Below are 54,814 nucleotides of genomic sequence, written 5' to 3' on the forward strand. Positions count from 1 at the left end.
TGATCCGTGACCCTGTTGCTTCGCCTCCGTGGCTCGATGTGGAGGTTCGGTGAAGCGGTCCTGATAATCGCAGGCAGGTACGAATCGTGCATCGCTTTTGACGCCTCACACGCCGGGTGTTGTGCACTCGTTATGCCTGGACTGCGTCCGTGTCCCAGTCGCCCCTTCCGTCCCTTGTGTCCTATCGGCGCGCAGACATGCTCATATGCTTCAGATATCCCATAAAATTGGGCATTCTTCGCATGTGGTGACCTTGGACGTACGGCCTCAGCTGCTCGACGCACTTTCCGCGCTGCGCGACCGCGTCGCCGCCGCACGCTTCCCGCTGCCCCTGGCGGGGGCCCCACGCGCGCGTGCCAACCGCGACGAACTGCTCGCCCAGCTCGACGACTACTTGGTGCCCCGCCTGAGAGAGCCTGAAGCGCCCTTGCTGGCCGTCGTAGGAGGCTCGACAGGTGCCGGCAAGTCGACGCTCGTGAACTCGCTCGTCGGGCGCAGAGTGAGCGAGGCCGGCGTCCTGCGGCCCACGACCCGGACGCCCGTACTGGTCTGCCACCCGGAGGATCATCACTGGTTCAGTGGCATGCGCGTACTGCCCGACCTCACACGCGTGTGGGTGCCCCATCAGGAGTCCGACGACGATCTGCTGCTCCCCGGCGACAACCCCGCGCGCGTGCTGCGGATCGAGAGCGCCGAGACCCTGCCGCGCGGCCTCGCCCTCCTCGACGCGCCCGACATCGACTCCCTGGTGGCCGACAACCGCACCCTCGCCGCCGAGCTCATCTGCGCAGCCGACATCTGGATCATGGTCACCACGGCCGCCCGCTACGCCGACGCCGTCCCCTGGCACCTGCTGCGCACCGCCAAGGAGTACGACGCGTCCCTGATCACCGTCCTGGACCGGGTGCCCCACCAGGTCGTCTCCGAGGTCTCCCGGCAGTACGCCGCGCTGCTCACCAAGGCCGGCCTCGGTGAGGTACCCCGCTTCACCGTGCCCGAGCTGCCCGAGTCCGCCTGGGGCGGCGGCCTGCTCCCGGCCACCGCCGTGGCGCCGCTGCGCACCTGGCTCGTCCAGCAGACCCAGGACCCCGCAGCCCGCCAGCAAGCCATGGCCCGTACGGCGTACGGCGTCCTCAATTCGCTCAAGTCCCGGATGCCCGAGCTGGCCAGCGCCGCCGCCGCTCAGTACGCCGCCGCCCTCCGGCTCACCTCCGCCGTCGACCTCGCCTACGACAGCGAGCACGCGCGCGTACGGGGGCGCCTGCAGTCCGGTGCCGTGCTCGCCGGGGCTGCCCTGAAGCGCTGGCGGGCCTTTCCGCTCGACTGCACGGCCGGCGAGCTGCTCGACGCCCTCGTGGAGAGCCTCGGCGCGCTCCTGCTGTGCGCCGTCACCGCCGCCGACGAGCGCGTCGACGATGCCTGGCGGCGCGAACCCGCGGCGCGCGCCCCGGGGCTCGCGGACCGGGACGTGTCCCTGGAGAACGCCGAGCACCGGATCGGGATGGCGGTACGGCGGTGGCGGCGCGAGGTGGAGGAGTACGCCGAGGACGAGGTCCGCGACCTCGACCGCAACGTCGCCCAGGACCCCGAGGTGATCGCCGCCCTGGTCGCCACCGCGCTGCTGGGCGGTCGCCGGGCCCGCTCCGCGGGCGAGGGGCTCGCCGAGCGGATCGGCGCGCACGGGGCGCTGCGGCTGCGCGACCGGGGCGGGCGGCTGCTCGCCGAGTGCGTGGACCGGGTCATGCACAACGGACGCGAGCGCCGCCTGGAGCCCCTCGATGCCCTTGAGGTCCATCCGGAACCGCAGGCCGCACTCATCGCGGCGTTGTCCGTACTGCAGAAGGAGAGGTGACCGGTGACCGCCGTCACTGACCAGGACCACACGGAACACGCCGATCCCCAGCAACTGGAGATGCCTCAGGTGCATGAAGGGCTACCAGGGCCACAAGGGCCGGACAGGACAGAAGAGCCGCAAAAGCCGCAAGAGACGCAAGAGCCTCAAGAGCTGAAAGAGCCGGAAGGGTCGGAAGCACCGGAGGTGGCGGCCGCCGAGGACGCGCGTGAGGATGCACACGAGGTTGAGCGCGCGGAGGAGCCTGACCCTGAGGGCGATGACTCCGAGGGACGTACTCCTGAAGATCGCACTGATGAAAGTCGTACTGCCGAGGGGTCTGACGCTGCGGATCGGGACCCCATGGAGAGCGATTCCGAAAGCGGCCCCAATGGGGAGGATTCCGGAAAGGATTCCCCCAGGGGGGACGATTCCGAAAAGGGTCCCTCAGAGGAGAGTGTCGATTCCGGAAACGGATCAACGGGTTCCATCGGGGACGGCGACTCGGAAAAGGACGCCTCCGACGCCCGAAAAGACCTCCCTAGGAGGGTGGATTGGGGAAGTGGCGCCTTTAGGCGTCCCTGGAAGGCGTTGCGCAAGGCGGTGGAGTCGGGGGCGGGGGAGTCCGGGGCATCCGGGACGGGGGAGCAACCGGGCTCGCGTCGCGAGGATGGCCCCCGCCCCGAAGTCCCCTCCCGTCGCAAGGAGTCCGAGGACACCTGGGACGACGGGCTGATCGCGCGCCGGGTGACCGAGGCGAACGGTGGCGAGCAGGTCGCCGTAGTGAAGACCAGGCCGAGTGGGTCGCGGACCGTGACGCCGCTGGCGTACGACGGCCCGTTGCGGTCGCGGCTGGACGCGATGCGCGAGCTGGTGGGGCTGTCGCGCACCCGGCTTGACAGCAGGACGCTCGCCGAGGCGGGCCGGGTGCTGGACGAGGCGGCGGCGCGGCGCAAGCTCTCCGGGCAGCACACCGTGGTCGCCATCGCGGGCGCGACCGGTAGCGGCAAGTCGCAGCTGTTCAACGCGCTCGCCGGGGTGGCCATTTCGGAGACGGGAGTACGTCGGCCCACCACGGCCGCGCCCATCGCATGCAGCTGGAGCGATGGCGCGGCGAGCCTCATCGACCGGCTCGGCATCCCCGGGCGGCTGCGCCGGCGCCCGTTGCAGAGCCCGGAGGCGGAGGCGCAGCTGCGTGGGCTGGTCCTGGTGGACCTGCCCGACCTCGACTCCGCCGCCGTACAGCATCGCGAACAGGCCGAGCGGGTGCTGGACCTCGTGGACGCGATCATCTGGGTGGTGGATCCGGAGAAGTACGCCGACGCAGTGCTCCATGAGCGCTATCTGCGGCCCATGGCCGGGCACGCGGAGGTGATGTTCGTCGTCCTCAACCAGGTCGACCGGCTCCCCGGGGAGGCGGCCGACCAGGTGCTCGACGATCTGCGGCGGCTGCTCGACGAGGACGGGGTCGCCCTGGGGGAGTACGGCGAACCGGGCGCGACCGTGCTCGCGCTGTCCGCGCTCACCGGGGAGGGGATCGGGGATTTGCGGGAGGCGCTCGGCGAGTTCGTGGCGGAGCGGGGCGCCGCGGCCCGCCGTATCTCCGCCGATCTCGATGCCGCCGCGGGGCGGCTGTGGCCGGTCTACGCCACCCGGCGGCGCACGGGGCTCAGTGAGCAGGCGCGCGACGAGTTCTCCGCGCGGCTGGCGGACGCCGTGGGCGCCACCGCCGCCGGTGAGGCGGCCGAACGGGCCTGGCTGCGCAACGCCAACCGCGCGTGCGGGACGCCCTGGCTGCGGCTGTGGCGGTGGTACCAGGACCGGAGTGAACCTCCCACGGGACGGCTGACCTTGCGCACGCAGGCGGACGAGCAGGCCACCGCACGGCAGAAGGTCGAACAGGCGGTGCGTACGGTGGCCGACCGGGCCTCGGCCGGGCTGCCCGCGCCGTGGGCGCAGGCGGTGCGGGAGGCGGCCGCACGCGGGGCCCACGGGTTGCCCGAGGCGCTCGACGTGCTGACCGCGCGGGCCGGGTTGCCGCCGGGACGGCCGCCGCGACCGGGCTGGTGGCCGGCGGCCGTGCTGGTGCAGGCGGCCATGACGATCCTCCAGATCGTGGGCGGGCTGTGGCTGGTCGGGCAGATCGTCGGGGTCATGGCGCCGAACCTCGGGGTGCCGGTGCTGCTGATGGTGTCCGGCATCGTCGGCGGTCCGCTCGTGGAATGGAGCTGCAAGCTGGCGGCGCGGGGGCCGGCCCGGCGGTACGGGCTGGAGGCGGAACGGCGACTGCGGGAGGCGGCGGCCGGGTGCGGGCGGGCGCGGGTGCTCGATCCCGTGGCGGCTGAGCTGCTGCGGTACCGGGAGGTTCGGGAGCAGTACGGGCGGGTGCTGGGGACGGGGGTGGGGGTGAGGTAGGGGGTGGGGCGGCCGACTTGTCGGCCTGTTGTCCGGTTGACCTCGGAGGTTGTCCCTCGAACGGGTGGCGGAGTTTTCCACAGCTCCAGGGCCGTCCACAGCGCTCAGCGGGCTCGGCCCGGCGGAGGCAGTCTGGCTTCGCGGCGATCGCGACGGACGCGGTCGTCACGGCGGTGGCGGTACGCGGACGATCGCGGCCGTCGCCGGCAGACGCAGCCGTACGGGACGGGCCCGTAGGCGTGTCCGCCCGGTGCGAGCGGCCGGGCGGGGGAGGGGTACGAGGACATGAACGAGACGATGGTGTGTGCCGTGGGCAACGTGGCGACGCAGCCGGTCTACCGGGAGTTGGCGGCCGGGCCGTCGGCACGGTTCCGGCTGGCGGTGACCGCCCGGTACTGGGACCGGGAGAAGAACGTGTGGACGGACGGGCACACCAACTTCTTCACGGTGTGGGCCAACCGACAGCTCGCCACCAACGCGGCGGCCTCCCTTGGGGTGGGCGATCCCGTCATCGTGCAGGGCCGGTTGAAGGTGCGGACGGATGTGCGCGAGGGGCAGAGCTGGACCTCGGCCGATATCGACGCCGTGGCGATCGGCCACGATCTGGCGCGGGGCACCTCGGCGTTCCGGCGCGGGAACGCGAAGGGCGAGACGGCGGTGGCCGGTTCACCGCAGCAGCCCGAGCCGGTGTGGGAGACGCCGGCCGGCGAGTCCGCGGACGACACGGCTGATACGGAGTCCCAACAGCAGCCGGAGGTAGCGGCGGTGACGTGACGTCGGACACCGCACCGAACTGGACCTCAGACATCTCTGACCGAACTGCGGCTTATCGGCGCATGCGTTACCGAACAACCTCGGTGGATTTGTCGATAAGCCCTGTTCGTAGGGGGTCTCGGCGATAACGATTCCGAGTCGGATCTCCGGTCCGACGGGATCACTGGGAAGCCTGGTACGCCCGCATCCTTAGGATGCCGAACGTGGCTCTCGTGGCTTGAGATTCTGCTGGTGGGACCGTACCCCCCACGTCAACGGGTCCTGCTCGAAGGGGAATTCTGTGTTTTCTTCGTTCTCCGCACTGTCCGTGTGCGGGCGAGGGGCGGCCCGCCTCGCCGCAGTGACGCTGGCGTCCGGGCTCGCCGTCAGCGGTGCCCTGGTGACGGCCGGCCCTGCCGCCGCCGACACCGCTCCGGCACACACCCAGGGCGGAGCGACCGCCACCATAGGCGGCCTGAGGACGTACGGCGCGGCGGTGGTGCACTCCGCCGAGGGCGACCTGGAGATCTCGGCGGGCCTGTTCGAGATGTCCGTCGAGGGCGGCGGCATGCTGCAGACGTACTGCGTGGACATCCACAACCCCACGCAGAAGGACGCCAAGTACCACGAGACGCCCTGGAGCGGCACCTCCCTGGGCGCCAACAAGGACGCCGGCCGCATCCGCTGGATCCTGCAGAACTCCTACCCGCAGGTGAACGACCTGGCCTCGCTGGCGAAGAAGGCGGGGGTGCGGGGCGGCCTCAGTGAGCAGGACGCGGCGGCCGGTACGCAGGTGGCCATCTGGCGCTACTCGGACGGGGTGGACGTCGACGCCGTCGACCCCGAGGCCGAGAAGCTCGCGGACTACCTGGAGAAGAGCGCCCGTGACGTGGCGGAACCCGAGGCGTCGCTGACCCTCGACCCGCCCGCGCTCTCCGGCCACCCTGGTGGGCTCCTCGGCCCGGTGACCGTGCACACCAACGCGGACAGCGTCACAGTGACCCCACCGGCCGACGCCGCGACGAGCGGGGTGCGGATCGTCGGCAAGAACGGCAAGGACATCACCACCGCGCAGGACGGCAGCCAGCTGTTCTTCGAGGTACCGGCGGACACCACGGACGGCTCGGCCGAGCTGACCGTGCAGGCGTCGACCACCGTGCCGGTCGGCCGCGCCTTCGCCTCCGAGACCAGAAGCCAGACGCAGATCCTGGCCGGCTCCAGCGAGTCCACGGTCACGGCGACGGCGAGCGCGACCTGGGCGGAGACGGGCGCGATACCCGCGCTGTCCGCGGCGGAGAACTGCGCCGAGGGCGGCGTGGACATCACCGCGGTCAACCAGGGCGACGAGGCGTTCACCTTCGAGCTGATGGGCGCCGAGCACACCATCGCGGCCGGCGAGACCCGCACGGTGACCATCCCGCTCCAGGAGGACCAGGCCTACGACTTCACGATCACCGGCCCCGGCGGCTACGAGAAGCGCTTCACCGGCGTCCTCGACTGCCGCACCCAGGCCGACGCGGCCTCCGAGGCAGGTGCGTCCACCCAGATCCTCACCCAGCCGAGCCCGGCCACGGTCGGCAGCACCTCCGCCGACGTCAACCTCGCCGCCACCGGCAGCTCCGACACGACCCCGGCGATCGCGGGCGTGGCGATCGGCCTGGTGGTGATCGGCGGCGCGGCACTGGTCGTGGTCCGCAAGAAGAAGTCGTAGCGCCTGAAGCACCTCAACAGCGAGTGTCCGCCCGGTCACTCGCTGCCCACGACGGCCCCACGCGGCCACCAGGCGGTTTCCGCCGGTGGCCGGCGATGCGGCAAGATGGGGTGTATCTGCCCACTGCCAGATTTCAAGCTGCCGGACGGTTTCTCTTGGCTGAGTTCATTTACACCATGCGCAAGGCGCGCAAGGCGCACGGCGACAAGGTGATTCTCGACGACGTCACCCTGAACTTCCTTCCGGGTGCCAAGATCGGCGTCGTCGGTCCGAACGGCGCCGGTAAGTCCACCGTCCTCAAGATCATGGCCGGTCTTGAGCAGCCGTCGAACGGTGACGCGTTCCTGTCGCCCGGGTACAGCGTCGGCATCCTGCTCCAGGAGCCGCCGCTGAACGAGGAGAAGACGGTCCTGGAGAACGTCCAGGAGGGCGTCGCCGAGATCAAGGGCAAGCTCGACCGGTTCAACGAGATCGCCGAGCTGATGGCCACCGACTACTCCGACGCGCTGCTCGACGAGATGGGCAAGCTGCAGGAGGAGCTCGACCATGCGAACGCGTGGGACCTCGACGCTCAGCTGGAGCAGGCCATGGACGCCCTCGGCTGCCCGCCCGGCGACTGGCCCGTCACCAACCTCTCCGGTGGTGAGCGCCGCCGCGTCGCGCTCTGCAAGCTGCTGCTGGAGCAGCCGGACCTGCTGCTCCTCGACGAGCCCACCAACCACCTCGACGCCGAGTCCGTGAACTGGCTGGAGCAGCACCTGGCCAAGTACCCGGGCACCGTCGTGGCCGTCACCCACGACCGGTACTTCCTCGACAACGTCGCGGGGTGGATCTGCGAGGTCGACCGGGGCCGCCTGCACGGCTACGAGGGCAACTACTCCATGTACCTGGAGACCAAGGCCGCCCGGCTCAAGGTCGAGGGGCAGAAGGACGCCAAGCGGCAGAAGCGGCTCAAGGAGGAGTTGGAGTGGGTTCGCTCCAACGCCAAGGGGCGGCAGGCCAAGTCCAAGGCGCGTCTGGCCCGCTACGAGGAGATGGCCGCCGAGGCCGAGAAGATGCGGAAGCTGGACTTCGAGGAGATCCAGATCCCGCCGGGGCCGCGGCTCGGCAACGTCGTCGTCGAGATCAACAACCTCAGCAAGGCCTTCGGCGAGAAGGTTCTCATCGATGATCTTTCGTTCACTTTGCCGCGTAACGGGATCGTGGGTGTCATCGGTCCGAACGGCGCCGGTAAGACCACCCTGTTCAAGATGATCCAGGGTCTTGAGCAGCCCGACTCCGGCACGATCAAGGTCGGCGACACCGTCAAGATCTCGTACGTCGACCAGAGCCGCGAGAACATCGACCCGAAGAAGACCCTCTGGGCCGTCGTGAGCGACGAGCTGGACTACATCAACGTCGGGCAGGTGGAGATGCCCTCGCGGGCGTACGTCTCCGCCTTCGGATTCAAGGGCCCCGACCAGCAGAAGCCGGCCGGTGTGCTCTCCGGCGGTGAGCGCAACCGCCTCAACCTGGCGCTCACCCTCAAGCAGGGCGGCAACCTGCTGCTTCTCGACGAGCCGACCAACGACCTGGACGTGGAGACGCTCTCCTCCCTGGAGAACGCGCTGCTGGAGTTCCCCGGCTGCGCCGTCGTCGTCTCCCACGACCGGTGGTTCCTCGACCGTGTCGCCACGCACATCCTCGCCTACGAGGGTGAGTCCAAGTGGTTCTGGTTCGAGGGCAACTTCGAGTCGTACGAGAAGAACAAGATCGAGCGGCTGGGGCCGGACGCCGCCCGTCCGCACCGCGCCACTTACAAGAAGCTGACCCGGGGCTGATCTCTTGCGGCACATCTACCGCTGCCCACTGCGCTGGGCGGACATGGACGCGTACGGCCACGTCAACAACGTGGTGTTCCTCCGCTACCTGGAGGAAGCCCGTGTCAACTTCCTGTTCCGCCCGGACAAGAACTTCAAGCAGGGGTCCGTGGTGGCACGCCATGAGATCGACTACAAGCGGCAGCTCGTCCACCGGCACACGCCCGTGGACATCGAGCTGTGGGTCACGCAGATCAGGGCCGCCTCCTTCACCCTCACTTACGAGGTGAAGGACGGCGACCAGATCTACGTCCGGGCCTCGACGGTGATAGTGCCGTTCGACTTCGAGGCGGGGCGACCGCGTCGGCTCACCGAAGAGGAACGGGAGTTCCTCCAGGAGTACCTGGACGACGACAAGGAGGAGGCCGTCGCCGCATGACGGTGCTCCACCTCGCCGACGAGGGGGAGGCGGCGGACCTCGCGGCCTTCCTCTCCCGGCTGCTCCACTACGACCGTTCAGCGGCGGTGCGTCTGCAGGCCGCGGGCACCGCACTCGCCGTCTTCGGCCGACCGCCGTCCTTCGAGGTGCTGGCGATCCGGGCGGTACGGCTGGCCAAGCCGTACGAGAACGGGCTGGACGTCACCCTCGACGTGACCGTCTCCGCCGGTGAGCTGCTGGAGTCCGTGGACGAGAAGGCGGCCACGGCGGGTGTTCCGGAAGCGGTGACCGGGCCACCGTGGGCGGGGGTGCTCCCGCCGCGTGGCGGCTGGAGGCCGGAGCGGGGACTGCCGGGGGCGGACACCCTGCGGGGGATGGTCGCGGCCGCGGTGGTGGAATTCCGGTCCCGTACGGAGGAGCTGCCTCCGGAGGGCCGTACGCGCGCCGAACTCGACCGGATCGGGCGCGAGATCTGGTCCCGGACCGTCGGGGACACCCACCTTCCGGTGCGGGCCGTGCACGCGGCGCAGTCCCTGGGGTTCCTGCGGCCGACCGTCGGGGCCGGGGAGGCGGAGGAGCTGGGGCTGTTCTCGTCGGGTGCCTGGCTGCGGCTGCGCACGCCGTACGGATCGATCGCCGTGCGCCGCGGAGGACTGGGGACGCTGGGCGTCAGCGTGCGCTGACGCCCGTCACCGGCGTGGCGGGCCTCAGCCCGGCGTGTTCACCATCGAGGCCGCCGCGTACGTCAGGTAGTTCCACAGCGTGCGCTCGTGTTCCTCGGACAGGCCCAGTTCGTCGACGGCGTCCCGCATGTGCTTCAGCCACGCGTCGTGCGCGGCCCGGTCGACGGTGAACGGGGCGTGGCGCATGCGCAGGCGAGGGTGGCCGCGGTTCTCGCTGTACGTGGTCGGGCCGCCCCAGTACTGGATCAGGAAGAGGACGAGGCGCTCCTCGGCGGGGCCCAGGTCCTCCTCGGGGTACATCGGCCGCAGGATCGGGTCCTGGGCGACGCCCTCGTAGAAACGGTGGACCAGGCGGCGGAAGGTCTCCTCCCCGCCGACCTGCTCGTAGAAGGTCTGCTCCTGAAGCGTGCCGCGCCGAATCTCATTCACGCATCCATGGTCTCAGACGCGACGGACCAGGACTCAAGGCTTAGGACCTGTTGCGAAAGTCCCGCCTGCCCCGCGACGCCCGGCACTTTGGCAACAGGCCCTAGGACCACGCGGCCGGGCGGCCCGGGTACTCGCCTCGCACTGTGAAGCGCAGCACAGTGGACATATGGGCGCGCATGCACTCGACAAGGACCTGGAGGCCGTCGCCGCCTCGGCGCGGGCCGCGATGGTGCGGGAGATCGACGAGAGCGGGGCGTGGGCCGCGGACCCGGTGTGGCGGGAGGCGTTCGCGGCGGTCCCTCGGCACCTCTTCGTGCCGTACTACTACGTGGGCGTCCTGGGCGGCTACGAGCGGCGCTGGGGCGAGAGCCCCGACCCGGAGGCGCGCGAACGCTGGGTGCGCGGTGCCTATGCCGACACCCCGCTGGCCACCCGGCTGCGCGACGGCGAACTGCTCTCCTCCAGCAGCCAGCCGTCGCTGATGGCGATGATGCTGACCGAGTTGCGGGTGGAGGACGGCAACCGGGTGCTGGAGATCGGCGCGGGCACCGGTTACAACGCGGCACTGCTCGCGCACCGGCTCGGCGACGACGACCTCGTCACCACCGTCGATCTGGAGCCGGAGATCACCGAGTCGGCACGCCGGCATCTGGAGGCCGCCGGGTACCACCCGGTCGTGGTCACCGGGGACGGGACGCGCGGGGTGCCGGAGCGCGCCCCCTTCGACCGGATCATCGCGACCTGCACTCTCGGGTCGATCCCGCCCGCATGGCTGGCCCAGTGCCGTCCCGGCGGCCGGATCCTGACGCCGTTCGCCACCGGGCTGGTAGCGCTGACCGTGCGGGACGCGGGATACGCCGAAGGGCAATTCCTGCACACGCCCGCGTACTTCGTCCCGCTGCGCGGCACCGGGCGGCCCGAGTCGGAGCCGGTGGCGCTGGGCGCGGTGCCGCGCCGGGGGCGGGAACACGAACTGTTCCGGTTCCTGCTCGCCCTCACCCGGGGCAGCCTCGATCCGCAGGAGGCGTACGCGCTGTGGGAGCGCGAGGGCAGGCCCGGGCGGGAGCGGTACGGCATCACCGTCGGCGGCGGACGCGAGTGGGCGTGGCTGGACGATCCGGAGGGGCCGTACGCCTGGCCCCTCCCCGCCTGATCGGCCGAGCCGCCCGACCCGCGGGTCCGCCTGAACCGTCTCAGCCCCGGCGGATCGTGATCGTCGTCCAGGCGCCCACGTGCACCCGGTCGCCGTGCTGCAGCTGCACCGGCACGAAGGGCTGGATCGGGTCCTCCGAGCCGTTCACCGTGGTGCCGTTCGTCGAGTTCTGGTCGACGATCGCCCAGCTGCCGTCCGGCTGCTGCACCAGCACCGCGTGCTGGTGGGAGACGCCCGGGTCCTCCGGCGGCACCGACAGGTCGATGTCGGGGGTGTCGCCGGTGGAGTGCCGGCGGCGGCCGATCGTGACCTGGTTGCCGGTGAGCGTGCGCTGCTGTTCCGGGGAGTACGCGGGCAGGTTCAGGCCCGCCGCCTCGGGGCCGGAGCGCTGCATCATCGCCATGAAGTACTCGCGGTCCGGACCGATGGTCGCCGTCCAGGTCGCCGGGCGCTGCGGGGCGGCGGGACCGGGCGGCGGCGCGGACTGGGCGCCGGGGTGCGGATAGCCGTAGCCACCGGGCTGACCGGGGCCACCCGGGCCGCCGGGACCCGTGGACGACGGCGGGGAGAGCACCCAGTCGTCGCCGCCGAAGGACGGGCCACCCGGCTGCGGCCGACCCGTCTCCTGTGGGAACGCGGGCGGGGCGGGCGGGGCGCCCGGACCGGACGGCTGGAAGGCCTGCGGGGCGCCAGGGTGCGTACCGGGACCGGAGGGACCGCCGGCCGTACCAGGGCCTCCGGGGCCACCGGGACCGCCGTGGCCACCGGGCCCGGCGTTCGGCGGCGGAACCGGACGCGAGGGGTCACCACCGAATCCGGGATGACCGGGCGGACCGGACCGCTCACCCCCGAAACCGGGCGGGCCGGAAGGACCGGGTCGCTCACCGAAGCCCGACGGACCGGAGGGGCCGGGAGCCCCGGGGCGCTCGCCGAAGCTCGAAGGGCCGGAAGGACCAGGACTCCCCGGGCGCTCGCCGAAGCTCGAAGGGCCGGAAGGACCAGGCCCCCCAGGACGCTCACCGAAGCTCGAAGGACCGGCCGGACCAGGACCCCCGGGCCGCTCGCCGAACGCCGAAGGACCGGAAGGAGCAGGACCACCAGGACGCTCACCAAAGGCCGAAGGACCGGAAGGACCAGGCCGCTCGCCACCGAACCCAGAAGGCCCGGAAGCCCCCGGAGCCCCAGAAGGCCCACCGGCCCCCGGCCGCTCCCCGCCGAAGCCCCCACCGGGACCGGGCGCCCCCGACGGCGCGCCGGGAGCCTCGCCCCCGAACGGTGGGATCGGCTCGGCCGGACGGTTCATCTGGGACGGACGCGAGCTCTGGTACTCGTACGAGTCCCCGCCCCCGAACGACGGCGGCGGACCGGACGGCCGCTGGAACTGCGGGGCCGGCGGGCGCGGGGCAGCCGGGGTGTACGAGGTCGCGGTGTTGGTGAGGAAGTTCCACCGGCACTCCTCGCAGAACGGCGCGGCACCCTCCCGGGGCGTACGGCACTGCGGGCAGAGCTCGGGCGCCGCGTCCGGTACGGCGGACGGGTGCGGGCGTCCGCCGGGCTGGCCGGTGTTCGGCCCGCCGGACGGCGGTGGGAAGCCGTAGCCGCCGCCCGGCGGGGGCGGAGGCGGAGGGGGTGGAGGTACGGCACCCGCCATGCGGTGACCGCAGACCTCGCACCAGTCGTCGGAACCCGACTGGTGTCCGTTCGGGCAGGTCGGCATGTCGGCGCTTCCCCCTCTCCTTTTCCGGCCGTTTCGACCGGATTTCTCCAACCCCAGGGGGTCGGGCTCGCTTTGTTTCAGTTCACTTCTTTACACGAACAGTCTTTGTCGACCGGGTTTCGAGAGTCATCTCGTCGGCCTCCGCGACCTTCGCCTTCAGTCGCACAGTACCTGTCGCGGCATCGACCACGTCCACCACCTTCGCAAGGAGTTTCGCAGTATCCGCGTTTCCTGAGGCGCCGGCGAGCTGAACGGCCCGGCCCAGTTTGGCCGTTGCTCCATCGATGTCTCCGGATTTGCGCAGGTCCAGACCCTGTTGGATGACTTGTGCCAGTTCGGCCTGGCCGGTGTAGTGGGCGACCTGGGGGTTGATCGACGTCGAGGCGGCCATGTCGTCGGTCCACACGGCCCGTACCAGGCCTTGGGCGCCGAGGTTCTGGGCGGTGCCGTCGGGCTGCGGGATCACCAGGGAGACGCGGGCGGCGAGCATCTCCTGGCCGATGTTCGCGGCCGGGACCTCGACGCACACGTGGTAGTCGCGGGACTCGTCTCCCCAGGAACCAGTGGGGTAGTCCCCGGCGCGCGGGCCCGCCTCGGTGCGTCGGGTGGTCAAGTCCTCGACGGTGGGCGCGACTTGCTTGACGAACTTGATCGTCGTGTCGACGGGGGTCCACAGCCGCAGGGCGACGTCCGCGACCTCTTTGCCCATCGCCGTCTCCATCAACTGTGTGAAGTCGGCGGCGAGACCGGCCGGATCGGCGACGATGTCGGCGGTGCCGAGCAGCGCGGAGGCGATGCCTGTGACTTCTTTCACTTCCCAGTCGGTGCCCACGCCCCGGGCGTCACAGGTGAAACGTCCGGCGCACTCGTCGAGCGTCCGCTTGAGGTCCTGCGGCGACTCGTGCTCGTTGCGGCCGTCGGTGAGCAGGATGCCGTGCCGGATCGCCACGTCCGCCGAGGACAGCAGGCGGTCGGCGAGCCGCAGCCAGGTCCCGATCGCCGTACCGCCGCCGGCGCTGAGCTTGCGCAGCGCCTGCTTGGCCTGGTCGCGGGTGGTGGCGTCGGCGACGGCGAGGCGGCCGCCGCCGGGGTAGACCTCCTTGGCGACATGCGTGCCGCCGATCACCGCGAAGTGAACGCCGTCGCGCAGGATGTCGATCGCGGCGGCCGTGGCATCCCGGGCGTTGCGCATCTTGGTCGGCGGGTAGTCCATCGAACCCGAGCAGTCGACCATGATCGCCACGGCCGCGGACGGGCCCTGCCCCGGCGAGTAGAGGTGGGGTGCCGTGACCGCGCTTCCGATCGTGCCGCCGCCGGTCGCGGTCACCGTGACGATCGCGTTGACCTCCCGGCCGCCCTCCGGGAGGTACTCGTTCTGGTACACGTCCACCGAGAACTGCGGCACATTCGACTTCGAGAAATTGGCCATACGTTCTCAAATCCCCCTTGAACGCCCCACGGAAAGGTGGAGCGATGAACGGAATGCGGACCGGTCCCCTCCGGTCCGCCGGCCTTCCCAGGGCCTTCCCGTACGCGGCCTCAGGCCGATCCTGCCCCCTGCGGCGGGGCCGGGAACGGCAGGACGGCCACTGTTACGTTGTCGTGGCCCCCGCCGTCCAGGGCGTGACCGACCAGGACGCGGGCGCCGTGCAGCGGACGTAGGGCGGCATCCGGCGGGAGGACGCCGGCCATCTCCTCGGCCGCCTCCGCGTAGTTCCACAGGCCGTCCGTGCACACCACCACTGCACCCGGCCGGTCCGGCTTGAAGGAAGCCGTGTGCGGCTCCAGTTCGTAGGCGTCCGCGCCGAGCCAGCCGGTGATCGCGTGGGCGCGCTCGTCGGCGTAGGCCTCGGCCTCGTTCATCAGGCCGGCGGCGACCATCTGGGCGGCCCAGGAGTCGTCCTCGGTGAGCCGGGCGGCCGGTGCGCCGCGGTCCACCGGGACCCAGTAGACGCGGCTGTCGCCGACCCAGCCCACCACCAGCAGGTCCGGGGTGACCACGGCGCCGACCAGCGTGCAGGCGGGGGCGTTCTGGTGCGGCTGGTGCTCGCGGGCCGTGGCGGGTTCCTGGGCGAGGGCGTTGACCGCGTTGGAGGCGGCGACGATCGCGTCGTGCATGGCCTGCTGCGGGTGCGTGCCGAGCGGCAGGGCCGTCAGCAGCGACTCGCTGGCCGCGCGGGAGGCGGCGAGGGAGGCGTCGTCCGGGCGGGTCGCCGAGGAGACTCCGTCGCAGACGATCGCGACCAGCGCGCAGGAGCCGTCGGGCAGGGCGGTGCGGCCGATGCCGAAGGCGTCCTCGTTGCGGTGGTGGCGCAGGCCCCGGTCGCTGACGGCGGCCACGGGGCCGGACTCCTGCTCCATGTGGTCGCGTTCGCGCGGCTGGGCGTGCCCGCAGTTCTCGCAGTAGCCGTCGTGGTCGACACGGCCCGCGCGGCAGGCCACGCACACCGTGGCGGGGTCCGGCTGCGCGGCGAGGTCGGCGGCGACGCGCGGGTCCGGGGCCTGGAGGGGGTACTCCTCGGGCTCCGGGCGGCGGTCGAAGCGGACGCCGGTGGCCGGGTGGGCCGGGGCGGGGGGCAGGGGGGAGCCACTCATGTCCGTGCCGGGCGGGGGCAGGGGGGAGCCACTCATGTCCGTGCCGGGCGGGGGCGTGGGGAAGCTGCCCGAGTCCGTGCCCTGCGGGGGCACGGGGAAGCCGCCCGAGTCCGTGCCCTGCGGGGGCAAGGGGGCGCTGCCCGCGTTCGTGCCGGGCGGGTCTGCCGGCGGATGCACTGCTGGGAGCGCGCCGGAACCGCCCGGGTCGGCGCCGCCCGCGCCGGGCCAGCCGGCGGGCGGGGCGGCCTGCCCGGCCCCCGCGCCGTTCATGGTGAGGGTCGGGCTGTCGTCCGGCCGTGGCGGTACGGCGGACAGGTCGTATCCGCACGCACCGCAGAAACGGTCACCCGACTCGAGCGGCTCCTCGCAGCTCGGGCAGGCGGACAGCTGGGGCATCTGCGACATCAACTACACCCATGTCCGGGGGCGGTAACGGTTGGCACGTTCCACCAGGTCGATCCTCTCCTCGCCGCCCCGCGCCAGGCGGGCCAGCGTGCGGTACGAACGCTCCAGGCCGAAGCGCAGGCCCCGTTCGTCCAGGCCGCTGCCGAGCAGCGTCCGTCCCCCGGCGGGCGGAGGGACGGAACCCTGGCCACCGGAGAGTATCCAGTCCAGGGCGCTGCCGAGCACTTCCGTGGCCAACTGCTCCCGCCGGGTCGGATCCAGACCGTACGCGTCCAGCGCCTCGACCTGCCCGGCGGCGGCAGTCAGATCCTCCAGGAAGGGTACGTCGCCGGCGGCGGCCGTACGTTGCCGCAGCCGGGCCCGCACGGCGGCCACGCGGGCGGCCGTGTAGTGGATGGACGACTCCGGCACCGACTCCAGGGTGCCCACGGCGCCGCGCCGGTCGCCGGTGGCGAGCTGCACGCGGGCCATGCCGAAGGCGGCGCTCACATAGCTGGGGTCGGTCGCCCACACCAGGCGGTAGTACTCGGCGGCGTTGTCCAGCTGGCCGAGCACCTCGGCGCACAGGCCGAGGGCCAGCTTGGGCGCGGTTTCGCCGGGGAAGGCGTCGTAGATCGCGTCGAAGGCCAGGGCGGCGCCCTCGTGGTCGCCGGTGACCAGCGCGGCCACGCCTCTGTACCAGACGACCCGCCAGTCGTCGGGCCGTTCGTCCTCCAGCGCGGCCAGGGCGTCCAGCGCGGCCGCGGAGTCGCCGTTCTCCAGCCACGCCCGGATCTGCCTCAGCCGCGTCTCCACCGAGGGCGCGGGCGCGGCGGCGAGCGCGCTGAGCAGCTCGGCCGGGGCGGTGGCCATGAGGCCGGCCAGGAAACCGGCGTTGGGATCGGTGGGGTCGACGCGGGGGACGGGGAGGGCGAGGGCGGCGGCATCGGTGCCGACGGGTTTGACGAGGCCGGCTCCGCTGGTCCCATCGGTACCGTTGGTCCCCTTTGCCCCGCCGGTCCCGTAAGTCCCATGGGTCCCGCCGGTCAGGGCGTGCAGGGCGCCACCGGCCGGGAGCGGCGCGGCCCCGACAGCAGACCCAGCAGCGACACCGGGAGCGGTCCCGTCCCGGCGCCCGGCCACCCCCCGCGCCCCCAGCCGCGAAACGTCCCCCTCCAGCCGAGGGAACAACTCCGTGTCCGTCACCCGCAGTTCCGGCCCGAACAGCGTCGACAGCGCGGGCCGCGCCCGCCCCGACTGCAGGGACACGACCTCCCGCAGCACGCCCGTCAGCTGCTCCGACATCTCCTGCGCCGAGGCGAACCGCCGGGCCGGGTCGGGGTCGGTGGCGCGGACCAGGAGCCGGTAGAACGACTCGTACTGCCGGAAGACCTCGATGGTGTCGGGGTCGGGCAGGGAGTCGGCGTAGATGTTCGTGTAGCCCTGGAAGTCGAAGGTCAGAACGGCGAGCGTGCGGGCCACCGTGTAGAGATCCGACGCCACCGACGGGCCGACGTCCGCGACCTCCGGCGCCTGGTAGCCCACCGTGCCGTAGATCGCCGACTCGTCGTCGTCCATGCGGCGCACCGCGCCCATGTCGATCAGCTTGAGCTGGTCCTCGGTCTGGATGGCGTTGTCGACCTTGAAGTCGCAGTAGAGGAGGTTGCGGCTGTGCAGGTGGTCGAGGGCCTCCAGCGCCTCGATGCCGTACGCGCACGCCTGCTCCACCGGCAGCGGGTCGCGCCGCCCCTCGGGGGTGCGGCGGGCGTTGGCGATCTCCTTGAGGGACTTGCCGCCGACGTACTCCATGACGATGTACCCGTCGAGGGAGCCCGTGCGCTGGTCGAGGTGTTCGACGAAGTTGTAGATCCGCACGATGTTGGCGTGCTCGATCTCCGCGAGGAACCGCCGCTCGGAGATCGCGGCCGCCATCGCGTCCTGGTCGCCGGTGTCCAGCAGGCCCTTGAGCACCACCCACCGGTCCGAGACGGCGCGGTCGACGGCGAGGTATATCCAGCCAAGGCCGCCGTGCGCGAGGCAGCCCACCACCTCGTACTGGCCGTGCACGATGTCCCCGGCCTTCAGCTTCGGCACGAACGAGTACGGGTGCCCGCACTTGGTGCAGAAGCCCTCCGTGCGCCCGGGACGGTCACCGCGGGCGCGGCCCACCGGCGCCCCGCAGTCCGAGCGTGAGCAGAACCGCTTCCGCTCCGGCACCTCCGGGTTGGCAAGCACCATCGCGCGCGGGTCGGGCCGCGGCACCTGCGGCACCTGCACCAGGCCCGCGCCCAGCCGCCCCCGGGTCGAGGAACCGGCGGTGGAGCCGGAGCTGCGCACCGACACCGAACGGCCCGTGGACCGGCCCGACAGCGAGCGGGAGAGCCGTCCCGACACCGAGCGCCGGGACTTCGACGACTGCGACGACGTACGGGAGCTGCCGCGGGAGGTGGAGCGGGAACTGCCGCTGCCCGCCGAGCCCTTGCCGCCGCCGGTGACGCCGGTCGGCGGCGAGGAGACCATGCCGGTCGCGGACACCACCGGTGCCAGGCCGCAGGTGTCGCAGTAGAGCTCGCCGCCGCCGACGTCCTCGTAGCTGCCCTGGCAGCCGGGCCGTTGACAGGCCCGCTGTGGCTGACTCATGACGACGGCTCCCCCCGACGATCCTGCAACTCCGGCGGGCCGCTCTGCTGCGGCACCCGCGGGGCGGCGCCGAGCAGTTCGGCCGCCGCCTGCTGGTAACGCAGCACGGCCTGCTCGGCAACCCGTAGGTCGCAGGGCGCGCTCCACAGCATGCGGCGGGCCGCGTCGTACCGCTCGACCAGCAGCGGGTCCTCGGCCAGGCCGTGCCGGGCGATCTTCGCCTTGTACGCGTCGAGGCGGCCGCGCAACTCGGCGCGGACCGCGAGCGGGGCCGTGACGGCGGTCAACGACTCGCGGGCCCGCAGCAGTTCGTCCTCCGCCTTCTGCTCCAGGGACTCAAGCAGCGGTGACAGGCGGTGCCACTGGGCCTGTCTGCGGTACTCGGCGGCCGTCGCCAGTTGCTCCTGCAACACGGTCGGCGGGCCGCTGACCACCGGCACCTCGGTGGCGGCGATCTTCGCGAGCACCTCCCCGCGCGCGGTACGCGCCTCGGCGAGCGTGCGGTCCGCGCGCGAGAGCACGTCCCGCAGCTTGACCAGCCGCTGCTCGGCGTCCTTGCGGACGGCGAGCACGGCGTCGATCTCCCGGCGCACCTCCTCCAGGGCGCGCGCCTCCCGGTCGTAGACCGTGGTGTCCGGCTTGCCGCCGCCGGGGGCCGAACTGCCCTCGGCGGGCTGCCAGAACGCCAGCGGGTCGGACACCACCTGCTCACGCAGCCGGGTCAGGGTGCGCGTGATCCGCTCCAGGTCGTCCCCGGCCGGGTGCTCGCCGGGGCGTACGCCGACGGAGTGGGCGAGCCTGCGGGTGCGCTGGAGTTCGGCGGCGAGTAAATCGATCCGGGCGGGCAGCGCCGACCAGACCGCGTCGGCGGCGACGACCATGTCCAGCGACCTGGCGTACAGCTCGTTCATCCGGTCCACGAGTGCGGCCAGGGTGAACCTTTCGCTGAGTTTGCCCGTGCCGTGCAGCGTCGGCGCGTTCGCCGTCGCCGCCGCGCTGCCGGCGACCGTGACGCACTCGCCGCGCAGCAGCTCGGTCAGCTCCACCAGGTCCTCGCGGCTGGACCAGCGGCGCCGGGCGCGGATGTCGCGGGCGCTGCGCAGCGCGTCGGTGTACGCGTCGAAGTACGCCCACAGCAGGGAGATCGACGCCTCGGTGGCCGCCCAGCGCTCCTTGGTCATGCCGGTGAGCTCGGCGCCTTCGAGGAGCCGGCGGCCCGCGTGGTCCTGCAGGGCGAACAGCGAGGTCTCGATCGCCTCGTGTTCCGCGCCGAGCCGCGCCAGCGCACGGTCCACCTCGTCCCGGTCCATCACCGGACCGGAGGCTCCCGTGACGCCCATCGATCACCTCTCGTCTGCTGGTCTGTCGCTGTCGCTGTTGGTGCGCTGCCGGCCGGTCACCGGTAGCGCGGGGTCGGCGGGGTCGCCGACTCCGAGTCCCTACCCAGCGTCGGGGACAGCCACTTGTCGTACGACTCCTTCCAGCCGCCGTCCGCGCGGTAGTCCGCCAGTATGCGGTTGACCCGGCGTACCAGATCGTCGGCGTCCTTCTTCATCGCCACGCCGTAGTACTCCGTGGTGAACCGGTCGCCCTTCAGTTCCACCGTCGGGTCCTGCGCGGCCTGGCTCGCCGCGAGCGCGCCGTCCGTCACCACGGCGTCGACTTCGCCGAGTTGGAGCCTGACAAGGCAGTCGAGCTGGTTGGGGACGGTGGTGGATATGTCGGCGGAGGCGGGCAGCTTGCCGGACTTGAGGTCCGCCGCCAGGTTGTCGTACGCCGTCGAACCCGCCGCCGAGCAGATCCGCTTGTCGGCGAGCGTGTCGTCGTAGCCCTTGATCGCCGAGGAGTTGGGGGCGAGGACCTGCTGGCCGGTCAGGAAGTACGGCGCGGAGAAGGCGACGTCCTGCAACCGGTCGCAGGTGATGGTCATGGTGCGCACCACCATGTCGACCTGGCCGCTCTGGATCGCGGGGACGCGCTGGTTGGTGGGGATGGCCTTGAACCGGATCAGGTCCGGGTCGCCGAGCAGCTCCTGGGCGATCCGGCGGGCCAGATCGATGTCGAAGCCCTCCAACTCGGAGGTCCGACCGGTGCTGTTGGGGTCGCGGTAGCCCCAGCGGTAGCTGTTCTGGTCGACGCCGACCGAGAGATGGCCGCGCTTCTTGATGGCGGCGATCGTGTCGCCCTCGGCGTTCGACGGGGGCAGGCTCTGGTCCTGGGGGTTCTCGCACGTCGCCGCCTTCGCCTGCCGGGCCTCCGCCACACCCCGGCCGCCGACGGCCGTGCTGCCGTCGCCGCCCGGCTGGGTGTGCGGCAGCAGCAGCGCGAAGGCCACGGCGAGGGCACAGACGACCGCCATCGCGCCCACGCCGCCCCAGCCCTTCAGGCTGGCCCGCAAGCGTCGTGCATGCATCGTCACGCCCCCTTTCACCGGTACTCCGAAAGCCTGCGGCCGATGCCCAGCACCGCGCCCGTCGCGCCCAGCACCGCGAGCACGGCCGCGCCGGTCGGCAGTCCGGTCATCGCGTCCCGGCCGTCGCCCGCGGCCTGTTCGAACTCCAGCTTCTCGTGTTCCAGGGCGGTTTCCAGGCTGTGGTCGACATTGTCGAAGCACTCGCCGGTCGGCTCGTCGTCCTTCGAGCCGATGATCTTGCTGAGTGCCGCCTGGTAGTCACCCGCGTCGTCGGCGTCGCGGGCCTGCTGGTGCCGCTCCTTCCACACGTCCATGCTGCCCGCGGCGGCCTGCACGGGCCGCTCGCCCGCCTCGTCGTCGGCGAGGTCCTCCGCGGCGGCGAGACCGGCGGCGAGGTCCTTCATCGACGCCTGGTAGGCCACGTCGAACTTGTCTCTGAACTCGCCGCCCACCTCCACCGTCTCCGCGCCCCGGCTGACCAGCGTGAGGTTCTCGTTGCCGCGCGCCTTCAGGGAGGCGATACGGGCGTCGTGCAGGACGTTCAGGGAGCGGACGCCGTGGTCGTAGGAGTCGTTCAGGCCGGCGCGGGCCACGCTGTGACCGACGACCAGCCACAGCAGGACCACCGTCGTGGTGGCCGTGGCGGCGACCAGGCCGTGGTTCAGGACCCGGTTGGTGTGCACATACGTGCGGTGCTGGGCCCAGGCGAGGGCGGCCAGGGCGAGGACGCCGAGCGCGATCGCCACCCAGGGGTACGGCGTCGCGTGCGCGTAGTCGTCGCGCAGCCGCTCGTTCTCCGTCTTGTAGAGTTCCTCCGCCGCCGGGAGCATCTCGGTCTGCATCGTGTCGTTGGCGTACCGCAGGTAGGCGCCGCCGAGCGGGTAGCCCTGGCGGTTGTTGGCGCGGGCGCGCTCGATGAGGCCCTTGTACTCGGGCAGCAGCCGGTTGAGCTTGGTGATCGTCTCGGCGGAACGCGAGTCCGGGTCGGAGTTGTTGGCGGCCAGGACGAGCTTCTCGGCCGCCGTGCGGATGTCCCTCTCGTACCGCTCCCGGGAGGCCTTCGTCTCCTGGCCGCCGGCCAGGAAGCCGCTGGAGGCGGCCGTGTTGGCGTCGGCCAGGGAGCGGTAGATGTCGGCCGCGGCGGAGCTGAGGGGCTGGCTGTTGTTCAGCACGTCGTCGGCGGCGGCCGCCCGGTCGGTGGCCTGCCAGGCGGTCACGGCGCCGAAGGCCACGACCAGCAGGGCGAGGACCGCGCCGATGATGCGCAGCCGGCCCGGCTCGGTGGTCGCGGCGGCACGCAGCTGGTCCACGCCCTCGGCGAACGCGGTGCGCCGGGGCGGGGCGACGGCGGCCGGTGCGGGTCCGGGCGCCGCGGGTGCGGGTGCGGGCGAGCCCTGCTGAGGAGGCACGCCGGGCATGGTGGGCGCGCTCGGTGGTGCCGCGCTGCTCTTCGGCGGTTGTGTCACTCCTGACCTCCCCCATGGTCATCCGTCGCCGCAAGTATCGCCGCCCGGACTGACATTCCGCACCGGCCTTGCTGGATCTTGATGGTTCGCGCGTCTCGCAGCACCCCTTGCCCATGAATACGCCCTGGGAATCGGTTCGGTTCCTTGGCCAAGAAGGTCAGGGCGCGAAGTGCGCCCGCACCCGCTCCCACGCGCCCGCACGCGCCTCCACCCGGTCCAGCCCCAGCAACGCCGCCCCCAGCACCGGAGGCGCCGTCACCACCCGGGGCACCGCCTTCGGAGCCCGCGCCGCCAGCAGGTCCCGTACACCGTCGTCGAGTTGCGGATGCCGGGCCGCCAGCACACTGCCCCCCAGCAGCACCGGCGTCTCCTCGTCCAGCAGGTCCAGCCGGGACAGGGCGACCGCCGCCATGGTCACAACCTCCTCGGCGAGCCGGTCGACGAGCGCGCGGGCCACCGGGTCGCCGTCGGCCGCCGTGGCGAACAAGACCGGCGTCAGCTCGTGCCGCCGGCGCGGCGGCACCCGCTCCAAGTGCAGCGCCTCGATCAGCGCGTACATGGAGCCGTACCCGAAGTGCGCGGGCAGGGTCCGCGCCAGCTCGGTCGGCCCGCCGCGCCCGTCCTCCGCGCGGGCCGCGTGGAACAGCGCCTCCTCGGCCAGTCCCCAACCCCCGCCCCAGTCCCCGGAGATACGCCCGATCGCCGGGAAACGCGCGGTGCGCCCGTCGGGCCGCATACCGACGCAGTTGATGCCCGCCCCGCAGACCACCGCGACCCCGCGCGGCTCGGTCACCCCGGCCCGCAGGATCGCGAAGGTGTCATTGCGCACTTCAACAGTGGCCCCCCACGCGCGCGCGTGCAGCGCGTCGGCCAGTCGCTCCTCCTCCACGGGGAAGTCGGCGTTGGCGAGACAGGCCGAGACATGCGTGACGGAGGTGACACCGGCGGCGGCGAAGGCCCGCTCCACCACCTCGGCGAGCACGTCCGTCGCCGCCTCGACCCCGACGGACGGCGGCTGGAACCCGCCGCCCCGCGCGGCGGCGAGCACGCTCCCGTCGGCCGCCACCACCGCGACGTCGGTCTTGCTGTTGCCCGCGTCGACGGCGAGGACGCTTGCGGTCAGGCCCACGCGAGGTGCTCCCGGTTGTGTGCGATCAGCTGGTCGGTGAGGGCGTCGGCGTACTCGTACTGCCCGATGAGGGGATGCGCGAGCAGCGCCCGGAAGACCCGCTCCCGTCCGCCGCGCAGGGCCGCGTCCAGGGCCAGGTCCTCGTACGCCGTCACGTTCGCCATCAGGCCCGCGTACAGTGGGTCCACCGCGGCGACCGGCAGCGGCACCGGGCCGCTCTGCGCGCCCACGGCCGCCTGCACCTCGATCACCGCGTCGTCCGGCAGGAAGGACAGCGTGCCCCGGTTGTACGCGTTCACCACCTGGTACGGGCTTCCCGCACCGCTCAGCAGCGCCGCCGCCAGATCCACGGCCGCCTCCGAGTAGTACGCGCCGCCCCGCTTGGCCAGCAGCTCCGGCTTCTCGTCGAGCGCCGGATCGCCGTACATCCGCAGCAACTCCCGCTCCATAGCGGCCACTTCCTCGGCCCGCGAGGGCTTGGTGCGCAGCTCCCGCACGACCTCGTCGTGCGCGTAGTAGTAGCGCAGGTAGTACGACGGGACCACGCCGAGGCGGTCCAGCAGCGCGCGTGGCAGGCGCAGGTCGGCGGCGATCGTGTCGCCGTGCTCCCCGAGCAGCTTGGGCAGGACGTCCTCGCCCTCGGGACCGCCCACGCGGACGCCGGTCTCCCAGGTGAGGTGGTTGAGGCCCACATGGTCGAGGTGGACGTCGGCCGGGGCGACCCCGAGCAGCGCGGCGAACTTCCGTTGCAGACCGATCGCCACGTTGCACAGCCCGACCGCCTTGTGCCCGGCGTTCAGCAGGGCGCGGGTCACGATGCCGACCGGGTTGGTGAAGTCGATGATCCAGGCGTCCGGGTTGGTACGCCGGACCCGCTCGGCGATGTCGAGCACCACCGGCACCGTACGCAGCGCCTTCGCCAGGCCGCCCGCGCCGGTCGTCTCCTGGCCCACGCAGCCGCACTCCAGGGGCCACGTCTCGTCCTGTTGACGGGCCGCCTGCCCGCCGACGCGCAGCTGGAGCAGCACCGCGTCGGCGCCTTCGACACCGGCGTCCAGATCGGTGGTCGTCACCACCTGCCCGCCGTGTCCCTGACGGGCGAAGATACGCCGGGCCAGGCCGCCCACCAGTTCCAGCCGGTCGGTCGCCGGGTCGACGAGGACCAGTTCCTCGATGGGCAGGGTGTCCCTCAGGCGGGCGAAGCCGTCCACGAGTTCGGGGGTGTAGGTCGAACCGCCGCCGACCACGGTGAGTTTCATACGTCCAGTCAACCCTTTACTCCGGTGAGCGTGACGCCCTCGACGAACGCCTTCTGGGCGAAGAAGAACACGAGGATCACGGGGGCCATGACCAGCACGGTCGCGGCCATGGTGAGATTCCAGTCGGTGTGGTGAGCGCCCTTGAACGACTCCAGGCCGTAGGACAGCGTCCAGGCGCCGGGGTTCTCGGAGGCGTAGATCTGCGGGCCGAAGTAGTCGTTCCACGCGTAGAAGAACTGGAACAGGGCCACCGCGGCCACGCCCGGCTTCGCCATCGGCAGGACGACCCTCAGCAACGTCCGCAGTTCCCCGCAGCCGTCAACGCGCGCCGCGTCCAGGTACTCGTTCGGGATCGTCGTCAGGAACTGGCGCAGCAGGAAGATGGAGAACGCGTCCCCGAACGCCATCGGGATCAGCAGGGGCCACAGGCTGCCGGAGAGATCCAGCTGCTTCGCCCAGAACAGGTACATCGGGATGACGACGACCTGCGGCGGCAGCATCATCATCGAGATCACCAGCATGAGGGACAGATTGCGGCCCCGGAAGCGGAACTTGGCCAGGGCGTACGCGACCGGGATCGACGACACCACGGTCAGGACGGTGCCCAGACCGGCGTAGAGCAGCGTGTTGCGCCACCAGGTGAGAAAGCCCGGCGTGTCGAAGACCCGCTGGTAGTTGCCCCACTCCCAGGTGTCCGGGATCAGATCGCGGCTGAGGGCCTGGCTGTCGCTCATCAGGGAGGTGAGAACCACGAAGACGAACGGCAGGGTGAAGAACAGCGCGGCGGCGACGCCCAAGGAGTGTACGGCGACCCACTCCAGCAGTGTCCGGCGGCGGATCATTGGTCACCTGCCTGGATGAGACCGCCCCGACGCCGCATCAGCAGTGCGGTGAACGCCATCGACAGGGCGAACAGGACCAGCGCCACCACGCACGCCGCGCCGTAGTCGAAACGCTGGAAGCCGAGGTTGTAGACGAGCTGGGGGAGAGTGAGCGTCGACTTCTCCGGGTAGCCGGGCTCGAACTGGGTGCCCGCGCCCTGGATCACACCCGAGGCGACCTTCCCCGCGATCAGCGGCTGTGTGTAGTACTGCATGGTCTGGATCACGCCCGTGACCACCGCGAACATCACGATCGGCGAGATGTTGGGCAGCGTCACGTACCGGAACCGCTGCCACGCCGACGCCCCGTCCAGTTCGGCCGCCTCGTACTGCTCCTTCGGTACGTCGAGCAGGGCGGCCATGAAGATGACCATCAGGTCGCCGATGCCCCACAGGGCCAGCAGGGCGAGCGCCGGTTTTGACCAGGCGGGGTCGGCGAACCAGGCGGGGGCCGGGATGCCGGCCCCCTCCAGGATCGAGTTGACCGGGCCGGTGCCGGGGTTGAGGAGGAAGGCGAAGGCCATGGTGGCGGCGACGGGTGGGGCGAGGTAGGGCAGATAGAACAGGGTGCGGAAGACGCCCGTGCCGGTCTTGATCTTCGTGATGAGCAGGCCGACGCCGAGTCCGAAGACGACCCGGAGGGTGACCATCACCAGCACCAGCCACAGGGTGTTGCGCAGGGCCGGCCAGAAGAGCGGGTAGTGCTCGAAGACATAGGTCCAGTTCTTCGTTCCGCTCCAGGTCGGCGGCCGGAAGCCGTCGTAGTGCATGAACGAGAAATAGACCGTCGACAGCAGCGGATAGGCGAAGAAGACCGAGAAGCCGATCAGCCAGGGGGACAGAAAGGCCGCGGTACGCAGTGCGGATCTACGGTGCTTGACTGCCAGGGTCGTCATGGTGGTGCCGCTACTTCGCCTGCGCGATGTCCGTGTCGATCTGCCGGGCGGTCTTTGCCAGGCCCGCCTTCAGATCGGTCTCCTTGCCGCTTTCGTAGTCGTAGCCGAACTGCTGGATCGTCGTGAGATACACACCGCCGTTGACGGAGGCCGGGGTGGTCGTGGAGTTCGGGTTGGCGGCGATCTCCAGGAACGTCTTGAAACGCGGGTCGTACTTCAGCTTGGGCGACTTCAGGGCGGCGAGCGTGGAGGGGACGTTGTGGATGGCGTTGGAGAAGTTCACGACCGCGTCCGTGTCCGTGGTCATGTACTTCACCAGCTCCCAGGCGGCGTTCTGCTTCTTGCTGGTGGCGGCGATTCCGGCGATGGTGCCGGTGATGTAGCCCTTGCCGTACTGGTCCGCCTGGTCGTCGGGGACGGGCAGCGGGGCGACGCCGATCTCGAAGTCGGGCCGCGCGTCCAGGGCCATGCCCAGGCGCCATTCGCCGTCGAGTTGCATGGCGACCTGGCCGGTGTGGAAGGGGTGCTTGGGGCCCCATTCGTCACCGAGGGTGGCGCGGTAGGTCTCCAGTTTCCGGTAGCCGCCGAGGGCGTCGACGAGCCGCTTCTGGAGCTTGAAACCGGCCTCGAAAGCGGGGTCCTTGGCGAGATTGGACTTGCCGTTGTCGTCGAAGTAGGTCGGGGAGAACTGGCCGAGGTAGTGCTCGGTGGTGGTCTCCCAGCCGTGGTAGTTCGGCATGAAGCCGAGCTGCTTGTAGGAGCTGCCTTGAGTGATGGTCAGTTTCTTCGCCACGGACTCGAATTCGGACCAGGTCTTCGGCGGTGCCTTGATACCGGCCTTCTCGAAGGCGGTCTTGTTGTAGTAGAGCCCGTACGCGTCACCCAGCAGCGGGACCGCGCAGCGGTTGCCCTCGTACTGGGTGTACTCGTTCATGGCCTTCGGGAAGGTCTTCTCCGGGTCGATGCCGGACTTCTCGAAGAAGGGATTGAGGTCGACCAGCGCGCCCGACGAGCAGAACTTGCCGACGTTGTTGGTGGTGAAGGACGAGATCACGTCGGGGGCGTTGTCGCCGCCCGCCCGCAGGGCCTGGTTGATCTTGTCGTCGGTCATATTGCCGACGATCTTCACGTCGATGTTGGGGTGCGCCTTCTCGAAACCGGCGATCAGCGACTGCACGGCCTCGACCTCGGAGGGCGCGCTCCAGGCGTGCCAGAAGGTGAGGGTCGTCGCCTGGGAGGGGTCGTCGTTCGCGCCGGAGGCGGACTGGCCGGTGCAGGCGGTGGCGAGGAGGGCCACGGAGGCGGCGAGCGTAACGGCCGCTTTTCGGGATATTCCGGGCATGGCAGGGCCTCCCAAGTAGGGGAAGGAGCGGGATGGGTTGCTCAGCGCGAGGTGTCGAAGACCTCGTCGCGGGTGGTGGCCAGGGCGCTCTCCAACGCGCCGCGCAGGACGGGGTGTTCGCGTACGTCACCGATGACGAGCCGGGGCCGGGCCGCCGCCAGCTCCGCCAACTCGGCCTGCACCAGGGCGCGCAGGGTCTCGCCGCTGGAGGTGAGGGAGGCGCCGCTCAGGACGACGAGTTCGGGGTCGAGGACGGAGACGAGGGAGGCGAGGCCGGTGGCGAGGCGCGTGGCGTAGGTGTGGAGGAGGTGGCGGTGGGGGTTGTCTGTGGCCGACCCGGAGTCGGTGTCGGCCTTGGGCGTACGCCGCCCCGGGTCGTCGTAAGCCTCCGCCGCGCGGGCCAGCAGGGTGGCGGCGACCTCGGTGTACGGGCCCGAGGGGATGTCCGGGACGCCGAGGTCGCGGGCGAGGGCGGGGACGGCCTGGGATCCGGCCAGCTCCTGGTAGCCGCCGCTGTTGGCCTTGGTGACCTGGCGGACCAGGGGGGCGCCGGGGACGGGCAGGAAGCCGACCTCGCCCGCGCCGCCGGTCCAGCCGCGGTGCAGTCGGCCGCCGAGGACCAGGGCGGCGCCGAGGCCGCCCTCGTTCCACAGCAGCACGAAGTCGCCGTGCCCGCGGGCGGCGCCGAGGCGCTGCTCGGCGACGGCGACGAGGTTGACGTCGTTCTCGTACTCGACCGGCATCGGCAGTGCGGCGGCGAGTTCGTCGAGGAGGGTGGGGGAGTGCCAGCCCGGCAGGTGTGAGGCGTAGCGCAGGCGGCCGGTGTTGGGGTCGAAGGCGCCGGGGGTGCCGATGACGAGCCGCCGGATGTCGTCCCTGGCCAGCCCGGCGGCCTTCACGGCGCCGTCGAGGGCGTCGGCGACCTGGCGTACGACGGGCTGGGCGGGGCGTCTGCCGGGCGCGGGGATCTCGTACGTGCCGACCGTGCGGCCGGTGATGTCGGCGACGGCGGCGAGGATGCGCTCGGGGGTGACGTCGAGGCCGGCGGCGTAGGCGGCGGCCGGGTTGAGGGCGTAGAGCTGGGCGTTCGGCCCGGGGCGGCCCTCGCTGGTGCCGGTCACCAGCACGAGCCCGGCGGCCTCCAGGCGGGCCAGCAGCTGGGAGGCGGTCGGCTTGGAGAGGCCGGTGAGCTTGCCGATGCGGGTGCGGGAGAGGGGGCCGTGCTCCAGGAGCAGGTCGAGCGCGGCACGGTCGTTCATGGCGCGCAGGACGCGGGGAGTGCCCGGGGTACCGGCGGTTCCTGCCATGACTTCGACACCTGCCTTTCGGCCGCTCAGCTTGGCAGCGGGCGGTGCTGTGCGTCCATCCCACCACTGTTAGGAAGGTTTCCTATCGGCTGGCAGGAAGGTAGGCCCGGCAGGAAGGGGGCGTCAAGAGCGAACGCCCCCGCGGCAACGGAGTCGTTACCTGGGGGCGTTGCGTGGTCGTTCTCTCGAACGAGTGTGCTGAACCGTTCCGCTACTTCGTCGTGCTCGTCGGTGGTGTGAGCGGTGATGCCGCGGCCGCCTGCGGAGACGTCGTGCTCGCGAACGCCGACGGTGCCGCCATCCCCGCCGTCGGGTCGGTCGTGGGCTCCTCGTCCTGCTGGAGCGGGAGGCCGCCGACGATGCGGATGCCCTCCTGGTCGAAGCGGCGCTTGATGCGCCAGCGCAGTTCGCGTTCGATCGTCAGGGCCTTGCCCGGCATCGTCTTGGCCGAGACGCGCACGACCATCGAGTCGAGCAGGACGCTGTCCAGGCCGAGGATCTCGATCGGGCCCCAGAGCATCTCGTTCCAGGGCTCCTCCTTGCTCATCGCCTCGCCGACCTCGGTGAGCACGGCCTTGACGCGGTCGAGGTCCTCGGAGGGGCGCACGGTGACGTCGACGCCGGCCGTGGCCCAGCCCTGGGAGAGGTTGCCGACCCGCTTGACCTCGCCGTTGCGGACGTACCAGATCTCGCCGTTGTCCCCGCGCAGCTTGGTGACGCGCAGGCCCACCTCGATGACCTCACCGGACGCGACGCCGACGTCGATCGAGTCGCCGACGCCGTACTGGTCCTCAAGGATCATGAACACGCCGGACAGGAAGTCCGTGACGAGGTTGCGCGCGCCGAAACCGATCGCCACGCCCGCCACGCCCGCGGAGGCGAGGAGCGGGGCCAGGTTGATCTGGAAGGTGGAAAGGATCATCAGGGCGGCCGTGCCGAGGATGACGAAGCTCGCCACCGAGCGCAGCACCGAGCCGATCGCCTGGGAGCGCTGACGGCGGCGCTCCACGTTCACCAGCAGACCGCCGATCGCCGTGCCGTCCACCGACTGCGCGGTGCGGTTCATGCGCTCGATCAGCTTGGTGATCGCCCGCCGCACCGCCACCCGCAGCACCACCGCGACCACCACGATCAGCAGCACCTGCAGCCCGATCGCCAGCCACGTCGACCAGTTCTCCTCCACCCAGCCGGCGGCGTTCGTCGCGCTCTGCTGGGCGTCCTGGAGTGTGGGCACGGAGGGTGCCGTCTCCGAGGGGGACGGGGACGGTGACGGTCCGGCGGCCAGTAGGACGGGCAAGGGCGACACGGCGGATACCTCCAGGTGCAAGGGCCCGCCCCCGGTACGGCGGTCAGGTCCAAGGTCACGAACAGGTCACCGGATGGGCGGAGCAACCACACTAACGGGGCACCGTGTGGGGATTGCTGCGATGTTCGAGGGAGAGACGGTGTTGATCGGGGGATGAACAGATCAGACGAACAGCAGGTGAGGGGAACAGTCCGATGAGGAGGGGGGAGGAAATGGTCGGGAGCCTGGGGAGGAAGCGGATGTGGTCGAAAACACTCCCAGCCCGTTACCGGGACATGGTGGCGCTTTCACCAGGCATGAGGGGAGACTGACTGCAGATCGTCCCGGCGCGAGCCACGCGCCGCCGACGCCCAAGGAGGCATCCGTGCCGCATGTCCTGGTCCTCAACGCGTCGTACGAGCCGCTCGGCGTCGTACCGCTCCGCCGCGCGCTCGTCCTCGTCCTCGAGAACAAGGCCGTATGCCTCGAGGAGTCCGGCGCCTATCTGCACAGCGCAACCGTCACAGTCCCCGCACCCAGCGTGGTCCGGCTCAAGCGATTCGTCCGGGTTCCCTATCGGGGACCCGTTCCTCTGACCCGCCGGGCGCTGTTCGCGCGCGACGGGGGCCGGTGCATGTACTGCGGTGGCGTCGCAACCAGCGTCGACCACGTCATCCCGCGCTCCCGCGGGGGCAAGCACGTCTGGGACAACGTGGTGGCCTCGTGCCGCCGCTGCAACCACGTCAAGGCCGACCGCCACCTCACCGAGATCGGCTGGCGGCTGCGACACAAACCCGCCCCACCCACCGGCCTGGCCTGGCGCATCATCGGGACCGGCCATAGGGACCCGCGCTGGCTGCCGTACTTGCAGCCGTACGGCGCGGACGACGCCTTGGCCCGGATCGACGGCATTTCCGCCTGACGATCCGGGCTTTTGCATGTCCCGTACAGGGTGCTCGTACGGGACCGGGGAGACCCCCGTCCACCCCGGTCCCGTGAGCACGCGCGCCCTTACACGTACCTCAGCTCACCCGGCCGCACCGACCTGCGCAGCAGCGGCAGTGAGGTGGCCGCCGCCAGCAGGCACGCGCCGTACACCCCCGCCGGGACCAGCAGCGCCGTCCACGGCAGTGTGCCGCTGCCGGTGAGCGTGGCGTACCAGGTGGCGATGACCATGCCGCCGACGCCCGCCAGCAGCATCGCCGGCGCCAGCGGCAGCGCGGTCTCCAGCAGCAGCGCCCGGCCCAGCACCGCCTGCGGCACCCCGGCGGCGGTCTGCGCGGCCAGGCCCCTGCGCCGGGTGGCGAGGGACTCGGCGGTGCCGACGGCGAGCGCCGACAGCGTGATCAGCAGGGCGACCGCGATCGCGGCGGCGGTCAGGTCGAGGCCGGTGGTGTAGAAGGAGCGGCTCGCGGCCAGCGGCTGCTCGGCGTCGAGTGCCGCCAGCAGCGCCTGCCGCACGCCCATGAATCCCGTACCGACGATCGTCACCAGCAGCACCGCGGCATGTGTGCGGGCCGCCGCCCAGGGGTCGTCGCGCAGCCGCTCCGCCGCGATCAGCACCGTCGGCCGATCGGTGCGGGCGGCGAGGAAGGCGCCGGTGAGCCGGGCCGAGGCACCGGACAGCCAGATCGCGCCCGCCCCGACGAGCAGCACCGCGAAGAACACCGTCAGCGGGGCCTGCGCCAGCCCGAGCTGACCGCGCTCGTCCGAGGTCAGAGCCATGAGCAGCAGCACCGCGAGCGCCGCGGCCGCCACCAGAAAGACGCGCCCCGGCCGCCGCGCCGTCCGCACCCGGCGCACCCAGCCCAGCGGCGAGGCGATCACCCGGCGCAACGCCAGCGCGCTCACCATCGCCCCCAGCGCCGGTACGGCCACCGCGGCCAGCGCGAACCCGGCCCAGACGACGACCGGCGGCCGCTGCCACACCCCCAGCACCACCACGACGGAGGCGATCGTCGCCGCCAGCGACCCGGCCAGACAGGCGAGCCCCGCCTCCAGCGCCGCGATCCGCCGCACCTGCCCCGGTGCGGCGCCCGCGAGCCGCAGCCCGGCCAGCCGCCGGTCCCGGTGCACGGCGCCGATCCGGGAGCACTGCCCGAGGAACCCCAGCACCGGGATCAGCAGCATCATCAGCGCGACGACGACCCCCGCCCGTTCCCCGGGCTGGTTCAGCAGGCCGTTGCCGAAGCCGACGCTGTACTGCCCCTCCACCGACGCGATCGCCACCGCGCCCAGCGCGAACCCGGTGGCCAGCCCCGCGCCCACCGCGGTGAGCCCGACCCGCCACCACTCCCGCCGGTCGGAACCACGGGTCAGCAGCCACGCGAGCCGCAGATCGGACCCCGTTCCAGCAGCGCCGACACCCCTCACGCCGTCACCCCCACCGGCACCACGACGCCGTCACTCAGCCGGATCTCCCGGTCCGCGTACGCCGCCACCTGGGCGTCATGCGTGATCAGCAGCACGGACGTGCCCGCCTCGCGGGCCGTGTGCACCAGCGCCGTCATCGCCTGCTCGCCCGCCAGCGAGTCCAGCGCGCCCGTCGGCTCGTCCGCGAACACCACCCGCGGCCCGGTGACCAGCGCCCGCGCCAGCGAGGCCCGCTGAGCCTGTCCGCCGCTCATCTCACCCGGCCGCAGCTCCCCCTGCCCGCGCACCCCGAACCGCTCCAGCCACTCCCCGGCCCGGTCCCGCGCCTCCCGCCGACCGGCCCCGCCCAGCATCAGGGGCAGCGCCACGTTGTCGAGGGCGGTCAGCTCGGGAATCAGCTGCCCGAACTGGAACACCACCCCGAACTCCGTCCGCCGCAGCTCGCTCAGCCGCCGCTCCGGCAGCCGGTCGACGCGTTCGCCGCCGTACGACACCGAACCCCCGTCGGGCCGCACGATCCCCGCGAGGCAGTGCAGCAGCGTCGACTTCCCGCTGCCGCTGGCGCCGGTCACGGCGAGGATCTCGCCGGCGTGCAGCTCGACCGACGCGCCGCGCAGGGCCTCGGTCCTGCCGTGCGCCTTGGTGAGGTCACGGGCCGCGAGCAGCGGCTCTGGGTTGCTCATGCTGAGTCGACCTCCGCGGTCAGGGTGGTGAGCCGGGCCGCCGTGGTGGTCATCCAGCGGAGGTCGGCGTCGAGGTGGTTGAGGGCGTAGTCCGCCGAGAGCACGGTCGTGAGATCGGCGCCCGGGCCGGTCTTGACCGCCGTGAGCTCCCGCATGCGCTCCATGTGGGCGGTCCGCTGGGCGCGCAGATAGGCCGCCGGATCGCCGCCCGACAGGATCGAGACGACGACCTTGGCGAAGATCTCGTTCGTTACGAACGGCGCGGGCGGCGCGATCTCGCCCGCCCAGCGCGCCAGTTCCCGCGTCCCGTCCGCCGTGCGGCGGTACAGCGTGCGCTCGGGGCCGCCGTCGGTGTCGGTGCCGTCGACCTCGGCCAGTCCGTCGCGGACCAGGCGTTGCAGGGTGGTGTACACCTGCCCGTAGGCCAGCGGGCGGGCCTGCGGAAAGCGTTCGTCGTGCCGTCGCTTGAGGTCGTAGCCATGGCTGGGACCGGTAGCGAGCAGCCCGAGCAGGATGTGACGGGTGCTCATGCGATCAGTATGTACTGAGTACATGTACTGAGTGAATAGTGGCCCGGAAATTGTCCGGTGGGGGGTTGAGCAGCGTGCCTCAGTCCGCGACCGCGTACGCCTCCACCGACCACAGCGAGTACCCGTACGCCGTCGCCCGCTTCTCGCCCTGCACGCGCACGTACGCCACGTCCCGCTCGTCCATCCGCAACTCCTCGCGGCCCCCGCGCCCGCCCCGCACCACCGCGGCCGTACGCCAGCGGCGGCCGTCCGCCGAGACCTGGATCCGGTACGCCGACGGATGCGCGTCCTGCCAGTGCAGCACCACCCGCCCGAGCCGCACCGGCCGGGCCAGCTCCACCTGCCACCAGGCGCCGTCCTCCACCGGCGACGACCAGCGTGTCCGCGGGTCCCCGTCGTTCGCCGCGGACGCCGGGAAGTCGGGCGTCTCGTCGGCGGAGGAACGGGCGGTGCCGGTGCGCGCCAGGTCGGGCCCGGCGGTCCGCGGGAAGGTGCGCAGCGTGAGGGTGCGGGACACCTCCCCGAACGCGAGCCGGATGTCGTACGACCGCACAGGCGTCCCCTCCGGCACGGTCACCTCGACCGGCACCTCGACCGACGCCCCGCGCGGCAGCGTCAGGGCATCGCCCGGGACGCGTACCTCGATGCCTTTCGGTGCCTCGACGGTGAGCCGGTCCCGCACATCGGCGGGCCTGAGCGCGCTCAACCGGGCCGTCAGCAGCCGCGTCCCGCCGATCTCCGCGTCCGCCGTGCCGGGCAACTCCAGCGCGGCGGCGGGCGAGTCGGCGTACCAGGGCACCAGATGCCGTACCCGGCCGGGCGCCGGGCCGGTGACGCGGACGGCGTCGGCGCGCAGGCGCGCGGTCAGCTCGGTGGCGCCCGAGGCGTCCAGCGCGCCGACCCGCCGCCAGCCCGCGCCGGGCACCCGGGCCTCGACCGTCCCCTGCGTGCCGGGGGCGGCCAGGACGGTCACCGTGGCGAGCGTGCGGGTGTGCGGGAAGCGGACGGTGCGGCCGTCGCCCCCGCCGCCCCGGTCCGCATCCGGCTCGGCGTCGAGGCCCGCCCAGCTCTCGTACGCCCGCTGCGCCCGCGCCAGGAACGGGTCCAGCACGCCCTCGCCGACCGTCACTCGCGCCGCGCCCAGCCGTTCGCGCAGCTCGCCGAGGGTGCGGTACGCCGTCCAAGCCGCCGTCGGGTCGCCGGTGCGCAGGGCTTCGAGCATGTCGAGCGCGACGAGGCCTGCGTCGCCGTAGCGGGCCAGCTGCTGGGTCCACGGGGTGACTTCGAGGGCGAGCGGGGTGCCGGAGAGGCGGGCCGGGGTCTCGCGCATCACGGTGAAGGCGGCGCGGAGGCGGTCTTGGGCGGGGTTGCGCGTCTGCTCGGCCGCTGTGTCGTCGGTGGTGGCCCGCTTCTGCCTGTTCGCTGTGTCGTCTGTGGTCGGCCGTTTCTGCCCGGCCGCTGTGCCGTCCGTGGCCTCCTGCTCGCGCCCGGCCGCTGTGCCGTCCGTGCCCGTCTGCTCCCGCCAGAACGCCTCCATCAGCGGCCGCAGATACGCCGACTCCTCCCCGCCCAGGACCGAGGACGCGCCGTTGCCCGCGAGGGCGGTCAGGGCCTCGGCGCGGCGTTCGTCGCCTGCCGCGAGGTCGGCGAGGGCGGCCCGCCAGGACTCCTGGGGGCGGTACGAGCGCGGGTTCCAGGCGAAGTCGGCGGCGGTGAACAGGGGGATGCGGGAGGCCTCGGCCTGTGCCATGGCGTTGGCGAGGAGGGCGGCCGAACCGGCGGCGACGGCGGGTTCGCGCCCCGTGTAGGGGCCGAGGAAGACGCGGTCCTGGGCGTAGTCGTTGACCGGGTAGTTGTCCACGGTGACCAGCGGGTGCCGGAACACCTCGCGGGCGGTGGCAAGTTCGCGCCCGGTGATGGTGCGCGGCACCACCCCCACGCCCGTCCACGCCACCTGCACACCCGCGTCCAGCGCACCCGCCAGCTCCCGCCGGTACTCGGTGGCGCCGTCCTGGTAGTACTCGGTCGGCATCAAGGTGAGCGCTGCGGCGTCGGGGTGGCGGTGGGCCAGGTACCGCGCCACGGCGTTCGCCACGCGCGCGTGCGCCTGTGCCGCCGCCTTCGGCCCCGACCCGAACCGCTCCGCGTCCGCCTCGCAGTGCCACTCGCTGTAGCTGACATCCTGGAACTGCAGCTGGAACGCCCGGAACCCGAGCGCCCACATCGCCTCGATCTTCCGGGTCAGCGCCTTGACGTCCGCGTCCGAGGACAGGCACATGGCCTGCCCCGGGGCCACCGCCCAGCCGAGCGTGACGTGGTTGCGCCGCGCCCGCTCCGCCAGCTCCCGGAACTCCGCCCGCTGCCCGGCCGGGTAGGGCTCACGCCAGCGCGCCTGCCGGTAGAGGTCGGCGCCGGGGGCGTACAGATAACGGTTCTGCTTGGTGCGACCCATGAAGTCCAGCTGGGCCAGCCGCTGTTCTCGGGTCCACGGTTCGCCGTAGAAGCCCTCGGTGGTGCCGCGTACGGCGGTGCCGGGCCAGTCGCGGACGACCGCGCCCGCGATCGTGCCGTCGGGGCGCATGAGTCGGCGCAGGGTCTGGACGGCGTGGAAGAGGCCGTCCGGGCCGGTGCCGGTGAGGGTGACGGTGTCGCCGTCGACGGTGAGCTCGTAGCCGCCGGAGGGGAGGTCACGGTCGGGGGTTTGCGTCCCGGCGTGGACGACGAGGGTGCCCGGCGGGACGGGATCGCCGGTGGTGGTGATCCGGCGGGCGCCGGCCTGCCGTAGCAGGGTGCGCAGGGCCTGGACGGCGTACGGATCGGCCGTCGGGCCGGTCCGGAGGGCGATCTCGTCGGTGACGGTGGCCGGGGTGCCGGTCCGGCGCAGGGAGTGGGGGCGGGGCCAGACGGAGGGGTTTTCGGCATCGGCGGTTGGGGACGTCAGGGAAGTTGGTGAGGTTGGTGAGGCCAGTGGGGCCGCCTGGGCGGTGGGGGTGGAGCCCAGGGTTCCGGCAGTGCCGGTCCCCGCCACCACGGCGAACGCCAGCGCGACCGCTCCCCGTCCGTGCCGCAGCCGCACACGCCCTCCTCGTTGTCGTCCGCCTCTTCCCATGTCCGCGTCAGGGAGAGATCGAGCCCACCATCCGCCGCGGGGAGTGTCAACGGGAGTGGCCGTCATGTGTTGTTTGTCGGAACCTGGAGCGAGTGGGTGCGTACGGAATGTGACGAGAACGACCTTCTTCGTCTTGGGGGCGTCTGGCCTCGCGCTCATTGGGTAGGGCTGCGATGACCCACTCGACTCCAGCGACTCGACAAGGAGCCCCCCGTGGCCGCATCGGCACACCTTCTGCTGTCCGCCCTCTCCGACGACACGCCCCGTTCCGACGGAGGCGCCCGCTCCAAACGCACCTCGGCGCCCGGGGACACGCCCCGTTCCAAACGCACGCCGTTCCCGCGGCAAGCGGAGCCGTCCTCTCCCGAAGGAGCCTCCGTCGATCCGGATCTCGCGCACGTGTGCGTCTTCAGCGCGGAGGGCGCCTGCACCGAGGCTCCGCTGACCAGCGAACCCCCGCTGCCCGACGCCGAACCCCTCACCAGCGAGCCGCCCCTCGCCGTCCCGGACGCCGACTGCACGAGGCCGTAGATGACCGCTCCCCGGACGCCGACTGCACGAGGCCGTAGATGACCGCTCCCCGGACGCCGACCCCACGAGGCCGTAGATGATCGCGCCGCGCCCGGGCGAGACTCCCGGCGACTCACCGGGCGAAGACCTGTGCCGGCTCGCGGAGTCGTACGGCGTCGCCCCCTCCTACAGCCCCTCCCCGGACCGCACGGTCACCGCCTCGGCCGCCGCGCTCACCCGGACCCTGGCAGCGCTCGGCGTCGACGCGAGCACGCCCGAGGCCACGCGCGCCGCGCTCGCCGCCCGCCGCGCCGAACTGCGCGAGCGGCTGCTGCCACCGACCGTCGTCTGCTGGGGCGACGCCGCGCCCGCCGCCCTCGCCGGGCTGCCCGAGGGCACCCGGCTGCGGATCGAGACCGAGCAGGGCGAGACCCGCGACACCGCCGAGCACCTCCCGCCCGGCGTCCACCGCCTCACCGCCACCGCACCCGACGGCCGGACCGCCGACGCCCACCTCATCGCCGCCCCGCCCCGGCTGCCCACGCCGGCGACACGCTCGTACGGCCTGATGGTCCAGCTCTACTCCCTGCTCTCGCAGCGCTCCTGGGGCATGGGCGACCTCGGCGACCTCGACGAACTCACCGCCTGGGCCGGCCGCTCCCTCGGCGCCGGATTCGTCCAGGTCAACCCGCTGCACGCGGCCGTGCCCGGTGCCCCCACCGACCCCTCCCCGTACCGCCCCTCCTCCCGCCGCTTCCCCGACCCCGTGCATCTGCGGATCGAGGCCATCCCCGAGTACGCGTACGTCGGCGACCGAGAGCGGGTGCGCGCGCTCGCCGAACGGGCCGACCGGCTGCGGGAGTCGGTGCTGGAGAAGGGCGCGTTGATCGACCGGGACGCGGTGTGGGAGCTGAAGCGGGAAACGCTGGAACTCGTGGCGGACGTTCCTCTCGGGCCCGGCAGACGCGCCGCCTACTGCGACTACCTCGCCGAGCAGGGCGAGGCCCTGGAGGACCACGCCACCTGGTGCGCGCTGGCCGAGGTGCACGGGCCCGACTGGCACACCTGGCCGGACGGTCTGCGTAACCCTCGGTCGGCTGAAACCGCCCGCGCCCGGCGGGAGTTGATGGACCGCGTCGACTTCCACTCCCGCCTCGCCTGGCTCACCGACGCCCAGCTCACCGCCGCACAGCGCACCGCGCGCGAGGCGGTGATGCCGGTCGGGATCGTGCACGACCTCGCGGTCGGCGTGCACCCCAGGGGCGCCGACGCCTGGGCGCAGCAGCGGTACTTCGCCGCCGGGATGTCCGTGGGCGCCCCGCCGGACGCTTTCAACGCCCGCGGCCAGGACTGGGGCCTGCCGCCGTGGCGCCCGGACCGGCTGGCCGAGTCCGGGTACGCGCCGTTCCGGGGATTGCTGCGCGGCCTGTTCGGCTACGCGGGCGCCCTGCGCATCGACCACGTGATGGGCCTGTTCCGGCTGTGGTGGGTGCCGGTGGGGCTGCCGCCCACGGAGGGGACGTACGTCCGCTACGACGCCGAGGCCATGCTGGCCGTGCTGGTGCTGGAGGCCTCCCGGGCCGGGGCGATGGTGATCGGCGAGGACCTGGGGACCGTGGAGCCGGGGGTGCGGGAAGCGCTGCGGGAGCGGGGGGTGTTCGGCACGTCGGTGCTGTGGTTCGAGCGGGACTGGGACGGCGACGGCCGTCCGCTGCCGCCCGACCGCTGGCGCGCCGACTGCCTGGCCACCGCCACGACCCATGACCTGCCGCCCACCGCGGCCCGGCTGACCGGCGAACACGTCGAACTCCGCGACCGGCTCGGCCTGCTCGCCCGCCCTGTGGACGTGGAGCGGGGGGACGCGGCCGCCGATACGGGGGAATGGCTGGCGCTGCTCGCCCGGCTCGGTCTGCTGCGGGGGACGGGCGGCGGGCTCGGTGCGGGGGAGGAGGAGGCCGAGGTCCAGGCCGTCCATCGCTTCCTGCTGCGTACGCCGGCCCGGATGATCGGCGTGTGGCTGCCCGACGGGGTGGGGGATCGGCGGCCGCAGAATCTGCCGGGGACGTGGGACGAGTATCCGAACTGGCGGTTGCCGATCGCGGATGCGGAGGGGCGCGTGGTGACGTTGGAAGGGTTGGCGACTTCTGCGCGGTTGCGGGGGTTGGTGGAGGTGGTGCGGGGGGACGGTGCTCAGGGCGGGATTGGAGCCGGCGGTGGGGGCGACCCCGGGGCGGCGTTTGCCCTTCCTTGACGGTCCCGCGCCTCATACGGCACCCCGGGCGCGCGGCCCCACCCGGCGTTCGATACTTTTGGCACCGTGGACAAGAAGAACGCCCTGCGCGCCGGCGCCCTGGCCGCCGGTACGACGCTGATGATGCTGCTCATGTCGTCCCCCGCGCTCGCGCTCACGCGTGACGACGGCGACGACCCCGGCACGGGCCTGAGCGTCATCGAGACGCTGGGTTGGTTCGTGATTGCCCCGATCGTGATCTTCGCGGTCATCGCGGGCCTGGTGATGGTGCTGGACAAGTCCCACAAGCAGAGGGACACGACCACGTCCAACATCACGACCAAGGCCGACGCGAAGGCCTGACCGCAGGTCTCCACCGCTGCCGAGGGCGCCGTTCTCGTCGTACGTCGATGAGGTCGGCGCCTTCGGCATGTCCGGACGCCGGTGTCAGTGGGCGGCGGGACGTCAGGGGCTCGGCGCGGTGAGGTAGCGCTGGATGGTGGGTGCCAGCCAGGCAACGATCTCCTGGCGGACGAGCGCCGTCGCGGGCGGGAACCGCAGGACGTAACGGGTGAGCGCCAGCCCCAGCACCTGCGTCGCACAGAGCGCGGCCCGCGTGGGCACCTGCTCGGGGTCGGGACAGACCTGCTGGGCAACCGGCAGCAGCTGATCCCGGAAGATGCCCTGCATCCGCTCGGCCCCGGCCTGATTCGTCACGCCGACCCGGAGTAGGGCGGTGAGTACCTCGTTGTCCTCCCACATGTCGAGGAAGTGCGCGACGAGGGCGCGGCCGACGTCGGAGCGGGGGACTGTGCCGAGGTCGGGGAGCTTCAGATCGACGGCGACGGCGGCCGCGAAGAGGCCCTCCTTGTTGCCGTAGTAGCGCATGACCATCGACGGGTCGATGTTCGCGTCCTTGGCGATGGCCCGGATGGTGGCGCGCTCGTATCCGTCGGCGGCGAAGCGCTCGCGGGCGGCGTCGAGGATGGCGGTGCGGGTGGCGTCGGAGCGGCGGGGGGTGGGCGGAGGGGGTGGGGTGTCTGGCATGCCAACGAGTGTAGGCCAACGGGTGTGGGCGAACCAGTGTTGGTCAACGGGTGTGGGGCTGGGCGGCGGCGGGTCGGCGTAGGTCAACGGGCGTAGGCCAACGGGTGTGGGCCAACATGTGTGGGTCGACGTGCGCAGGTGCCCTTGCAGGTCAATAAACGTAGGTCAACATCCGTAGGCAAACACTCGTAGGCCAACAACCGTTGACGGCGTCCATCTCAACGCCTACCGTTGCCAACAAGCGTTGACCAACACCCGTTGGCATCAGGAGGCCAAGATGAACGGCACCCCCGAAACCCCCGCTCACGGCACCCCCCAAACCCCCCACCCCATCATCGTCGTCGGCTCCGGCCCCACCGGCCTCCTCCTGGCCGGCGACCTCGCCCACGCCGGCGTCCCCGTCACCCTCCTCGAAAAGCGCCCCCAAGGCATCAGCAACCTCTCCCGCGCCTTCGGCGTCCACGCCCGCACCCTGGAGCAGCTCGACGCCCGCGGCCTCGCCGACCCGCTGATCGCCACCGGCAGCACCATCACCGAGCTGCGCCTCTTCCGCCGCCTCTCGCTCGACCTGAGCACGCTGCCCTCCCGCTTCCCGTTCCTGCTCATCACCCCGCAGTACGAGGTCGAGCGCCTGCTGGAGCGCCGGGCACGTGAGTTCGGCGTCGAGTTCGCCTACGAGAGCGAGGTCGTCGGCCTGCGCCAGGACGACACCGGCGTGGACGTGGACGTACGCGGCGCGGACGGCACGGTCGTGACCCACCGCGCGGCATACGTCGTCGGCGCGGACGGCCACCGCAGTGCCGTCCGGCAGGCGCTCGGCCTGCCCTTCCCCGGCGTCTCCGTCATCAAGTCCCTCTTCCTCGCGGACGTCCGGCTCGCCGAGAAACCCGACACCGTCCTCACCGTCAACGGCGCGGGCGACGCCTTCGCGATGATCGCGAGCTTCGGCGACGGCTGGTACCGCGTCATGGGCTGGAACCGCCGCCGCGAGGTCGCCGACGACGCCCCGCTCGACCTCGACGAGGTCAAGGAGGTCACCCGCCGTGCCCTGGGCACCGACTACGGCATGCACGACGCCCGCTGGCTGTCCCGTTTCCACAGCGACGAGCGCCAGGTGCCGCAATACGGGGTCGGTCGGGTCTTCCTCGCCGGCGACGCCGCGCACATCCACTCCCCGGCCGGCGGTCAGGGCATGAACACCGGTCTGCAGGACGCCGCCAACCTCGGTTGGAAGCTCGCCGCGACCCTCCAGGGCTGGGCGCCGCAGGGCCTGCTGGACACGTACCAGACCGAACGCCACCCGGTCGGCAAGGCGGTCCTGCGCAGCAGTGGCGGCCTGGTCCGCCTGGCCCGAGCACAGAGCCCCGTCCTACGCGCCACCCGCGCCCTGGTCTCCGCCTTCGCCAACGCGGCCGCCCCCGCCCGCCGCAAGGCCCTGGCCCAGATCTCCGGCATCGGCTACCGCTACCCGGCCCCCCGAGGCTCCCACCCCCTCACCGGCACCCGCGCCCCCGACGCCCCCCTCAACACCGGCCGCCTCTACGAATCCCTCCGCACCGGCCACTACCTCCTGATCACCCCGGCCCCCTACGAGCCACCGGCCACCCCCCACACCAACCACCTGACGGTGGCCCACTGGACGGACACCCGCCGCACGACCCTCCTCATCCGCCCCGACGCCTACATCGCCTGGGCCACCGACGCCGCCACCCCCGCCACAATCGAGGCAGCCCTGACGGCGCACCTGGGCTGAAGGCGAGCGGTCCCTGGGTAAATAATTCAGATTTACTGAAAAGAACCGTCGAAAAGATTCGATGGACCTGACGGATAGCTCGCTGGGACGGTGGATCCGACGACATGATCACCCGACCCAGCGAAAGGACCTCCGTGGCCGTAGCCTCCGACCAGACCGCCCCTGCCCCTTCCTCCCACACGAGCGGCACGAGCGGTACGACGCTCAGCGCGCCGATCCCCAGGAACACCGCCCTCGGCCTCGCGCTCGCCGCGCTCGCCACCCTCGTCTGGTCCGGCAGCTTCGTCACCTCCCGTGCCCTGCACGACAGCGTCCCGCCCGTCCAGCACGCCTTCTGGCGTTGGGTGGTGGCGCTGGTCGTCGTCGCGCCCTTCGGGGCCCGGCAGGCCTGGCGGCAGCGGCGGGTGATCCGTCGGCACGCCGGGTTCGTCCTGCTGGCCTCGCTGCTCGGCGTCACCCTCTACAACACCTTCGTCAACGAGGCCGGCCGCACCACCCCCGCCGCCACCATGGGCATGATCATGGCCGCGTCGCCGGTGCTGATGGCGCTGTTCGAGCGCGCGAGCGGCGTACGGCTCGGTGGGCGCCGGGTCGCCGGGCTGCTCGTTGCCTGCGGGGGCGTGTTGCTGCTGGTCGGTGAGGGTGCCGACGTCGGACCCGGTGACGCCTGGATGATCGCGGCCACCTGCTGTTTCGCGGCGTACAGCGCGCTGTTGCGCCGCAAGCCCGCCGAGCTGGGCGGTGCGGGTTTCCTGTTCACCACCTTCCTCGTCGGCGCCGTGCTGCTGCTGCCCGCGCAGGGCGTGAGCCTCGCCGTGCAGGGCGGTTTCGAGCCGTCGTACGAGACTGTGCTGCCTGTTCTCTACGTCGGGATCGTCTCGTCCGCCGTCGCCTTCTTCGCGTGGAACAAGGCGATTGCGCTGGTCGGGGCGGCGCGTGCCGGGGTCGTCTACTACCTGCAGCCGGTGTGCGTGGCCCTGCTCTCCTGGGTGCTGCTGGGGGAGGGGACCGGGTGGGGGCAGGTGCTGTGCATGGGGCTCATCGTGGGCGGGGTCGTGCTCGGGGCTGCCGGGCGGCGCTGAGCTGTAGGTTTCCGTTCCATGGTCGAGTGGGACATCCGGAAGCTGCAGATCCTGCGGACGTTGCGGGAGCGGGGGACGGTGACCGCGACCGCCGAGGCGTTGCGGATGACGCCCTCGGCGGTTTCGCAGCAGCTGACCAATCTGTCCAAACAGCTCGGCGTGCCGTTGCTGGAGGCGCAGGGGCGGCGGGTGCGGCTCACCGATGCGGCGCGGCTGGTGTTGCGGCATGCGGAGGCGGTGTTCGAGCAACTGGAGCGGGCGGACGCCGAGTTGGCGGCGTACGTCCAGGGCGAGGCAGGAGAGGTACGGGTGGGCGCCTTCTCCACCGCCGTACCGGCACTGGTCGTACCGGCCGTGCGGGCGCTGCGGGAAGCACACCCCGCGCTCACCGTGCGGGTGCGGGAGGCCGAGGCGCAGGAGGCGTACGAGTTGCTCGGCGCCGGCGAGGTGGACCTCGCCCTGTCGCTGGCGGCGCAGGCGCCGAGCGCGGCCGACCCCCGGTTCAGCTCGGTGCCGCTGCTCGCCGACCCGCTGGACCTCGCGCTGCCCCGCGACCATCCACTGGCGGCGGCGCGGAGGGTGCGGCTCGCCGACCTCGCCGCCGAACCATGGATCTTCGGTGGCAGCGGCCCCTGGTCGGACATCACCCGCGCGGCCTGCGAGGCGGCCGGTTTCCGCCCGCACCAGGGGCACTCGGCGGCCGGCTGGACCGCGATCCTGGCGATGGTGGAGGCGGGGATGGGGGTGGCGCTGGTGCCTCGGATGGCGGCCGTGCGGAGGGAGGGCGTGGTGATGCGGGAGTTGGCGATCGACCGGCCTCGGCGGCACGTGCTGGCGGCGGTGCGGAGAGGGGCCGAGGCGGGGGCTGCGGGGAGAGCGCTGGGGGCGTTGCGGGAGGTCGCGGCCGGGCTGGGGTGAAGGTGCTCGGCGTCCCCGGGCGGGGGTCGGTTCGCTCGCCCGCGCAGGCGGGGTGCCTTCCCAGTCTCGCGGCAACGACTACCTACGTGGCACCCGCACCATGAACACATCCACCGGATCCTCGGACTCGACCGCGAACCCATGACGCTCATACAGCCGCCGCGCCGGACTCCCCTGCAGGACGTTCAGCCGGACCAGGACGCCGTCGCGGTCGCACCGCTCCAGCAGGGTCCGTAGCACCGCCCCGCCGATGCCGGCGCCCTGCAGATGCGGGGCCAGGTAGAAGTGCTCCAGCCAGTGGGCGGCCTCGGTCGGCCGTAGGGACACGCAGCCCGCGAACGCGCCGCCCACCTCGATCACCCAGGTGTGCTCCGGCACGAACCCGTCCCGCAGCCGCTGCCGGACCCGGCGCTCGTCGTACCGCCCGAGCCGCTCCAGATCCCCCCGCAGCACCACGGCCCGCAACTCGGCCACCGCCTCGACATCCGCCCCCGATGCCGGCCGCATCTCCCAGTCCCCCATGATCACCACACTATCCCGGGCCCACGCCAAGGGGCGCCCCCGAGCCGAGCTCGTCGGGCGCCCCGTCGGCGTGCCGTACAACCCAGTCCTAGCCCTGAGCCCCCGCCGCCGCATCCGCCCCCTGCGCCCGCAGCGCGCGCTCGATGCCCGCGCGCGACTCCGACACCAGCCGCCGCAGCGCCGCGCTCGGGTCCGCGGTCGACAGCCACTCGTCCGTCTTCGCCAGGGTGTGCGCGGTGACCTGGACCGCCGGGTACAGGCCCACCGCGATCTGCTGGGCCATCTCGTGGGAGCGGGAGTCCCACACGGCCTTCACCGACTCGAAGTACTTGTCGGTGTACGGCGCGAGCAGCTCCCGCTGGTCCGTCTGGACGAAGCCGGAGATGACCGCCTCCTGGACGGCGTTCGGGAGCTTGTCGGACTCGACGACCGAGGCCCAGGCCTCCGCCTTCGCCTCCGGCGTCGGGCGGGCGGCGCGGGCGGTGGCGGCGTGACGTTCACCGGCCGCCGTCTTGTCGCGCTCGTACTCGCCCGCGATCTCCGCCTCGTCGAAGCGGCCCACGGCAGCGAGCCGCTGAACGAACGCCCAGCGCAGCTCCGTGTCCACGACCAGGCCAGTGATCGTCTGCGACCCGTCCAGCAGCGCCTGAAGCAGATCCAGCTGCTCCGGCGTCCGCGCGGTGGCCGCGAAGGCGCGCGCCCAGGCCAGCTGGTGGTCGCCGCCCGGCTCGGCGGCGCGCAGGTGCGCCAGCGTGGCGTCCGTCCAGCGGGTCAGCAGCGCCTCCCGGGCGGCCGGGTCGGCGTACAGGTCGATCGCCAGCTTCACCTGCCGCTGCAGCGACTGCACCACGCCGATGTCCGACTCCTTGCCGATGCCGGACAGGACGAGGGACAGGTAGTCGCGGGTGGCGAGTTCCGCGTCGCGCGTCATGTCCCACGCCGACGCCCAGCACAGCGCCCGCGGCAGCGACGACTCGAAGTCGCCGAGGTGGTCGGTGACGAAGGCCAGCGACTGCTCGTCGAGGCGGACCTTCGCGTACGACAGGTCGTCGTCGTTCAGCAGGACGACGCTCGGACGCGGGCGCCCCACCAGCTGCGGTACGGCCGTCAGCTCGCCGTCGACGTCCAGCTCGATGCGCTCGTCGCGCACCAGCTTCCCGGCGTCGTAGTCCATCTCGTACAGCCCGACCGCGATCCGGTGCGGACGCAGCGTCGGCTCGCCCTTCGCGCCCGTGGGCAGCGCCGGCGCCTCCTGCCGGATCGCGAAGGACGTGATGACACCGTTCGCGTCCGTCTCGATCTCCGGGCGCAGGATGTTGATCCCGGCCGTCTCCAGCCACAGCTTCGACCAGGTCTTCAGGTCCCGCCCGGAGGTCTCCTCCAGCGCGGTCAGCAGGTCGGCCAGGCGCGTGTTGCGGTAGGCGTGGCGCTTGAAGTAGGCCTGCACGCCCCGGAAGAACTCGTCCTGCCCGACGTACGCGACGAGCTGCTTCAGTACGGAGGCGCCCTTGGCGTACGTGATGCCGTCGAAGTTGACCAGCACGTCGTCCAGGTCGCGGATCTCCGCCATGATCGGGTGCGTGGACGGCAGCTGGTCCTGGCGGTACGCCCACGTCTTCATGGAGTTGGCGAACGTCGTCCACGCGTGCGGCCAGCGCGACGCGGGCGCCGCGGCCTGGCAGGCGATGGACGTGTACGTGGCGAACGACTCGTTCAGCCACAGGTCGTTCCACCACTCCATGGTGACCAGGTCGCCGAACCACATGTGGGCCAGCTCGTGCAGGATGGTCTCGGCACGCGTCTCGTACGCCGCGTCCGTCACCTTCGAGCGGAAGACGTACTGGTCGCGGATGGTCACCGCGCCCGCGTTCTCCATCGCGCCCGCGTTGAACTCCGGCACGAACAGCTGGTCGTACTTCTGGAACGGGTACGCGTAGTCGAACTTCTCCTGGAACCACTCGAAGCCCTGCCGGGTCACCTCGAAGATCGCGTCCGAGTCGAGGTACTCGGCCAGCGACGGACGGCAGTAGATGCCGAGCGGGACGGACTGGCCGTCCTTCTCGTACACGCTGTGCACACTGTGGTACGGGCCGACGATCAGAGCCGTGATGTACGTCGAGATGCGCGGCGTCGGCTCGAAGACCCAGACGCTGTCCTTGGGCTCGGGCGTGGGCGAGTTGGAGATGACGGTCCAGCCCTCGGGCGCCCGCACGGTGAACTGGAAGGTCGCCTTCAGGTCCGGCTGCTCGAAGGACGCGAACACGCGACGGGCGTCCGGCACCTCGAACTGGGTGTAGAGGTAGGCCTGGTCGTCGACCGGGTCGACGAACTTGTGCAGGCCCTCGCCGGTGTTGGTGTACGCGCAGTCGGCGACCACCCGCAGCACGTTCCGGCCCTCCAGCAGGCCGGGCAGGGCGATCCGGGAGTCCTTGAAGACCGCGCCGGGGTCGAGCGGGTCGCCGTTCAGAGTGATCTCGTGGACCGTCGGCGCCACCAGGTCGATGAAGGACTCGCCACCGTTCTCGGCAACGTCGAAGCGCACGGTGGTCACGGACCGGAACGTGTCGCCCTCCTGCGCCCCGGAGAGGTCGAGATCGATCTCGTACGAGTCAACGGTGAGCAGCTTCGCCCGCTGCTGCGCCTCTTCGCGAGTCAGGTTTGTGCCAGGCACGCGGTCATCTCCTCGTTATGTGTCGGTTGCGCCATCCTTCCACGCGACCTGCGGCGAACGCGATGTCCATTTCCCGCCGGTGGGCGGGGCGGCCACGCGCGAATCTGGGCCCATGACGACGTACATCGCACGACCGATCGAACCGCCGGTCCTGAAGGAGCTGCGTTCTGCTGACGACGCGGGACGCGAGATGGTTCCCGTGACGGACGAGGAAGGTGGGGCGCCACTGCGCTGCTGCCTGCGCCGCAGCGTGCCGGGGGAGCGGATCGCCCTGGTCTCGTACGCCCCACTGCGCCGCTGGGCCGCGGAGACGGGGGCCGATCCGGGGGCGTACGACGAACAGGGCCCCGTCTTCATCCATGCGGAGGAATGCGGGGGCCCCGCGCTGGACGGCCTCCCCTTCACCAACGCCCACCGCACCCTCCGCCGCTACTCGGCCGAGGGCCGCATCGTCGGCGGACGGCTGGTCGAGAACGGCTTCGAGGCGGCCCTCGTAAACGCGTTCGACGACCCGGAGGTGGCGCTCGTCCACGTCCGGGCCGTCGAGTACGGCTGTTTCCTCTACGAGGTCCGCAGGGACCAGTAGGCGATCCGCAGGGACTAGGAGGCCGCCTTGGTGGTCAGCTCCGCCGCCACCAGCTCCGCGATCTGCACCGCGTTCAGCGCGGCGCCCTTGCGCAGGTTGTCGCTGGAGACGAACAGCGCGAGCCCGTTCTCCACCGTCTCGTCGCGGCGGATCCGGCCGACGTACGACGGGTCCTGACCGGCCGCCTGGAGCGGGGTCGGCACGTCGGCCAGGGCCACGCCGGGGGCGCCGGCCAGCAGCTCCTTGGCGCGCTCGACGCTGATCGGGCGGGCGAAACGGGCGTTGACCTGGAGCGAGTGGCCGGTGAAGACCGGGACGCGCACGCAGGTGCCGGAGACCTTCAGCTCGGGGACCTCAAGGATCTTGCGGGACTCGTTGCGGAGCTTCTGCTCCTCGTCGGTCTCGTGCAGACCGTCGTCGACGATCGAACCGGCCAGCGGCAGCACGTTGTACGCGATCGGCGCGACGTACTTGTTCGGCGCCGGGTACTCGGCCGCCGAGCCGTCGTGGGTGAGCTTCGGCGCGTCCTCGCCGACCTTCTTGACCTGCTCGAACAGCTCGTCGACACCGGCGAGACCGGAGCCGGAGACCGCCTGGTACGTGGCCACGACCAGGGCTTCCAGCCCCGCCTCCTCGTGCAGCGGCTTCAGCACCGGCATCGCGGCCATCGTCGTGCAGTTCGGGTTGGCGATGATGCCCTTGGGGCGGCTCGCGATCGCGTGCGGGTTCACCTCGGACACCACCAGCGGCACCTCCGGGTCCCGACGCCAGGCGGAGGAGTTGTCGATCACGACCGCGCCCTGCCCGGCGACCTTCTCGGCCAGCGCCTTGGAGGTCGCGCCGCCCGCGGAGAACAGGACGATGTCCAGGCCGGTGTAGTCGGCCGTCGACGCGTCCTCCACCGTCACGCCGTCCAGGACCGTCCCCGCCGAACGGGCCGAGGCGAACAGACGCAGCTCCGTCACCGGAAAGTCGCGCTCCGTGAGGATCCTGCGCATGACCGTGCCGACCTGACCGGTGGCTCCGACGATTCCGACCCTCACGACGACTCCTTTGCGTGGCTTACGGGGCGCCCCTTCCCTGACCGGGGCCTTTCCATCATGCGGGGCACCTGGGCCCCTGTGTCCAATCCTTTGGGCTTGTGCCCGCGTAGTGGGACGAGGCCTCCGTGACATACGCCACTGATGACTGCCCCGCGGGCGGGTCGAACGTTTCCGCCCGTCCCGGCGTCATAGGGGAAACGCAGACCTCGTGCGAGGAGAGGGGGTGCGGTGCTGCGCGGAAAGGCGCGCCGCGGCCAGGGGGGCGACGTACACGGTGATGTCGGGGATCCCTTGGACGCGGCCCAGGAGCGCCGGGTGCGGGCGGTGCTCGCGCTCGGCGGGGTGCCGCAGGCGGACCTGCCGGACGGGGTGCAGCAGGTACGCCTGCGGCTGCTGGAGCGGGCCGCCGACGGCCGCGAGGCACCGCGCGACGTCTCCGCGTGGGCGGCGGTCGTCGCCTCCAACCTCGCCATGGACTGGCACCGTGCCAAACGCCGGCAGGAGCGCCTCGGGGAACGCCTGGCGTCGCTGCGCCAGCTGGAGCACCCCTCCGGCGAGGACACCAGCCTGCTGTCCCTCGCGGTAGCCCAGGGCCTGGACGAGCTGCCCGACGCCCAGCGTCAGGTCCTCGTCCTGCGCTTCTACGCCGATCTGCCCGTCCGCTCGATAGCCGACGAACTCGGCATCCCGGAGGGCACGGTCAAGAGCAGGCTGCACACGGCGGTACGGGCCCTGCGCGCCCGCCTGCACGAGGACGAGGTGGTGTGAGGTGACCGTCGACCGTGACGGGCGGGGCGGCTTCGACAGCGACCCGCTGATGGCCGTCATCACCGGCGAGCGGCTGCCCGACGCGGCCCGCGCCGACGCCGCCTTCATGGCCGAGCACCGGTCGGCGGCGGCGGACGTGGCGCTGCTGCGGCAGCAGCTGGGGCTGATCGGCGAGGCGCTGACGGAGGAGGCCCCGGAGGAACCGTCGAAGGCCCCGTCGCCGCCGGTCCGGATACGACCACACCGCCGCCGCCCCTTCGCCCTCGCCCTCGGCGCGGTCGGGGTCGCGGCCGCCGGGGCGATGGTGGTGGGCCTGGGCTGGCTGCTCGGCCAGGCAGGCGGCGGCGTGACAGAGACCTCCGGGGCCGCCGCCGACAGCGCCGAGTCCGACTCCTCCAGCACCGCCGGCCCCCTCGGCTCCCCCGAGTACCTCGCCTGCGCCCGCCTGGTCGCCGAGGGCGAGGTGACGGACACCCACCCCGTCCCCGGCACCGGCGAGGAACGCGTCACCCTGGAGGTGACCCACTCCTACAAACCGACGCGGGGCAACACCGAGATCACGTTCGCGATCCCCACGAGCGCCGGCCTCGACAAGGGCGAGCAGATCCTCATCGCCATCCGCCGCGACAGCGCGACCCCCGACTTCTGGCTCGCCGGCGAGACCGCGATCGCCGCCCAACGCCCGCTGCTCATTGAGACGTTGCCGCAAGCGGGCACAACACCCTGCGAATAGAAGAAAGGCGGGCGCCCACCCGGACGCCCGCCTTCTCATGCACAGGTCGCAGGTCGTTGAGCCGACCCGACGCGCCCCACCCACCGGCCCGCAAGCCGCTTGGCTCACCCGGCGTGCATACGACCCGCTGACGCGCCCGCCCGCCCCGGCCAACTGCCCAGCCCACTCCCAGGTCGGCCGACCTGGGCCACCCGCCTTTCCGGGCCGCTCGCTCGCTTCTTCCCCGTGCTGCAGCGAGCCGAGTCAAGGGTCGGCCGAAGGCCGATCGGCGAAGCCGACGCGAAGCGTCCTTTACTCGGCTCGCGGAAGCACGACACTTCCAAAGAAGCGGGCGGCCCCGACGGCCCCCTCGCCATCGGCCCGCGCGGCAACACCGCCAGGCAGGCTCAGACCGTCCTGGGCGACGTCCGGGCACAGGAACCAGTCCAGTTCGGCGGCGACGCGGGATGCGCACCCGCTTGCTGAAATAGCCCACGGCTACCGTCCGCCGCAGAACTCCGCCTCGATCACCGCCTCGCTGTCACCCGCCCAGTCGCCGTTGAAGTTGAAGGCGAGGGAATGGCGGCCGTCCGGGGTGGTGACCGCCTGGGACGAGGAGCCGTGGATGCCGCCGCCGTGGCCCCAGACGTGTACGCCGCAGGACAGCTTGAGGTCCATCAGGCCCAGGCCGTAGCCGAGGTTGGGAGCGCCGTCTATCGCGACCGTGGTCTTCATCGCCTTCAGCTGCTCCTGCGGCAGCAGCTTGCCGCCCAGCAGCGCCCGGTAGAAGCGGTTGAGGTCGGCGGAGTCGGAGATCATCTCGCCGGCCGCGTACGCCAGGGACGGGTTGATCCTTGTGACGTCGTACGTCGGGCCGGTCGCCGTCTCGGCCAGCTTGCTGTACGCCCGGCTGCTGGGCTGCGGCACGGTGACCCGCGTGCCGGGCACCGAGGTGGCGTTCAGGTGCAGCGGCCTGAGGATGCGGTCACGGATCTCGGCGCCGTACGGACGGCCCGTCGCCTTCTCGATCACCATCCCGGCCAGGACGTAGTTGGTGTTGGAGTAGCTCCAGGACGTGCCCGGCGCGAAGTCCGGCTTGTGGGTCATCGCGATCGCCACCAGCTCGGCCGGTTTCTTCGTGTCGTAACGGTGCTCGAAGAAGCCGTCCTTGAGGAAGTACGTGCGGCCGAATTCCTCGTCCGCGGTGTAGTTGTAGATGCCGCTGGTGTGGTTCAGCAGCTGGCGCAGGGTGATCTTCCGGCCGTCGTGGCCGTTGCCCCGCACGGTGCCCGGCAGCCACTCGTCCACCGTGTCGTCCAGCGACAGCGTGCCCTCCGCCTCCAGCTGGAGCAGCACCGTCGCCACGAACGTCTTGGTGATGCTGCCCACCCGGTACCGGTCGGCCGTCGAACGCGGTTCGCCGGTGCGCAGGTTGCCCACGCCCTCGGTCGCGCGCCAGGCGCCGTGCGCGTCCTTGGCGGTGGCCGTGACGCCGGGCACCCCGTCCTTGACGGCGGCGCGGAGCGCCTCGCGGGTCGCGTCGTGGCCGCCCCCGGTGGGTGCCGCCAGGGCCGGACCGGCCAGGGCGACCGACAGCGCCACGGCCGTCGCCGCCACCAGGGTCACTCGTACGCTCCTCATGTCTTCCCCCAACTGATCCTCTCGGATCCTTTTCGGATCACAACACGGTCGGAGGGAGAAACCATGAGGGCTGCGTGAAGGTTGCTGGGCCCTGTACCAGTTGAGCGGGTTTCAGCCTTTCCTCAGGCCGGCTCGGTGCTGCGTTCCTATGCCAGGTCGACGCGCCCCGCCGCCGGGCGTTCCCGCCACAGCCGCAGTCCCAGGTCGACCAGTCCGATGCGTCGGAGGGCGGGCACGGCGTCGAGTTCGTGCCAGGCGGCCATGTCGGTGGAGCCGCCGATCTCGTGGCGCAGTTCACCACCGACCACGGTCCCCTCGTACACCAGGCGTACGCCGTGGTGGTCGGTCGAAGGGCGGAAGCGGCGGCCCGGGAAGGTGCGGTGGAGGGAGTGGACGCCGAGGATGCCGGTGACCTCGATGCGGTAACCGGTCTCCTCCCGCACCTCCCGGCGGACGGTGTCGTAGGGATCCTCACCGTGTTCCATGCCGCCGCCGGGCAGGACCCACTCGGGCGTGCCGTCGGGTGCCGGGGAGCGGGCAAGCAGCACCTGGCCGTCGCGGACGCATATGGCGTAGGCCGCCACCCTCAATGTTTTTCGCACCAGGGGACGTTACCGTTCCTAAACACTGAGTGGGAGTGAGTCCTGTTGCCAGGACTGCTGCTCAGTGGCGCTGCCCCGAACGGTGCTGGGCAGGCTGGTCCCCCGCTTTCGCTCCACCACCGGTGACACACATCTGGTGTGCGGTCCGGGCAGGTGGGGGCGGGTTTCCTCACGCCTGCGGGTGCCTGAAGGGGCCTGGACGGTCCGATGCCCACGACGATCGCTCCGGTCGTCGTGGGGCGGTGCCGTCCGTCGCCGGATCGGGTGCCCGAGGGCGCGTCGCCCGACCGCGATGCTCGCCGCATCGTGCCGGGAAATCTTGCGAGTCGGTGTGGTCAGGGGCTGCTGCCAGTGCTGGGCACCCCACCGGCTGGTGTAGGCGGCGTCGACCGCGACGATGGCGATGTCCTGCTCGGCGGCCATCGACACCAGCCGGGCCTTGAGTTTCGCGGTCGGGAAACGAGACAGCAGTCGCCGAAACTGCTTGTTGCGGCCGTGCTTCTCGCGGCTTGTGCCGTCGGTGAAGTCGAGGTCCTCGATAGCGATCGCGGCGGCCCCGCAGCGGCGGGCGTGGTGCAGCAGCCGGGTCAGCGCGTGCCGGATCTGCGCATCGCGGAGCTCACTGCTGCCGGTCAGGTCGAAGAAGAAGCGCCGCGGCTCACCGACCGGATTGCCGTGCGTGTCGAGGTGCCAGGCGGCGAGATGGTCGTCGTTCATGTCCACCCCTACCACACCACGGGCCAGCACAGCGTCCAGCGCCACGACCGGGGCGGCGGCGCGCTGCCAGGACGCGGTCACATACCAGCGGCCGCGTAGCACGTCGTGATGGATGCGATAGGCCACCGCCCGGTTGGCGGTGACCCGGTCAAGCCACTCCTGACCGCGATGCCGAAACCGTACGGTCGCATCCAGCAGATACCGGCCATGCGGTGCGTTGGCCAGGTGGGCCAGCGGGGCCGGGAGCTTGATCGAGACCCGTCCGGTGTCGGTGATGCGGATAGTTTCGTTGCCGAAGCGTTTGCCGGACTCCCCGTCGGCGGCCAGGAACATCCGCTCCGCCTGCCAGCGTTCCCGCCACGCCCGCTCACTCAGCCCAGACGCCGCCAAGTGGTGGCGGACGTGAGCGAGTTGCCTGCCGCCGCGCACCATGTGTACCCGGCCCGCCGCCCAGTCCGCCTCCACCGCCGCCAGCCGGTCCTTCAGGGTGTGCAGTCGGCGCGATTTGGCATGCCACTCACCCCGCGAGCCATATCCGCGCACCAGGCCTTCCCGCTTGTTGGCCTTGGCGCCCAGCGGCCGGGCCAGCCGTGCCTCGATCGAGGCGATCTGCCCCCGCAACCAGCCCCTATACGCTGCCTGCCCGCGCCGGGCCAGCGCCCACTGGTCATGCGTGGCCTTGGTGATACTGCCCGCCCAGCGCGCCGACGACTTCCCCGTCAGCTCCCGCTTACGCACCGCCCACCCGGCCGCATCATGCGCCAGCCCCTGCCGACACCGCTCCGCGAGG

Annotated in this window: 44 protein-coding genes; 18 read left to right on the forward strand and 26 right to left on the reverse strand. The window is 71.8% G+C overall.

Features of this window, described 5'->3' with window-relative positions; all coding sequences use genetic code 11:
* The first annotated feature begins 244 nt into the window (after nt 1-244).
* From SSP24_RS24420 to SSP24_RS24450, 7 genes are all read left to right on the forward strand, one after another.
* The gene (locus SSP24_RS24420; RefSeq protein ID WP_141311833.1) at nt 245-1,852 is read left to right on the forward strand and encodes a dynamin family protein; all 1,608 of its coding nucleotides are present in this window, start codon (nt 245-247) and stop codon (nt 1,850-1,852) included.
* Nucleotides 1,853-1,912: 60 nt separating this feature from the next.
* The gene (locus SSP24_RS24425; RefSeq protein ID WP_444546203.1) at nt 1,913-4,246 is read left to right on the forward strand and encodes a YfjP family GTPase; all 2,334 of its coding nucleotides are present in this window, start codon (nt 1,913-1,915) and stop codon (nt 4,244-4,246) included.
* Between the two features lie 285 nt (nt 4,247-4,531).
* Entirely contained in the window at nt 4,532-5,020 is a 489-nt protein-coding gene (locus SSP24_RS24430) for a single-stranded DNA-binding protein (RefSeq protein ID WP_141311835.1), read from the forward strand.
* A 280-nt stretch (nt 5,021-5,300) separates the two neighbouring features.
* Complete coding sequence (locus tag SSP24_RS24435; protein WP_141311836.1) at nt 5,301-6,710, forward strand: Cys-Gln thioester bond-forming surface protein; 1,410 nt, start codon at nt 5,301-5,303, stop codon at nt 6,708-6,710.
* Nucleotides 6,711-6,865: 155 nt separating this feature from the next.
* A complete protein-coding gene (gene ettA / locus SSP24_RS24440) occupies nt 6,866-8,530 on the forward strand; it encodes an energy-dependent translational throttle protein EttA (protein ID WP_141311837.1) in 1,665 nt (554 codons plus the stop codon).
* Between the two features lie 4 nt (nt 8,531-8,534).
* Entirely contained in the window at nt 8,535-8,948 is a 414-nt protein-coding gene (locus tag SSP24_RS24445; RefSeq protein WP_141311838.1) for an acyl-CoA thioesterase, read from the forward strand.
* Nucleotides 8,945-9,631 (forward strand): DUF8185 domain-containing protein, encoded by a 687-nt coding sequence (locus tag SSP24_RS24450; protein WP_141311839.1) that lies wholly within the window; start codon nt 8,945-8,947, stop codon nt 9,629-9,631. The genes SSP24_RS24445 and SSP24_RS24450 overlap by 4 nt, the downstream gene beginning before the upstream one ends.
* 24 nt (nt 9,632-9,655) lie before the next feature.
* On the opposite strand, the gene SSP24_RS24455 is transcribed toward SSP24_RS24450, so the two are convergent.
* Nucleotides 9,656-10,060, reverse strand: coding sequence for a globin (locus SSP24_RS24455; protein WP_141311840.1), 405 nt, complete (start codon nt 10,058-10,060; stop codon nt 9,656-9,658).
* 166 nt (nt 10,061-10,226) lie between these two features.
* On the opposite strand from SSP24_RS24455, the gene SSP24_RS24460 reads away from it, so the two are divergent.
* Nucleotides 10,227-11,213 carry a methyltransferase domain-containing protein gene (locus tag SSP24_RS24460; RefSeq protein ID WP_141311841.1) on the forward strand — a complete coding sequence of 329 codons (987 nt, stop codon included), beginning with the start codon at nt 10,227-10,229 and terminating at the stop codon, nt 11,211-11,213.
* Between the two features lie 40 nt (nt 11,214-11,253).
* On the opposite strand, the gene SSP24_RS24465 is transcribed toward SSP24_RS24460, so the two are convergent.
* The 14 genes from SSP24_RS24465 to SSP24_RS24530 form a co-directional block, all read right to left on the reverse strand.
* On the reverse strand, nt 11,254-12,930 hold the full coding sequence (locus SSP24_RS24465) for an FHA domain-containing protein (protein ID WP_141311842.1): 1,677 nt from the start codon (nt 12,928-12,930) through the stop codon (nt 11,254-11,256).
* 82 nt (nt 12,931-13,012) lie between these two features.
* Nucleotides 13,013-14,359: a vWA domain-containing protein gene (locus SSP24_RS24470; RefSeq protein WP_141311843.1), complete on the reverse strand. Its 1,347-nt coding sequence runs from the start codon at nt 14,357-14,359 to the stop codon at nt 13,013-13,015.
* A 110-nt stretch (nt 14,360-14,469) separates the two neighbouring features.
* A complete protein-coding gene (locus tag SSP24_RS24475) occupies nt 14,470-15,930 on the reverse strand; it encodes a PP2C family protein-serine/threonine phosphatase (RefSeq protein ID WP_141311844.1) in 1,461 nt (486 codons plus the stop codon).
* Nucleotides 15,931-15,933: 3 nt separating this feature from the next.
* A complete protein-coding gene (locus SSP24_RS24480; RefSeq protein WP_141311845.1) occupies nt 15,934-18,549 on the reverse strand; it encodes a serine/threonine-protein kinase in 2,616 nt (871 codons plus the stop codon).
* Nucleotides 18,546-19,889, reverse strand: a complete 1,344-nt coding sequence (locus SSP24_RS24485) for a coiled-coil domain-containing protein (protein WP_141311846.1) — start codon at nt 19,887-19,889, stop codon at nt 18,546-18,548. The genes SSP24_RS24480 and SSP24_RS24485 overlap by 4 nt, the downstream gene beginning before the upstream one ends.
* 56 nt (nt 19,890-19,945) lie before the next feature.
* Nucleotides 19,946-20,962 (reverse strand): glutamate ABC transporter substrate-binding protein, encoded by a 1,017-nt coding sequence (locus tag SSP24_RS24490; RefSeq protein ID WP_141311847.1) that lies wholly within the window; start codon nt 20,960-20,962, stop codon nt 19,946-19,948.
* Between the two features lie 14 nt (nt 20,963-20,976).
* Nucleotides 20,977-22,380, reverse strand: a complete 1,404-nt coding sequence (locus tag SSP24_RS24495; RefSeq protein ID WP_141311877.1) for a GlnX family signal transduction membrane protein — start codon at nt 22,378-22,380, stop codon at nt 20,977-20,979.
* A 205-nt stretch (nt 22,381-22,585) separates the two neighbouring features.
* Nucleotides 22,586-23,557: an N-acetylglucosamine kinase gene (locus tag SSP24_RS24500; RefSeq protein ID WP_141311848.1), complete on the reverse strand. Its 972-nt coding sequence runs from the start codon at nt 23,555-23,557 to the stop codon at nt 22,586-22,588.
* Entirely contained in the window at nt 23,548-24,816 is a 1,269-nt protein-coding gene (locus tag SSP24_RS24505) for a 6-phospho-beta-glucosidase (RefSeq protein ID WP_141311849.1), read from the reverse strand. The genes SSP24_RS24500 and SSP24_RS24505 overlap by 10 nt, the downstream gene beginning before the upstream one ends.
* Before the next feature lie 8 nt (nt 24,817-24,824).
* Nucleotides 24,825-25,658 (reverse strand): carbohydrate ABC transporter permease, encoded by an 834-nt coding sequence (locus tag SSP24_RS24510; RefSeq protein WP_141311850.1) that lies wholly within the window; start codon nt 25,656-25,658, stop codon nt 24,825-24,827.
* Nucleotides 25,655-26,593 carry a carbohydrate ABC transporter permease gene (locus tag SSP24_RS24515; protein WP_141311851.1) on the reverse strand — a complete coding sequence of 313 codons (939 nt, stop codon included), beginning with the start codon at nt 26,591-26,593 and terminating at the stop codon, nt 25,655-25,657. Before SSP24_RS24515 ends, SSP24_RS24510 begins: the two co-directional genes overlap by 4 nt.
* A 10-nt stretch (nt 26,594-26,603) precedes the next feature.
* Nucleotides 26,604-27,935 carry an ABC transporter substrate-binding protein gene (locus tag SSP24_RS24520; RefSeq protein WP_141311852.1) on the reverse strand — a complete coding sequence of 444 codons (1,332 nt, stop codon included), beginning with the start codon at nt 27,933-27,935 and terminating at the stop codon, nt 26,604-26,606.
* A 41-nt stretch (nt 27,936-27,976) separates the two neighbouring features.
* The gene (locus SSP24_RS24525; protein ID WP_141311853.1) at nt 27,977-29,242 is read right to left on the reverse strand and encodes an ROK family transcriptional regulator; all 1,266 of its coding nucleotides are present in this window, start codon (nt 29,240-29,242) and stop codon (nt 27,977-27,979) included.
* 211 nt (nt 29,243-29,453) lie between these two features.
* The gene (locus SSP24_RS24530; protein WP_141311854.1) at nt 29,454-30,548 is read right to left on the reverse strand and encodes a mechanosensitive ion channel family protein; all 1,095 of its coding nucleotides are present in this window, start codon (nt 30,546-30,548) and stop codon (nt 29,454-29,456) included.
* 364 nt (nt 30,549-30,912) lie between these two features.
* On the opposite strand from SSP24_RS24530, the gene SSP24_RS24535 reads away from it, so the two are divergent.
* Nucleotides 30,913-31,449, forward strand: coding sequence for an HNH endonuclease (locus SSP24_RS24535; protein WP_141311855.1), 537 nt, complete (start codon nt 30,913-30,915; stop codon nt 31,447-31,449).
* Between the two features lie 89 nt (nt 31,450-31,538).
* Here SSP24_RS24535 and SSP24_RS24540 read toward each other — a convergent pair whose 3' ends face one another.
* The 4 genes from SSP24_RS24540 to SSP24_RS24555 form a co-directional block, all read right to left on the reverse strand.
* The gene (locus tag SSP24_RS24540; RefSeq protein ID WP_141311856.1) at nt 31,539-32,900 is read right to left on the reverse strand and encodes an ABC transporter permease; all 1,362 of its coding nucleotides are present in this window, start codon (nt 32,898-32,900) and stop codon (nt 31,539-31,541) included.
* Complete coding sequence (locus SSP24_RS24545; RefSeq protein ID WP_141311857.1) at nt 32,897-33,583, reverse strand: ABC transporter ATP-binding protein; 687 nt, start codon at nt 33,581-33,583, stop codon at nt 32,897-32,899. The genes SSP24_RS24540 and SSP24_RS24545 overlap by 4 nt, the downstream gene beginning before the upstream one ends.
* Complete coding sequence (locus SSP24_RS24550) at nt 33,580-34,113, reverse strand: PadR family transcriptional regulator (RefSeq protein ID WP_141311858.1); 534 nt, start codon at nt 34,111-34,113, stop codon at nt 33,580-33,582. The genes SSP24_RS24545 and SSP24_RS24550 overlap by 4 nt, the downstream gene beginning before the upstream one ends.
* Before the next feature lie 79 nt (nt 34,114-34,192).
* The gene (locus SSP24_RS24555; protein ID WP_229866243.1) at nt 34,193-37,189 is read right to left on the reverse strand and encodes a glycoside hydrolase family 84 protein; all 2,997 of its coding nucleotides are present in this window, start codon (nt 37,187-37,189) and stop codon (nt 34,193-34,195) included.
* 246 nt (nt 37,190-37,435) lie between these two features.
* On the opposite strand from SSP24_RS24555, the gene SSP24_RS24560 reads away from it, so the two are divergent.
* The 3 genes from SSP24_RS24560 to SSP24_RS24570 all read left to right on the forward strand — a co-directional run bounded on the left by SSP24_RS24560 (nt 37,436) and on the right by SSP24_RS24570 (nt 40,325).
* Nucleotides 37,436-37,753: a hypothetical protein gene (locus SSP24_RS24560; protein WP_141311860.1), complete on the forward strand. Its 318-nt coding sequence runs from the start codon at nt 37,436-37,438 to the stop codon at nt 37,751-37,753.
* Nucleotides 37,754-37,829: 76 nt separating this feature from the next.
* Nucleotides 37,830-39,983 carry a 4-alpha-glucanotransferase gene (gene malQ / locus SSP24_RS24565; RefSeq protein ID WP_141311861.1) on the forward strand — a complete coding sequence of 718 codons (2,154 nt, stop codon included), beginning with the start codon at nt 37,830-37,832 and terminating at the stop codon, nt 39,981-39,983.
* Between the two features lie 66 nt (nt 39,984-40,049).
* A complete protein-coding gene (locus tag SSP24_RS24570) occupies nt 40,050-40,325 on the forward strand; it encodes a hypothetical protein (protein WP_141311862.1) in 276 nt (91 codons plus the stop codon).
* A 102-nt stretch (nt 40,326-40,427) separates the two neighbouring features.
* Here SSP24_RS24570 and SSP24_RS24575 read toward each other — a convergent pair whose 3' ends face one another.
* A complete protein-coding gene (locus tag SSP24_RS24575; RefSeq protein ID WP_141311863.1) occupies nt 40,428-41,009 on the reverse strand; it encodes a TetR/AcrR family transcriptional regulator in 582 nt (193 codons plus the stop codon).
* 277 nt (nt 41,010-41,286) lie between these two features.
* Here SSP24_RS24575 and SSP24_RS24580 point away from each other — a divergent pair, with 277 nt between their 5' ends.
* The 3 genes from SSP24_RS24580 (at nt 41,287) to SSP24_RS24590 (ending at nt 44,762) form a co-directional block, all read left to right on the forward strand.
* Nucleotides 41,287-42,762, forward strand: a complete 1,476-nt coding sequence (locus tag SSP24_RS24580; protein WP_141311864.1) for an FAD-dependent monooxygenase — start codon at nt 41,287-41,289, stop codon at nt 42,760-42,762.
* A 104-nt stretch (nt 42,763-42,866) separates the two neighbouring features.
* Nucleotides 42,867-43,844: a DMT family transporter gene (locus SSP24_RS24585; protein ID WP_141311865.1), complete on the forward strand. Its 978-nt coding sequence runs from the start codon at nt 42,867-42,869 to the stop codon at nt 43,842-43,844.
* Nucleotides 43,845-43,862: 18 nt separating this feature from the next.
* Nucleotides 43,863-44,762: a LysR substrate-binding domain-containing protein gene (locus tag SSP24_RS24590; protein WP_141311866.1), complete on the forward strand. Its 900-nt coding sequence runs from the start codon at nt 43,863-43,865 to the stop codon at nt 44,760-44,762.
* A gap of 78 nt (nt 44,763-44,840) precedes the next feature.
* Here SSP24_RS24590 and SSP24_RS24595 read toward each other — a convergent pair whose 3' ends face one another.
* A complete protein-coding gene (locus SSP24_RS24595) occupies nt 44,841-45,284 on the reverse strand; it encodes a GNAT family N-acetyltransferase (protein WP_141311867.1) in 444 nt (147 codons plus the stop codon).
* Nucleotides 45,285-45,372: 88 nt separating this feature from the next.
* On the reverse strand, nt 45,373-47,955 hold the full coding sequence (pepN, locus tag SSP24_RS24605) for an aminopeptidase N (protein WP_141311868.1): 2,583 nt from the start codon (nt 47,953-47,955) through the stop codon (nt 45,373-45,375).
* A 112-nt stretch (nt 47,956-48,067) separates the two neighbouring features.
* Here pepN and SSP24_RS24610 point away from each other — a divergent pair, with 112 nt between their 5' ends.
* Nucleotides 48,068-48,541 (forward strand): DUF1203 domain-containing protein, encoded by a 474-nt coding sequence (locus SSP24_RS24610; protein ID WP_141311869.1) that lies wholly within the window; start codon nt 48,068-48,070, stop codon nt 48,539-48,541.
* A gap of 14 nt (nt 48,542-48,555) precedes the next feature.
* Here the strand turns inward: SSP24_RS24610 and SSP24_RS24615 are convergent, their stop codons facing one another.
* The gene (locus tag SSP24_RS24615; protein WP_141311870.1) at nt 48,556-49,584 is read right to left on the reverse strand and encodes an aspartate-semialdehyde dehydrogenase; all 1,029 of its coding nucleotides are present in this window, start codon (nt 49,582-49,584) and stop codon (nt 48,556-48,558) included.
* 228 nt (nt 49,585-49,812) lie between these two features.
* Between SSP24_RS24615 and SSP24_RS24620 the strand changes: the two genes are divergently transcribed.
* On the forward strand, nt 49,813-50,352 hold the full coding sequence (locus SSP24_RS24620) for an RNA polymerase sigma factor (protein WP_141311871.1): 540 nt from the start codon (nt 49,813-49,815) through the stop codon (nt 50,350-50,352).
* A gap of 1 nt (nt 50,353) precedes the next feature.
* A complete protein-coding gene (locus SSP24_RS42995) occupies nt 50,354-51,085 on the forward strand; it encodes a hypothetical protein (RefSeq protein WP_167529687.1) in 732 nt (243 codons plus the stop codon).
* Between the two features lie 477 nt (nt 51,086-51,562).
* Here the strand turns inward: SSP24_RS42995 and SSP24_RS24630 are convergent, their stop codons facing one another.
* The 3 genes from SSP24_RS24630 to SSP24_RS24640 all read right to left on the reverse strand — a co-directional run.
* Entirely contained in the window at nt 51,563-52,705 is a 1,143-nt protein-coding gene (locus tag SSP24_RS24630; protein ID WP_174864700.1) for a serine hydrolase domain-containing protein, read from the reverse strand.
* A 146-nt stretch (nt 52,706-52,851) separates the two neighbouring features.
* On the reverse strand, nt 52,852-53,307 hold the full coding sequence (locus tag SSP24_RS24635) for an NUDIX hydrolase (RefSeq protein WP_174864701.1): 456 nt from the start codon (nt 53,305-53,307) through the stop codon (nt 52,852-52,854).
* 18 nt (nt 53,308-53,325) lie between these two features.
* Nucleotides 53,326-54,814 (reverse strand): transposase (locus SSP24_RS24640; protein ID WP_141311872.1); only part of this gene is annotated, 1,489 nt, incomplete at its 5' end.

It is taken from the genome of Streptomyces spinoverrucosus (assembly GCF_006539505.1).
GTDB classification, from domain to species: Bacteria; Actinomycetota; Actinomycetes; order Streptomycetales; family Streptomycetaceae; genus Streptomyces; species Streptomyces spinoverrucosus.

Bases quoted from the DNA above. Each gene is read 5' to 3' on its own strand.
- SSP24_RS24480 (WP_141311845.1), bottom strand. From the start codon at position 18,549: ATGAGTCAGCCACAGCGGGCCTGTCAACGGCCCGGCTGCCAGGGCAGC.
- SSP24_RS24515 (WP_141311851.1), bottom strand. From the start codon at position 26,593: ATGACGACCCTGGCAGTCAAGCACCGTAGATCCGCACTGCGTACCGCG.
- malQ (WP_141311861.1), top strand. From the start codon at position 37,830: ATGATCGCGCCGCGCCCGGGCGAGACTCCCGGCGACTCACCGGGCGAA.
- SSP24_RS24460 (WP_141311841.1), top strand. From the start codon at position 10,227: ATGGGCGCGCATGCACTCGACAAGGACCTGGAGGCCGTCGCCGCCTCG.
- SSP24_RS24610 (WP_141311869.1), top strand. From the start codon at position 48,068: ATGACGACGTACATCGCACGACCGATCGAACCGCCGGTCCTGAAGGAG.
- SSP24_RS24470 (WP_141311843.1), bottom strand. From the start codon at position 14,359: ATGGCCAATTTCTCGAAGTCGAATGTGCCGCAGTTCTCGGTGGACGTG.
- SSP24_RS24630 (WP_174864700.1), bottom strand. From the start codon at position 52,705: ATGAGGAGCGTACGAGTGACCCTGGTGGCGGCGACGGCCGTGGCGCTG.
- SSP24_RS24465 (WP_141311842.1), bottom strand. From the start codon at position 12,930: ATGCCGACCTGCCCGAACGGACACCAGTCGGGTTCCGACGACTGGTGC.
- SSP24_RS24580 (WP_141311864.1), top strand. From the start codon at position 41,287: ATGAACGGCACCCCCGAAACCCCCGCTCACGGCACCCCCCAAACCCCC.
- SSP24_RS24425 (WP_444546203.1), top strand. From the start codon at position 1,913: ATGCCTCAGGTGCATGAAGGGCTACCAGGGCCACAAGGGCCGGACAGG.
- SSP24_RS24550 (WP_141311858.1), bottom strand. From the start codon at position 34,113: ATGAGCACCCGTCACATCCTGCTCGGGCTGCTCGCTACCGGTCCCAGC.
- SSP24_RS24595 (WP_141311867.1), bottom strand. From the start codon at position 45,284: ATGGGGGACTGGGAGATGCGGCCGGCATCGGGGGCGGATGTCGAGGCG.
- SSP24_RS24485 (WP_141311846.1), bottom strand. From the start codon at position 19,889: ATGGGCGTCACGGGAGCCTCCGGTCCGGTGATGGACCGGGACGAGGTG.
- SSP24_RS24490 (WP_141311847.1), bottom strand. From the start codon at position 20,962: ATGCATGCACGACGCTTGCGGGCCAGCCTGAAGGGCTGGGGCGGCGTG.
- SSP24_RS24430 (WP_141311835.1), top strand. From the start codon at position 4,532: ATGAACGAGACGATGGTGTGTGCCGTGGGCAACGTGGCGACGCAGCCG.
- SSP24_RS24520 (WP_141311852.1), bottom strand. From the start codon at position 27,935: ATGCCCGGAATATCCCGAAAAGCGGCCGTTACGCTCGCCGCCTCCGTG.
- SSP24_RS24505 (WP_141311849.1), bottom strand. From the start codon at position 24,816: ATGAAACTCACCGTGGTCGGCGGCGGTTCGACCTACACCCCCGAACTC.
- SSP24_RS24495 (WP_141311877.1), bottom strand. From the start codon at position 22,380: ATGCCCGGCGTGCCTCCTCAGCAGGGCTCGCCCGCACCCGCACCCGCG.
- SSP24_RS24575 (WP_141311863.1), bottom strand. From the start codon at position 41,009: ATGCCAGACACCCCACCCCCTCCGCCCACCCCCCGCCGCTCCGACGCC.
- SSP24_RS24590 (WP_141311866.1), top strand. From the start codon at position 43,863: ATGGTCGAGTGGGACATCCGGAAGCTGCAGATCCTGCGGACGTTGCGG.
- SSP24_RS24510 (WP_141311850.1), bottom strand. From the start codon at position 25,658: ATGATCCGCCGCCGGACACTGCTGGAGTGGGTCGCCGTACACTCCTTG.
- SSP24_RS24525 (WP_141311853.1), bottom strand. From the start codon at position 29,242: ATGGCAGGAACCGCCGGTACCCCGGGCACTCCCCGCGTCCTGCGCGCC.
- SSP24_RS24475 (WP_141311844.1), bottom strand. From the start codon at position 15,930: ATGTCGCAGATGCCCCAGCTGTCCGCCTGCCCGAGCTGCGAGGAGCCG.
- SSP24_RS24450 (WP_141311839.1), top strand. From the start codon at position 8,945: ATGACGGTGCTCCACCTCGCCGACGAGGGGGAGGCGGCGGACCTCGCG.
- SSP24_RS24585 (WP_141311865.1), top strand. From the start codon at position 42,867: ATGATCACCCGACCCAGCGAAAGGACCTCCGTGGCCGTAGCCTCCGAC.
- SSP24_RS24545 (WP_141311857.1), bottom strand. From the start codon at position 33,583: ATGAGCAACCCAGAGCCGCTGCTCGCGGCCCGTGACCTCACCAAGGCG.